This is a genomic window from Pseudoalteromonas sp. JC28, from assembly GCF_013319255.1.
Classification (GTDB): domain Bacteria; phylum Pseudomonadota; class Gammaproteobacteria; order Enterobacterales; family Alteromonadaceae; genus Pseudoalteromonas.
This window is the reverse complement of record NZ_QOKX01000003.1, coordinates 288,358-346,028: the sequence shown is the minus strand read 5'-3', so window position 1 is coordinate 346,028 and position 57,671 is coordinate 288,358. Positions and strand designations below refer to the sequence as shown.

At 41.2% G+C, this 57,671-nt stretch carries 55 protein-coding genes and 3 pseudogenes (2 of these 58 only partly in view); 40 read left to right on the top strand and 18 right to left on the bottom strand.

The features are described from left to right. On the top strand, positions 1-167 hold the final stretch of the coding sequence (locus DS891_RS09225; protein WP_174169613.1) for a type II toxin-antitoxin system MqsA family antitoxin. The gene continues 367 nt to the left of window position 1, outside the view; the window shows 167 of its 534 coding nt (coding positions 368-534); its start codon lies beyond the left edge, outside the window; it ends in the stop codon at positions 165-167. Continuing rightward, the gene (locus DS891_RS09220) at positions 160-621 is read left to right on the top strand and encodes a hypothetical protein (RefSeq protein WP_174169612.1); all 462 of its coding nucleotides are present in this window, start codon (positions 160-162) and stop codon (positions 619-621) included. The genes DS891_RS09225 and DS891_RS09220 overlap by 8 nt, the downstream gene beginning before the upstream one ends. 210 nt (positions 622-831) lie before the next feature. Here the strand turns inward: DS891_RS09220 and DS891_RS09215 are convergent, their stop codons facing one another. The 4 genes from DS891_RS09215 to DS891_RS09200 all read right to left on the bottom strand — a co-directional run bounded on the left by DS891_RS09215 (position 832) and on the right by DS891_RS09200 (position 2,714). Beyond that, entirely contained in the window at positions 832-1,143 is a 312-nt protein-coding gene (locus DS891_RS09215) for a cupin (RefSeq protein WP_174169611.1), read from the bottom strand. Between the two features lie 119 nt (positions 1,144-1,262). Beyond that, positions 1,263-1,859, bottom strand: a complete 597-nt coding sequence (locus DS891_RS09210; RefSeq protein ID WP_174169610.1) for a hypothetical protein — start codon at positions 1,857-1,859, stop codon at positions 1,263-1,265. Between the two features lie 145 nt (positions 1,860-2,004). Continuing rightward, the gene (locus DS891_RS09205) at positions 2,005-2,163 is read right to left on the bottom strand and encodes a hypothetical protein (RefSeq protein WP_174169609.1); all 159 of its coding nucleotides are present in this window, start codon (positions 2,161-2,163) and stop codon (positions 2,005-2,007) included. 173 nt (positions 2,164-2,336) lie between these two features. Next, positions 2,337-2,714 carry a DNA-binding transcriptional regulator gene (locus DS891_RS09200; RefSeq protein ID WP_010603855.1) on the bottom strand — a complete coding sequence of 126 codons (378 nt, stop codon included), beginning with the start codon at positions 2,712-2,714 and terminating at the stop codon, positions 2,337-2,339. 402 nt (positions 2,715-3,116) lie between these two features. Here DS891_RS09200 and DS891_RS24690 point away from each other — a divergent pair, with 402 nt between their 5' ends. Then, positions 3,117-3,242 carry a hypothetical protein gene (locus DS891_RS24690; protein ID WP_302480144.1) on the top strand — a complete coding sequence of 42 codons (126 nt, stop codon included), beginning with the start codon at positions 3,117-3,119 and terminating at the stop codon, positions 3,240-3,242. A 73-nt stretch (positions 3,243-3,315) separates the two neighbouring features. Here DS891_RS24690 and DS891_RS09190 read toward each other — a convergent pair whose 3' ends face one another. The 3 genes from DS891_RS09190 to DS891_RS09180 form a co-directional block, all read right to left on the bottom strand. Beyond that, positions 3,316-3,684, bottom strand: a complete 369-nt coding sequence (locus tag DS891_RS09190) for a VOC family protein (RefSeq protein ID WP_174169607.1) — start codon at positions 3,682-3,684, stop codon at positions 3,316-3,318. 129 nt (positions 3,685-3,813) lie between these two features. After that, positions 3,814-4,626, bottom strand: coding sequence for a response regulator transcription factor (locus tag DS891_RS09185; protein WP_174169606.1), 813 nt, complete (start codon positions 4,624-4,626; stop codon positions 3,814-3,816). A gap of 737 nt (positions 4,627-5,363) precedes the next feature. Then, positions 5,364-6,707 (bottom strand): sigma-54-dependent Fis family transcriptional regulator, encoded by a 1,344-nt coding sequence (locus DS891_RS09180; protein ID WP_174169605.1) that lies wholly within the window; start codon positions 6,705-6,707, stop codon positions 5,364-5,366. Positions 6,708-6,964: 257 nt separating this feature from the next. On the opposite strand from DS891_RS09180, the gene DS891_RS09175 reads away from it, so the two are divergent. Genes DS891_RS09175 through DS891_RS09150 form a run of 6 tightly spaced genes read left to right on the top strand, consistent with a single transcriptional unit; the run spans position 6,965 to position 13,684 of the window. Further along, on the top strand, positions 6,965-8,539 hold the full coding sequence (locus DS891_RS09175; protein ID WP_174169604.1) for a cytochrome ubiquinol oxidase subunit I: 1,575 nt from the start codon (positions 6,965-6,967) through the stop codon (positions 8,537-8,539). Beyond that, the gene (gene cydB, locus DS891_RS09170; RefSeq protein ID WP_174169603.1) at positions 8,536-9,669 is read left to right on the top strand and encodes a cytochrome d ubiquinol oxidase subunit II; all 1,134 of its coding nucleotides are present in this window, start codon (positions 8,536-8,538) and stop codon (positions 9,667-9,669) included. The genes DS891_RS09175 and cydB overlap by 4 nt, the downstream gene beginning before the upstream one ends. Before the next feature lie 10 nt (positions 9,670-9,679). Next, positions 9,680-9,796 carry a cytochrome bd-I oxidase subunit CydX gene (cydX, locus tag DS891_RS09165; protein WP_010603848.1) on the top strand — a complete coding sequence of 39 codons (117 nt, stop codon included), beginning with the start codon at positions 9,680-9,682 and terminating at the stop codon, positions 9,794-9,796. After that, positions 9,789-11,450 carry an ABC transporter transmembrane domain-containing protein gene (locus tag DS891_RS09160; RefSeq protein WP_010603847.1) on the top strand — a complete coding sequence of 554 codons (1,662 nt, stop codon included), beginning with the start codon at positions 9,789-9,791 and terminating at the stop codon, positions 11,448-11,450. The genes cydX and DS891_RS09160 overlap by 8 nt, the downstream gene beginning before the upstream one ends. Continuing rightward, positions 11,440-13,059 (top strand): ATP-binding cassette domain-containing protein, encoded by a 1,620-nt coding sequence (locus DS891_RS09155; protein ID WP_174169602.1) that lies wholly within the window; start codon positions 11,440-11,442, stop codon positions 13,057-13,059. The genes DS891_RS09160 and DS891_RS09155 overlap by 11 nt, the downstream gene beginning before the upstream one ends. Further along, positions 13,052-13,684 (top strand): hypothetical protein, encoded by a 633-nt coding sequence (locus DS891_RS09150; RefSeq protein ID WP_174169601.1) that lies wholly within the window; start codon positions 13,052-13,054, stop codon positions 13,682-13,684. Before DS891_RS09155 ends, DS891_RS09150 begins: the two co-directional genes overlap by 8 nt. Positions 13,685-14,017: 333 nt before the next feature. Here DS891_RS09150 and DS891_RS09145 read toward each other — a convergent pair. Continuing rightward, positions 14,018-14,231: pseudogene (locus DS891_RS09145) on the bottom strand (cupin); the annotation flags it as partial. A gap of 414 nt (positions 14,232-14,645) precedes the next feature. Between DS891_RS09145 and DS891_RS09140 the strand changes: the two are divergent. The 5 genes from DS891_RS09140 to DS891_RS09120 are packed head-to-tail and all read left to right on the top strand — an operon-like array spanning position 14,646 to position 25,979. Beyond that, on the top strand, positions 14,646-16,385 hold the full coding sequence (locus DS891_RS09140; RefSeq protein ID WP_174169600.1) for a hypothetical protein: 1,740 nt from the start codon (positions 14,646-14,648) through the stop codon (positions 16,383-16,385). 12 nt (positions 16,386-16,397) lie between these two features. Next, the gene (locus tag DS891_RS09135; RefSeq protein WP_174169599.1) at positions 16,398-17,711 is read left to right on the top strand and encodes an FMN-binding glutamate synthase family protein; all 1,314 of its coding nucleotides are present in this window, start codon (positions 16,398-16,400) and stop codon (positions 17,709-17,711) included. An 18-nt stretch (positions 17,712-17,729) separates the two neighbouring features. Continuing rightward, a complete protein-coding gene (locus DS891_RS24810) occupies positions 17,730-19,346 on the top strand; it encodes an MBL fold metallo-hydrolase (RefSeq protein WP_174169598.1) in 1,617 nt (538 codons plus the stop codon). 12 nt (positions 19,347-19,358) lie between these two features. Continuing rightward, positions 19,359-24,077 carry a hypothetical protein gene (locus DS891_RS09125; protein WP_174169597.1) on the top strand — a complete coding sequence of 1,573 codons (4,719 nt, stop codon included), beginning with the start codon at positions 19,359-19,361 and terminating at the stop codon, positions 24,075-24,077. A gap of 9 nt (positions 24,078-24,086) precedes the next feature. Beyond that, entirely contained in the window at positions 24,087-25,979 is a 1,893-nt protein-coding gene (locus DS891_RS09120) for an SUMF1/EgtB/PvdO family nonheme iron enzyme (protein WP_174169596.1), read from the top strand. Between the two features lie 150 nt (positions 25,980-26,129). Here DS891_RS09120 and DS891_RS24540 read toward each other — a convergent pair. Then, a pseudogene (locus DS891_RS24540) lies at positions 26,130-26,273 on the bottom strand (IS3 family transposase); the annotation flags it as partial. Between the two features lie 30 nt (positions 26,274-26,303). Here DS891_RS24540 and DS891_RS09115 point away from each other — a divergent pair. The 4 genes and pseudogenes from DS891_RS09115 to DS891_RS09100 all read left to right on the top strand — a co-directional run. Further along, a complete protein-coding gene (locus DS891_RS09115) occupies positions 26,304-26,567 on the top strand; it encodes a hypothetical protein (protein ID WP_174169595.1) in 264 nt (87 codons plus the stop codon). Positions 26,568-26,942: 375 nt separating this feature from the next. Then, entirely contained in the window at positions 26,943-27,791 is an 849-nt protein-coding gene (locus DS891_RS09110; RefSeq protein WP_174169594.1) for a hypothetical protein, read from the top strand. A 5-nt stretch (positions 27,792-27,796) separates the two neighbouring features. Next, positions 27,797-30,028 (top strand): UvrD-helicase domain-containing protein, encoded by a 2,232-nt coding sequence (locus DS891_RS09105; protein ID WP_174169593.1) that lies wholly within the window; start codon positions 27,797-27,799, stop codon positions 30,026-30,028. Positions 30,029-30,031: 3 nt separating this feature from the next. After that, a pseudogene (locus DS891_RS09100) lies at positions 30,032-30,628 on the top strand (IS66 family transposase); the annotation flags it as partial. Here DS891_RS09100 and DS891_RS09095 read toward each other — a convergent pair. The 4 genes from DS891_RS09095 to DS891_RS09080 all read right to left on the bottom strand — a co-directional run bounded on the left by DS891_RS09095 (position 30,625) and on the right by DS891_RS09080 (position 34,891). Next, positions 30,625-31,800 (bottom strand): glycosyltransferase, encoded by a 1,176-nt coding sequence (locus DS891_RS09095; protein WP_174169592.1) that lies wholly within the window; start codon positions 31,798-31,800, stop codon positions 30,625-30,627. The pseudogene DS891_RS09100 and the gene DS891_RS09095 sit on opposite strands and share 4 nt — an antisense overlap. Positions 31,801-31,827: 27 nt before the next feature. Then, positions 31,828-33,402 (bottom strand): hypothetical protein, encoded by a 1,575-nt coding sequence (locus tag DS891_RS09090; protein WP_174169591.1) that lies wholly within the window; start codon positions 33,400-33,402, stop codon positions 31,828-31,830. A gap of 1 nt (position 33,403) precedes the next feature. After that, the gene (locus DS891_RS09085; protein WP_010603837.1) at positions 33,404-34,582 is read right to left on the bottom strand and encodes a radical SAM protein; all 1,179 of its coding nucleotides are present in this window, start codon (positions 34,580-34,582) and stop codon (positions 33,404-33,406) included. Positions 34,583-34,651: 69 nt separating this feature from the next. Continuing rightward, complete coding sequence (locus DS891_RS09080) at positions 34,652-34,891, bottom strand: hypothetical protein (protein WP_010603836.1); 240 nt, start codon at positions 34,889-34,891, stop codon at positions 34,652-34,654. Between the two features lie 418 nt (positions 34,892-35,309). Between DS891_RS09080 and DS891_RS09075 the strand changes: the two genes are divergently transcribed. Next, complete coding sequence (locus tag DS891_RS09075; RefSeq protein ID WP_211865235.1) at positions 35,310-35,576, top strand: response regulator transcription factor; 267 nt, start codon at positions 35,310-35,312, stop codon at positions 35,574-35,576. A gap of 194 nt (positions 35,577-35,770) precedes the next feature. On the opposite strand, the gene DS891_RS09070 is transcribed toward DS891_RS09075, so the two are convergent. After that, entirely contained in the window at positions 35,771-36,646 is an 876-nt protein-coding gene (locus DS891_RS09070) for a trypsin-like serine protease (RefSeq protein WP_238536683.1), read from the bottom strand. Positions 36,647-37,043: 397 nt separating this feature from the next. Between DS891_RS09070 and DS891_RS09065 the strand changes: the two genes are divergently transcribed. The 14 genes from DS891_RS09065 (at position 37,044) to DS891_RS09000 (ending at position 48,787) form a co-directional block, all read left to right on the top strand. Further along, positions 37,044-37,538 carry a hypothetical protein gene (locus DS891_RS09065; RefSeq protein ID WP_174169590.1) on the top strand — a complete coding sequence of 165 codons (495 nt, stop codon included), beginning with the start codon at positions 37,044-37,046 and terminating at the stop codon, positions 37,536-37,538. Positions 37,539-37,752: 214 nt separating this feature from the next. Next, positions 37,753-39,171 carry an MFS transporter gene (locus DS891_RS09060; protein ID WP_174169589.1) on the top strand — a complete coding sequence of 473 codons (1,419 nt, stop codon included), beginning with the start codon at positions 37,753-37,755 and terminating at the stop codon, positions 39,169-39,171. A gap of 110 nt (positions 39,172-39,281) precedes the next feature. After that, entirely contained in the window at positions 39,282-39,920 is a 639-nt protein-coding gene (locus DS891_RS09055; RefSeq protein WP_174169588.1) for a thermostable hemolysin, read from the top strand. Next, positions 39,913-41,388: an AMP-binding protein gene (locus tag DS891_RS09050; protein ID WP_174169587.1), complete on the top strand. Its 1,476-nt coding sequence runs from the start codon at positions 39,913-39,915 to the stop codon at positions 41,386-41,388. The genes DS891_RS09055 and DS891_RS09050 overlap by 8 nt, the downstream gene beginning before the upstream one ends. 13 nt (positions 41,389-41,401) lie before the next feature. Beyond that, complete coding sequence (locus tag DS891_RS09045) at positions 41,402-42,085, top strand: TenA family transcriptional regulator (RefSeq protein ID WP_102058320.1); 684 nt, start codon at positions 41,402-41,404, stop codon at positions 42,083-42,085. Beyond that, positions 42,085-42,876 (top strand): SDR family oxidoreductase, encoded by a 792-nt coding sequence (locus tag DS891_RS09040; RefSeq protein ID WP_102058321.1) that lies wholly within the window; start codon positions 42,085-42,087, stop codon positions 42,874-42,876. Before DS891_RS09045 ends, DS891_RS09040 begins: the two co-directional genes overlap by 1 nt. After that, on the top strand, positions 42,873-43,529 hold the full coding sequence (locus DS891_RS09035; protein ID WP_010603827.1) for a hypothetical protein: 657 nt from the start codon (positions 42,873-42,875) through the stop codon (positions 43,527-43,529). Before DS891_RS09040 ends, DS891_RS09035 begins: the two co-directional genes overlap by 4 nt. After that, a complete protein-coding gene (locus DS891_RS09030; protein WP_010603826.1) occupies positions 43,526-44,188 on the top strand; it encodes a response regulator in 663 nt (220 codons plus the stop codon). Before DS891_RS09035 ends, DS891_RS09030 begins: the two co-directional genes overlap by 4 nt. Continuing rightward, a complete protein-coding gene (locus tag DS891_RS09025; RefSeq protein ID WP_174169586.1) occupies positions 44,188-45,519 on the top strand; it encodes an ATP-binding protein in 1,332 nt (443 codons plus the stop codon). Before DS891_RS09030 ends, DS891_RS09025 begins: the two co-directional genes overlap by 1 nt. After that, positions 45,506-45,865, top strand: coding sequence for a cupredoxin domain-containing protein (locus DS891_RS09020; RefSeq protein WP_102058324.1), 360 nt, complete (start codon positions 45,506-45,508; stop codon positions 45,863-45,865). The genes DS891_RS09025 and DS891_RS09020 overlap by 14 nt, the downstream gene beginning before the upstream one ends. Beyond that, positions 45,855-46,586, top strand: a complete 732-nt coding sequence (locus DS891_RS09015; RefSeq protein WP_102058325.1) for a hypothetical protein — start codon at positions 45,855-45,857, stop codon at positions 46,584-46,586. Before DS891_RS09020 ends, DS891_RS09015 begins: the two co-directional genes overlap by 11 nt. After that, on the top strand, positions 46,576-47,283 hold the full coding sequence (locus DS891_RS09010; protein WP_174169585.1) for a hypothetical protein: 708 nt from the start codon (positions 46,576-46,578) through the stop codon (positions 47,281-47,283). The genes DS891_RS09015 and DS891_RS09010 overlap by 11 nt, the downstream gene beginning before the upstream one ends. A gap of 112 nt (positions 47,284-47,395) precedes the next feature. Next, the gene (locus DS891_RS09005; protein WP_174169584.1) at positions 47,396-48,226 is read left to right on the top strand and encodes an alpha/beta fold hydrolase; all 831 of its coding nucleotides are present in this window, start codon (positions 47,396-47,398) and stop codon (positions 48,224-48,226) included. 351 nt (positions 48,227-48,577) lie between these two features. After that, a complete protein-coding gene (locus DS891_RS09000) occupies positions 48,578-48,787 on the top strand; it encodes a cold-shock protein (protein WP_010603820.1) in 210 nt (69 codons plus the stop codon). A gap of 128 nt (positions 48,788-48,915) precedes the next feature. On the opposite strand, the gene DS891_RS08995 is transcribed toward DS891_RS09000, so the two are convergent. Beyond that, the gene (locus DS891_RS08995) at positions 48,916-49,359 is read right to left on the bottom strand and encodes a hypothetical protein (RefSeq protein ID WP_174169583.1); all 444 of its coding nucleotides are present in this window, start codon (positions 49,357-49,359) and stop codon (positions 48,916-48,918) included. A gap of 178 nt (positions 49,360-49,537) precedes the next feature. Between DS891_RS08995 and DS891_RS08990 the strand changes: the two genes are divergently transcribed. From DS891_RS08990 to DS891_RS08975, 4 genes are all read left to right on the top strand, one after another. Continuing rightward, positions 49,538-49,879 carry a zinc ribbon domain-containing protein YjdM gene (locus DS891_RS08990; RefSeq protein ID WP_174169582.1) on the top strand — a complete coding sequence of 114 codons (342 nt, stop codon included), beginning with the start codon at positions 49,538-49,540 and terminating at the stop codon, positions 49,877-49,879. A 303-nt stretch (positions 49,880-50,182) separates the two neighbouring features. Continuing rightward, the gene (locus DS891_RS08985; RefSeq protein ID WP_174169581.1) at positions 50,183-51,619 is read left to right on the top strand and encodes a hypothetical protein; all 1,437 of its coding nucleotides are present in this window, start codon (positions 50,183-50,185) and stop codon (positions 51,617-51,619) included. Between the two features lie 525 nt (positions 51,620-52,144). Further along, positions 52,145-52,396 carry a hypothetical protein gene (locus DS891_RS08980; RefSeq protein ID WP_174169580.1) on the top strand — a complete coding sequence of 84 codons (252 nt, stop codon included), beginning with the start codon at positions 52,145-52,147 and terminating at the stop codon, positions 52,394-52,396. 167 nt (positions 52,397-52,563) lie between these two features. Next, on the top strand, positions 52,564-52,845 hold the full coding sequence (locus DS891_RS08975; protein ID WP_174169579.1) for a hypothetical protein: 282 nt from the start codon (positions 52,564-52,566) through the stop codon (positions 52,843-52,845). A 94-nt stretch (positions 52,846-52,939) separates the two neighbouring features. Here DS891_RS08975 and DS891_RS08970 read toward each other — a convergent pair whose 3' ends face one another. The 3 genes from DS891_RS08970 to DS891_RS08960 all read right to left on the bottom strand — a co-directional run bounded on the left by DS891_RS08970 (position 52,940) and on the right by DS891_RS08960 (position 54,949). Further along, complete coding sequence (locus tag DS891_RS08970; protein WP_174169578.1) at positions 52,940-53,287, bottom strand: RidA family protein; 348 nt, start codon at positions 53,285-53,287, stop codon at positions 52,940-52,942. Positions 53,288-53,463: 176 nt separating this feature from the next. Continuing rightward, positions 53,464-54,189, bottom strand: a complete 726-nt coding sequence (locus DS891_RS08965; RefSeq protein ID WP_174169577.1) for an ABC transporter substrate-binding protein — start codon at positions 54,187-54,189, stop codon at positions 53,464-53,466. A gap of 19 nt (positions 54,190-54,208) precedes the next feature. Further along, positions 54,209-54,949: an ABC transporter substrate-binding protein gene (locus DS891_RS08960; RefSeq protein ID WP_217448611.1), complete on the bottom strand. Its 741-nt coding sequence runs from the start codon at positions 54,947-54,949 to the stop codon at positions 54,209-54,211. 246 nt (positions 54,950-55,195) lie between these two features. Between DS891_RS08960 and DS891_RS08955 the strand changes: the two genes are divergently transcribed. The 3 genes from DS891_RS08955 to prpC form a co-directional block, all read left to right on the top strand. Next, the gene (locus tag DS891_RS08955; protein WP_174169697.1) at positions 55,196-55,870 is read left to right on the top strand and encodes a GntR family transcriptional regulator; all 675 of its coding nucleotides are present in this window, start codon (positions 55,196-55,198) and stop codon (positions 55,868-55,870) included. A 14-nt stretch (positions 55,871-55,884) separates the two neighbouring features. After that, entirely contained in the window at positions 55,885-56,763 is an 879-nt protein-coding gene (prpB, locus tag DS891_RS08950; protein ID WP_010603812.1) for a methylisocitrate lyase, read from the top strand. A 78-nt stretch (positions 56,764-56,841) separates the two neighbouring features. Then, positions 56,842-57,671, top strand: partial view of a 2-methylcitrate synthase gene (gene prpC / locus DS891_RS08945; RefSeq protein ID WP_174169576.1) — the 5' portion only. Its footprint extends 292 nt past the window's final position; only the first 830 of its 1,122 coding nucleotides appear in the window; the start codon lies at positions 56,842-56,844; the stop codon falls past the right edge of the window.

Sequence of the window (57,671 nt, the reverse complement as noted above, 5' to 3'; positions counted from 1 at the left end):
CAAATATTTTTCATGAACTTTTAACTGAAGCTGGTATTAAAATACCTCAAGAGCAGCTTTGTTATGAGCATAACGTAGTTAGTTATAAGCTTCATAAAGCTGCAAACCAAGGACGATTCAATCAAGTTAGTACGATTGAAAGTATCGAAGAGCGCGCATATGGATAAACGATTAATAGCAGAAGCCATCGAATCTTTAGAGCTATTGGATATACACCTTTATTCGTCCTCATTGAAGCGGTTCGAAGAAATATATATAGACAATTATCCTGATGAAATGGCTCAACAGAATAAACTCTCAGTTAAAGCTGAAGTACTTGAACCAGAAGACAAAGAGGATGACTCAAGAGTTATTAATGCAAAAGTTAATTTTGGGCTCAAGTTTATAGTAGAAAATAAAGATTCTGAACAAACAAATCTTGCGGAAATTGAGGCGTGCTTTATTGCAAAGTATCATCAACGTTCGCAGTTGTCAGAGGAAGGCATTCGAGAATTTTTAAGATTTAACGTTGTTCATAATGTTTGGCCATTTTGGAGAGAGTTCGCGTTTAGTGCTGCTGCACAAGCTAAATTACCAACACCTATGATATCTCTTTTTAAGCCATCCCAAGAAGATGCCTAGCAAAACGCTGTTGGCACTCCCTTTGGTTGCAGGGGCGCAAATACGAGGTTGTAGTCTCGCGTTTGCGCCCCAAAGCTTAGCGTTACCGTCGTCCGCAATTGGCAAATATGCGGCTCTTAGATTTGATTGAATCCTATCAATCGGGTCTGACAGTTCAAGTTTAGACTTATCCAGTTTAACGGATATCGGTGTTTAACACCGATCCTAACCCTATACGCTGCCTTCGGATTCTATGACCAAAATTCTCGCCTCGCCACGAGGATGGGCAACATGCTCAGTGCCAATTGAAGCATAAAAAATATCACCAGTTTGCAACAGGGCTGATTGCTCAACGCCATTCTCTTTATAAAACATGTCAACCGTGCCATCTAACACGACAAAGACTTCTTCACCATCATTAACATGCCACTTATAAGGCTGATCAGTCCAATGCAAGCGGGTTGTAATACCATTCATATTGGCGATGTCTTTTGCGCCCCAAGCGCGTTGTGCTGTGAATGTTTTGCTTCTAATTATTTCCATGATGCTTCCAGCTAGCTAAATGGCCTAAACCCATAATGACTCCCGTGCTGCGTTTAGTAGAGTAATGAGTCCTAGGTGGGAGCCATTACTCTACTATTTTTATATCGTGAGTAAGACACTTAACCTAAGCGTTTTTTGGCGTTTCTTTTCTCTTCCATCGCTCGCATTTTCCTAATGGCCCAGCCATCAATGGTCATAATAAATAAGATTAGTATTAGCAAATATGTAAGGGCTGTTACTATTAAAGGATATGAGTCGTACAGTAAACGAATTGGAATAGCCAAGCTTTCTGAGAGGCCTATCAATTCTGGATGCCTAAGAATATGTTCACCAATCATTCCAAGGCAGAGTATGGCGACAAAGCCATAAATATACGAGATCGCAATTTGTTCTTTGGCTGTATTATTGTTATTGAAAACTGTGAATGAAAGCGAGGTGACTTTTTGTACCCAACTAACTATAGATAATCGATATGTAATTAGTAAAACGGGAAGCAAATTCAGTATAAAAAGTGCAAATTGAAATGTAATGACGTCCCAAGGCAAAAAAGGTCTTATAATTAGGTCGGCCAGCTTAGTTGAAAACATCACTAGTACCAGATAGACTCGATGACCGTCTTTACGATTGGCTACAATAACTGCAATAAGAAGTGTGAAAAACACTATTTCAGTGATAGCGAGCCTTGGACTATCAAAAATATTCAATACATATTCCATGTTCACGCTCTACGTTGAGATTGAGCTTCTGGACTTTCTGTCTTGGTGGCATTTGCCGATTGAGGATCCCCACCCTGAATTCCACCTCCATTGACTCCTGCTGATACATTTTTACATTGTTTTTTAGTCAATTTTGTAAAGTTTCTCATTGTTTTAATCTCTCCAAGGTGAGCGTGTGAGTTGATAATTGTAGAGTAGTATTATTTGTATCATCATAAGGAACACCACCTTTTACTCCACCACCGGCAACTCCACCTGAGATTTGTTTACATTGTTGGGTCGTTAATTTTGTGTAATGATTCATTGCTTAAACCTCTCCATGGTAAGGATGTTGACTGATGACTGTGGGATTGAACTCTTTGCGACATTATAAGGGTCACCGCCGACATCACCACCTCCTCCTACACCACCGGAAATTTGCTTACATTGCCATGCTTTTAAATTTTTTTGTTGGTTTTTACGCATGCAGTTCATCGCTTAGCGGTCTCCATCGTCTAGCTTATCTAAAAATTGTTGGCGTTCCTCTTTCGAAACCGAACTGAGTAACGATTTTAAGTATCGCACAGTAGCTGGGTTTAGTAACAGTACTCTAGCAGGGTTTTGTTTTACTTTATGTTTTTTAGCCAAATACTTGTTTACACACTCCTCATAAGCACCATGAGAAGGTTTGCAATATTCGTTTTCCCAATTACTGATTGTTTGGTGAGAGACACCCATATTTAAGAATTTAGCAAAACCTCGAAGACTAAGGCCGAGCGATAAACGCATGTAGAGAATATTTTCACCACTGAACTTAGAGCCAATTAAGCTAAGATCTTCGATCATTTTCGTCTTGCCTTTTTCCTGCTCTGTCATCGTCCTTGCCAAATTTATGAATGGGTGAATATGTATAGTTGTGAAATTTATGTTTCTTACTGTCAATGCTTTATTTTTAACTGTAACCACTATGAATCGTCAAACACATTGGACAAAAGCTCATATATTCTCTTACTTCTAGAGCATGTGATAATTATTAGTGCAGGTGAGTGCAATATGCGTTCAAGTATTCATAAGACTATTTATTCACACTTTTTTAATTTTTAAGATGGTGAGCGATGAAGGAACAAACTCAGAAAGTAAAACCAAAAGAATCATACTTTAAGTTGCTGTACATCATGCTAAGCGGGCAATGCAATTACTTTAGTCTTGAGCGAAAACATGCAAATCTTCACTGCCCTTTATGTGCACTTCGAAGAGGTCATACTCGAGGGCACAATAATGATTAATCAAAGTCAACCAACAGAAAGACTGGAAAAAGTAGTAAAGCCCAAAGCTGCGCAAAAACAGCACTATCCAAGCAAAGTATTATGGGATAAGCGAATATGGCAAACTTACCTCGGTTAAAAATTAAACTCTGCTTATGGGCAGAGTTATATCGCAAGTATTAACTTATTCCAATTACCATGAAAGCGCGAATTCACTTTGGTGAGTGCAGGCCTAATCGATTGCCTTCTGTATCTAAAAATAACGCGAAAAAGCCGCTTTCGTCTGCATGTGGGGTTTTGGGGGTCAGTATTTTTCCACCGCTTTCTTCTACTTTCGATAGCACTTGCTGTAAGTCTTCACCCGCGTTTAAATACAGAGTAACGCCAGTGCTGGAAGGAGTGTAGCCTTCGCCTTGAACAATCACACCTACGGTAGACTGCCCCTCGTACGGGAAGAGTGCCATTGTCATTTCAGATATATCTATGGTTTCGATAGTAACAGCAAAAATGCGGCCGTAGAATTTTACAGCGCGCGTTATGTCGGTTGCTGGAATTTCAAAAATTGATGCGAAGCTGTGCATGTTGTCGTCCTTATTTTCTATGTGTGTCGGCTAGCTATTGGTGACTAGGCTGGACTCGTTTAAGGTTCAACGAGTTCGACTTTAAGATAGCGTGGGGAGACAACAATTAATTGTAAAAAAGCGACAGGACTATTTATAGAAAAGCCGTGAAAGCGTCATGCTTTCGTCATCGAGAAACGCTCGCGGGTTTACCCCCGTGAGCGCTTTAAAGTCCTTAATAAAGTGAGACTGATCATAATAATTGCTTTTGTACGCGATGTTAGTGAGGTTGTCTTCACGATTTATGAGGAGTGTTAAAGCGCTTTGCAAGCGTACAAGTTTACTTAAATGTTTTGGACTAATACCGACAAGGTCTAAAAACTTCCGCTCTAGTTGGCGCCTTTTATTGGGACTTGATTTGGTAATTGCATTAACCGATATATCGCCATTTTGTGCAAAGATAATGTCTACCGTTGTTTTTACAATGTGCTCAATTGTCCGCGGGTCGCTAAGCTTGTGAAGGAGAAAGGCCTCTAAAATCTCAATCCTTTGGCTTGTGTTTCGCGCTTGGATGATATCGCTTTCAAGCTTCGCGGCCTCATCGTGCTTAAATAATTCGTAAATCGATGTTTCCTTATTTATTAAGTTTTTTATAGGTTTCGAAATAAAGTGGGAAAAGGCATAAGGAAAAAAGCTGGCTGCAAAGGTGTGAACGTATCCGGTTGGTTGAATATAAAAAGGTGAAACGGTTTGTCCAAGCACCATTGCGCGCGGTTGCAGTATGTAGTCATGTTCTGATGTATAGCGCTTAATATCGTCGCCCAATATAAAGGCCAGTTCAATGCAGCCGTCGGGGACAATGCGTTGCTTTGCGGCACCTTTATCTGCAGTAATCTCCAGTGTCCAAAAGCAATTGATAAATGAAGATAAATTTTCACAAGGGAAAAATGTTTTGTAATCCATAAAACCTCCGCTTCTAGCTATGGACGGTTGAAGCTTACAGCAAATAAAAACTAAGACTCTGGTAAATTTTGCAACCGTTTTATGGTCTGCTTTTTAGACGCGCTTTACCTGCTACTGGCCTTTATTGATATGCTTATTTATCCAATCTTGGTAATAAGATACACGTGTTAATACTGCGGTTGAACCGTATTTGCCTAAAGTATAATTTCCAAATCACCCTCAATTTCTTTCCACGCTGCTAATCCAACCAATACTGGTGTTGAGCCTTGATAAATGATTGCTGCGCCGCTGCTATATCTAGCTAAAAAATAAGTGACAGCTAAAAAATAAGTGACACCCATCACAATTAGCAAGCGGCGAAACCCACTTCGTATCCCGAGGAACAAACACGTTCAAAGCCGGCGGTTGTTGAGAGTTTCTACCCGGCGATATCCACGGTACCCGCTGCTTAACAGATAACTTAGTTCAATATCGTCTAACCAGTTGTGACTTTAAAGAAGAGAAACACTCAGGACGGATGATCCAGTATTTGAGTGAGGTGTAGTGGTTCGCATAAACGCAAGGCGATCGTTGGTTTAAGTGTCGTCGCTCAAATCTCGGTTGTTCAACAGCTCGTTTTAGAGCCGAAGGATGGCTCTGTGCCAAAAGCTGACGGCGGGCATCTATATCATGCACGGTGCAAAACTTGACCCCAGGTCTCAAAGCTCTGTAGATTTTTAGCTATCACTGAGAATGTATTAACTGTTTTTGCTAGTAAGCGACAAACCATATTTAGTGAGTTTGCGATACAAGGTGCGGCTACTGACACCAAATTTAAGGGCCAGCTCTTCGGTGCTACCTTGGAAATGTTCGATCGCTTTTTTTAAGTAGCTTTGCTCGGCCTGCTCTAACGATATTACATCAAATACCTTGTCATAATTCAGTTGTGCTAAATCTGCGTTAGGCTTTGCTGTATGCTGCAAATTAGCTGTGTTTTCGAAAGGGATGTCGGTGTCGTAAATGACATCGTCATCGGCCAAAATAGCTGCTTGTAATACAATACTTTTTAGCTCTCGAATATTACCGGGGTAGGCATATTGCGCGAGCTTTTTAAGTGCCGCTTCACTGAATTGTTTGTCTTTAAATTCAGAGTGTTTTAAAAAGAACTTAGCTAATAACGCGATGTCAGCTTGACGGGCTTTCAGGGACGGTAAATTTATCGGGAAAGTGGCGATCCGATAGTATAAATCTTTTCTAAACTCGCCTTTTTCAACCATTTCTAACAGGTTTTTATGGCTTGCACAGACTAATCGAAAGTCTGTGCGTTTTTGTCTTAGGCTGCCAACCGCACGAAAGCTTTGTGTTTCAATTAATCGCAGCAGTTTTACTTGCATATTGAGTGGTACATCACCAATTTCATCAAAAAACAAAGTGCCACCTTCAACAATTTCGACCAAGCCTTTCTTTTGGCTTGTGGCGCCAGTAAACGCGCCTTTTTCGTGACCAAATAACTCAGACTCAAATAACTGCTCGGGTAAGCCGGAGCATTCAATTACAATAAACGGTTTATCTTTACGCCTACTTGCATCGTGCAACGCGCGAGCAACTAACTCTTTACCTGTGCCGGTTTCGCCTTGTAATAATACCGAAATTTCGGTTTTGGCAGCGCGGTTTACTTTATTGATTAGTGCTTTAAAGGCGTCAGACTGACCAAGCATTTTATTCTTTTGCGCTTTTACTGAGGCAAAGTCGATTTTATCGAGGATCTCAACAAAGCCCATTAATATATCGTTTTCGTCAAAAATAGGCTTCATCACAATATCGCAATATTGCTTACCTAAATGGGTATCGTGAATATGCACGACACTGGTTGGCTTATTGGTTTTTTTGCACTCTAGCATGGGGCAAGCTTCACCCATCTGATCGCAGGGTTTACTGGCCTTATGCGATATGGCAAAGCAGGTACTTTTACCCAGCTCAATCGGTGTTTGATAGGTATCACGATAGGCGTTATTCACTGCCACAATGACATAGTTTAGGTCAATAAAAATTGCTGGTTTATCAATAATATTGATTAAACCTTGGATCACCGAATTTGCCATATCGCACACTTGCCCAAGTTAGTTCGTTACCGTTTTACTAAAAATGAGTGTACTGTAAAAAAATAACCGTGACAAAAATGTCTTCACATTCAATTTGTCTGACAAAAATGTCGTTTGATGAGTTTATCTTTATCGAATGAATTTTTGAAATGTAAAATTAACTATTAAAAACAATGCATTATTTATTTTTTGACTATACCCAAGATTGGTATGTTTTCTGCCATATCAGGAAGTAACCTAATCTAAAGGAGTTCGAAATGAATGAAGCATTGGTTGAATTGTCTCGTTGGCAATTTGCACTCACCGCCATGTTCCACTTCATATTTGTACCGCTGACCTTGGGCCTGAGTTTTATGCTGGCCATTATGGAATCGGTTTATGTGATGACGGGCAAAGAAATCTATAAGACCATAACTAAGTTTTGGGGAAAGTTATTTGGTATTAACTTCGCCCTAGGTGTGGCAACGGGTTTAACGATGGAGTTCCAGTTTGGTATGAACTGGGCATATTACTCGCATTACGTGGGTGATATTTTTGGTGCGCCATTGGCAATTGAAGGGTTAATGGCGTTTTTCTTAGAATCCACGTTCGTTGGCTTGTTCTTTTTTGGCTGGGATAAAATGTCAAAGGTCAGGCACCTTATGGCAACCTGGCTTGTGGCGTTAGGCTCTAATTTTTCGGCGCTTTGGATCTTAATTGCCAATGGCTGGATGCAGCACCCAGTAGGTGCAGAGTTCAACTTCGAGTCGATGCGTATGGAAATGACCAGTTTTGCTGAGGTGATGTTTAACCCCGTTGCGCAAGTTAAATTTGTACATACCGTATCAGCAGGTTATGTAACAGGCGCAATGTTTGTGTTAGCTATTTCAAGCTATTACCTTTTAAAACATAAGCATATTGCCTTTGCGCGTCGCTCATTTGCGATTGCTGCAAGTTTTGGTTTAGCGTCAATTTTATCGGTGATCGTGCTCGGTGATGAAAGTGGCTATGAGCTTGGCGATGTACAAAAAGTAAAACTCGCGGCAGTTGAAGCCGAATACGATACCCACCCAGCACCTGCACCATTTACGCTTTTTGCTATCCCCAACGATGAAAAAGAAAAAGCCGAATATGCGGTGCGCATCCCTTGGCTGATGGGCATTATCGCGACGCGCTCGCTTGATGAAGAGGTGATGGGCATTAAAGAGCACAAAGCGCTGCATCGTGAGCGTATTTTATCTGGATTGATTGCTAAAAATTTACTCGATACCGTGCGCAGTGGTAACGCAACTGAAGCGCAAATGGCGCTGTTTGAAGCACATAAAAAAGACTTGGGCTATGCCATGTTATTAGAGCCATTTACCAATGACTTTGTCAGCCCAAGTGAAGAAGCCATCGAAAAAGCGGTAAATTACAGCATTCCACCTGTTGCACCACTTTTCTGGAGTTTTAGAATAATGGTGTTCTCGGGCTTTATTATGCTATTCGTTTTTGCCGCTGCATTTTACTACAGCACTAAACATCAAATCACCAAACCTAAATGGTTGTTAAAACTGGCGCTGTTCTCTTTACCTCTGCCTTGGATTGCCTCTGAAGCGGGTTGGTTTGTCGCAGAGTTTGGTCGCCAGCCGTGGTCAATTGCCGAAGTGCTGCCTGTGCATGCTTCGGTATCAAACTTAAGCGTGGGTGAAGTGTGGTTTACCTTAATTGCTTACACCAGTTTTTATGCGGTGATGTTTGTTATTGGCTTCTACTTGATGAAGAAATACGCCAAAAAAGGGCCTGTACCAGAGCAACAAAGCACGCCTTTCGATGGCAATGCGCAACTATCGGCTGAAGGAGCACAATCATGATTGATTATGAATTTTTACGCTTAGTGTGGTGGGGTTTAGTAGGTGTATTGCTGATTGGCTTTGCCATTACCGACGGGTTTGATTTAGGCGTGGGTGCACTGCTTAAGTTAGTTGGAAAAAGCGATGAAGACCGTCGCGTGATGATCAATACAATCGGCCCTCATTGGGATGGTAACCAAGTGTGGTTTATTACTGCTGGCGGCGCAATTTTTGCGGCGTGGCCACTTATTTATGCAGCGGCATTTTCGGGGTTTTATATCGCTTTAGCGCTGACACTAATTGCCTTATGGATGCGCCCAATAGGCTTTGACTATCGCAGTAAATTGCCGAATAAAACCTGGCGCACAGCATGGGACTGGGCGCTATTTTGTGGCGGCTTAGTACCTGCGCTTATCTTTGGTGTGGCGTTCGGTAATTTACTACTAGGCGTACCATTTGAGTTTGATAACATCTTGCGTCCGACTTATACCGGCAGCTTCTTTGGCTTGCTTAATCCGTTTGCCATTTTAGCAGGAGTGGTATCGGTCGCTATGTTGTTGACTCATGGCGCTAACTGGTTGCAACTTAAAACCGAGGGGAATTTACTCGCGCGCGCGCGCATTGTGTCGTTCTATTTGTCATTAGTGACTGTGTTGCTCTTTATGTTAGCGGGTGTGGTAGTTGCCAATATTGACGGTTATGTGATCACCTCAAGTGTTGATCCTTTAGCAACATCAAACCCACTGACCAAAACGGTTGAAGCGGTATCGGGTGCGTGGCTAAACAATTACAGCACCTACTCGTGGATGCTAATTGCCCCTGTACTTGGCATTTTTGCGGGGCTTGGCTCAGCGTGGTTTAGCAAGCAACAACGCGGTGGCTGGGCGTTTTTAATGTCGTCATTGATGATGGCGGGCATTATTTTAACAGCAGGCGCTGCCATGTTCCCGTTCCTTATGCCAAGTAGCAGCATGCCAAACGCGAGTTTGACAGTGTGGGATGCCACATCGAGTTATTTAACGCTCAAAACCATGTTTATCGTTGCCTGTATTTTTGTGCCAATTGTATTGAGTTACACCGCATACAGTTTTTATGTGATGCGTGGACGCATTAAAGCGCAAGATTTAGATAAACCACACACAATTTATTAAGGAGTGGCTTATGTGGTATTTCACTTGGATTCTAGGTGTTTTATTAGCATGTTCTTTCGGAATTATTAATGCGATGTGGCTAGAAGCCACCGAAGACATGGACAGAGACGACACAAGCGATGATTAAACACAATCACGCAGCAACTGGCGACATGGAGGTCGCCGCTACCGAGTTGTTACATAGCCAGCAGCAAAAGGTAAAAAATGCGCTGATGGGTGTTTTAGTACTCAAAAGCAGTGCCTTTGTATGCCAGCTGGCGGCTTTCGCAGCATTTAGCTTTTTAGTGGCCAGATTGCTCGCAAGTGATGCAAATACTCTGGTAATGAGTCATTTCTTTAGCGCCAAAACAGGCTATGAGTGGGCGCTTAATTTATTAGCTGGGGCGTTAGTTTCAAGTTTAGTGCTGAACCTTTTTGCTCATAACCGCCTAATGGCATTACAAGCAACCAGCTTAGCCGATTTAGAAGCGCAATTACATGGCGCTTTTAAGCAAGGGCAGCACGCGTTAGTTCGTCAACATAGTCATTTTTACTGGCAGCAACTAAGCACCGAGCACCTTCATGCGATGTTGAAATTTATCAGTGAATTTCAATTGCAAAAATGGCTTGCGGTGGTTACGCCTTTGTTATTGCTTGGCGTGATTGCTTATGTGAACTGGTTTGTATTTATTATTTTATTAGTCTGTTTGCCTGTGGTGCCGCTGTTTATGATCATCATAGGCAAAGGGACAAAGCACTTACATAACACCTATTTTGTGGCATTTGAGCGTTTAGGCAGTATGTTTGCCAATCGCTTGAGCAATATTGAATTGATCAATGTATTTTCTGCCAGAGGCGCTCAAACACAGCGCCTTGAGCAAAGCTCAAACACGCTTAATTCCAGTACTTTGAAAGTGCTTCAAGTGGCTTTTTTAAACCAAACTGTTTTAGATTTTTTTTCGACGCTGTCGATGGCGCTAATTGCCGTTTATGTCGGGTTTAACCTATTAGAAGAGATAAACTTAGGGCCCAAACTGGTGTTTGCAGATGGGTTATTTTTACTCATTGCTGTGCCTATGGTGTTTAGCGAACTTAAACAGTTAGGCAATTTATACCATCAAAAAGCCGCAGCCCAAGTTGCGGCATCAGAGCTGGCTAGTGTGCTTTGTAACAGTCAAAAAAGTTCTGATATATCACTTTCTCCTAGCATTGATTGGCATGACTTTCAGGTCGTTAATACGGCGGTTTTTGCAAAGCATTTATTTGTTGAACGTGGCCAGCATATTTGGTTAAGTGCTCCCTCAGGTGCTGGGAAAACACTGTTATTTGAAGCGCTTAGCAAACAGCGCCAAGCAAGCCACCAAACCACACAAAAAGTGGCGCTGCTGACACAATCTCCCTGTATTTTACGCGGCACTGTGCGCGACAACTTAACGCTCAACAGACCAATCTCTGATAAAGCGCTTTTTACAATGTTAGAAAAAGTTGAGCTAATGGCTTGGTATAAAAATTTAAAACAGGGACTTAATACGCCTATGGACGAGTGTCCGCCACTTTCTGGCGGTGAAAAACAGCGCTTGAGTTTAGCAAGGCTATTATCGTGCGATGCCGACCTTTATTTACTCGACGAACCCACTGCGTTTTTAAGTGACGCGCAACATTTGCGACTCTGTCGTTTAATTGAAACGGTTCTAAAAGATAAAACCGTTATTTGGGCATGTCATAAGCCGCAGTCACAGCGCTGGTTTAGTCATATTTGGCACATCAACGAGTTTGGCGAGGTGCTTTGTCATGCAAACTAATACATTAAAAACCAACTTCTTGGCGCTGCTACTGAGTGTGGCTTATAGCCTAGCGGCAATGGGGTTATTGCTGGTTTCAAGTTGGTTTATTGCCGCGGCAAGTGTGATGGGCAGTAGCTTAAATTACATGTTACCCGCCGTTATTATTCGGGCCTTAGCGCTTATTCGAATTGCATCTGGCTATGCGGCACTATTAGTTGGTCACAGTGGCTTTTTTAAATCGTTACAAGCCAAACGAATGACGCGATTTGCAACAAGTTTGAATAACTTAAGCTTGCTTGAACAGGTTAAAAACAGCGCGCAGGTTGAGGCAATGAGCACCACCACAGAGCAACAAGCTGCGCTTTGGATTGCTTGGGTAAACCAAAATGCTGCGATGTTTATTACCTTACTGTTGTTAAATGTTAGTGTTTACTTGCTTATTCCAAGTCATCTTATTTATGTGCTGTGTGTAACGATTGCTTTTATTATAGTTTATGCGCTGCTCATTGTGTTTGGCTTAAAACAAGCGGTCAAAATTGCCAAACAAAAAGAGCGCTTTGTCACTGTATTTGACGATAAGTTACACAGCTCACCGCTTTGGCATCTTCAAACTGAGCTGTTAGACAACCAATTTGCATCAACCTCTAAGCTGTTAAAAGCACAACAAACACAGCAAAAGGCGATGTTTTACGGCCAACTCTGTTTACAGCTTTTCGCCATTTTAGCTTTATATCTGCTTTTTAAGCAGTATGCTGGCGCGGCATCGCAAAATGCATTGTTTATTTTAGTGCCCATGTTATTGCTAAGCATTAACGATTGGCTGGGCAAGCTACTGCAATCGCAAACAGGGCTGGTAGATTTTATTCAAGCCAAGCAAAATAATGCTAAAAAAGCTGTCGCAAAGACTGTCGATAAACAGCCACAGAAGCAAGCACAATCATCGTCACCAAAAATTACCCGACATAGCCAAGCGATTCATACGCTGAGCCTCGATAATGTAACCGCTTGCAGCGTGCAACGATTTCCCATTTCAATCGAAATAAATAATGCCGGTTGCTATTTATTTGAGGGCAGCTCTGGGACTGGTAAGTCTTCCCTATTAAAAGCAATTGCGGGACTACAGCCATTTCAAGGCAGCATCTCGTTTAACCAAGGCGACATCGTCCAACAATTAGGCAAACTACACGAGCGCATTGTGTACTGCGGGCAATCATCACCCGTATTAGATGGCACCTTAGCTGAAAACCTTTCTTTAGGTCATGAAATAGAGCAAGACATACAAAAGCAGGTACTCAATGACGTTAATCTGTCTTACCTAGGCGTATTAACGCAATGGCTAGGCTCGGGTGGCAGACAGCTCTCTGGTGGCGAAAGACAGCGGCTTAACCTCGCACGAGCGTTATTATTTAAGCCCGATGTGGTGCTACTAGATGAACCGTTTGAAGCGCTCGATAATTACAATATTTCACTTATGGTTAAGCTTATCAATCAGTTGAGCAAAACCGGTATCGTGGTGATTGCTAGCCATATTGTGCCGGATACACTAACGCTTAATCAGCGTATTGATATTGAGAATATCCCCTTGCTTTCGAAGGAAAATGGCTCGGAGGAAAAGTGCTATGGCTGAGTCATTAGGTGTAATTGAGATAGTTTATGATAACCAGCTAATTGCTTATCTGATTAGAGATACGTTAACGCCTTATTGTGCGGTGATTGCATTGGGTATTTCTGATCAGAAAAAACACGACTATATGGTTGAGCGACTTGAAAACTGCCCGTGCGAAATACAGTGGTGGCTAATCGCCCGTGATGCAAGTTTACAACTAAGTTGGGTTAACAAGTTAGTGCTGCGATTTACAGGGCAATTGATGCTAGCAAAAGCGTGTTTAATAAATACACCAAACAATGCCGCGTTAGATTTAAGTAATAGTGACACGCTTGAGCATAATGAAATACTGCACTTAGGCCATTTGATGCTCACGATTCAATATATCAAAGCAAATAGCCTGAAAGTATCGCTACTTGTTTGTGACAACATGGTGTTTTGTCTGCCATCAAATGCACTACAGCTTTCATCCACTTGCATGGGCAATGTGCTTAAACAAAGCAACATCAAGTGGGATAAATTTAGTGAAATTTACAGCCCTTCCTTCACAGTAAGTCGGCCTTTATCGACTTCAAAACTTACTTTTTGGCAACTCGAAGCACGGCTAAGCCGTAATAACTTAACCGACACTTTAAAAACTAGCTAGGTAAAGAAAATAAGTGACATATATGGACGCTCAGCTGCTGTCAAGTAATACTCATCCAACAAGGTTGTTTTAACAGCCTTGTTGCTTCTTTTATTTATCTCTCATTTACTATTTGTATGTATTGATAAACAGTCACTTTGAGTCACCCTAAATAAGGTGCTGCTCTGACATATATTCGGGCTTAACTGTTCAAGGAATGAACCAAAAGCTAATATAGAAAAGTTAGCGTTTATCTTAACCAACTCATCTGAACAAACCCTACATTAGTTCGTTCATCTAAACCACTTCTTTGTTTGTATAAATAAGGGTAGTGGATCATGCTTACACTAGTTTTTATACACTTCCCTCTGATTCTATGACCAAAATTCTCGGTGCTCCACGAGGATGAGCAACATGCTCAGTGCCAATTGATGCATAAAAAATATCACCAATTTGCAACAGGGCTGATTGCTCAATACCATTCTCTTTATAAAACATGTCAACAACACCATCTAACACGACAAAGACTTCTTCACCGTCATTAACATGCCACCTTATAAGGCTGATCAGCACGTTAGTTTATAAGTCGAGTGTACTCACAACCTAAGTTGGGTTTTGGCGAAGCTTATCTTGGAGCGGGGTAATTCGGAGGCGTTTACCTTTGATACACGTCGAAAAAGGTGCCTTTTATCGCATCAAAATGGAAGTCTAGGGATTTTCCCTTCTAAAGTAACATCGAACCCCATCTAGCTATATATCGATATTCAAGTTTGGAAGTCCTGATATAACTAAAATGGGGGGTTATCTTCTGCAAAGTCAATCAAGCAAAACAAGATAATTGCGGCTCTCCCAACGAATTTCAAGTCAGCTTGAATGTAATACTATGTAATATCATCATGAACGGCCTTGTGTTAATTTTTTTATATATTTGTTAGTCATTGCGGTCAACAGTACGTTGGCAGTTAATCAGGGGCGGTTTGTTATGGTAAATGTAGTCCAAGTTATTTTATTTCTCTCATGTCTTAGCTCTTTCGTCGTTGCAAAAGAGGCTAACAGTACTCAACAATTACCTGATGGGTATATATATTCTGGGCAGGGTGACCCTATAACCAAAAGGCGACCAGAACCAACCACTATCGAAGTTTTGATTAATAAAAAATACTTTGAAATTTGTGAAGAAGAGCTTGGTCAAATCCCTGTTGAACAGGTTGACTGCACGTTGGCTCAGCCGATCCCTATGACCAGGACTATGGCAGACGGTTCAGTTGTTTCTCTGAACCGCCACAACATACCAGCAAGTATTCCAAGGTTTGGTAGTGGAAGTGAGCAAGTCAGTTTTAATAGTAGTGGTTTTGCTGATGTTACAACTTGTGATAAGCCCAGTGCTATATTTCGCGATATGAAAAATGTTGGCTGTGTTCCTGGTGACAGAATTAAATACATTAATAATGTATTGGCTAATGGTAATAAAGTTGATTGGGTTTATATATGTAGAAAAAACAACAAAATAATGGATGACCCACATCTTTATAATGAGCTTGGCATGATAGGTTACAACAGAGATACTGGGAAAACCTGTTTTTTTGCTGGTCAGCCAACATTAGAAGCGGAAGTTAAGGGGAAATGGATCTTAACTTCTGTGAATGAACAAACGGAGGAAAGCAGTACAAAAATTGAAAATATAGCGGCTATTCCTCTGGTTACTGGTAAGGAAATTCCACCGCCAAACTTTACCGACTTTGATCCCGAGTCGGTCAAACATTGGTCATTACCTGTTGGTGGTTGTGTCGGCTGTCATTCTCAGGGACCATTTGTACGTTTTCCTTTTACAGAGCCCGTTGCTTGTGCTGTCGATCCTAAAACTCAATCCTGCTCTCAGCATTACAACAGCATAAAGGAATGTGAAGTGGCTAGGGAAAATATGCCTCGTCGCGAGCGCCTAAATACCAAGTGTGAAAGTGTTATCCCAAAGCGTCGACCCGGTATGTTGTACGATCCTATATCACCGTTTGATCAGAAAGGAGAGCTTGCAGCTTATATAAATGAGTTAGCTCAATCTGAAGGTTTTGACATCGGAGATAAGTATTATAACAACTTGATGGCGGCTAAATGGAATCACCCGATGCGATTAATGGACGAGGAAGCCAAGCCTTGTACCGTTTGTCATGCCATCGGTAACGCTGACTACGGTGATCGATTTGTGCACGCAGGCTTTGTACTTGGGCAGCTAAACCCTGATGATGTTAAAAAGTATCACATTCGCTCAAAACTTTACTTAAGTAATGTTTCCAAGTCATTGAGAAACGAAGGCTTTCACGACAAGAAAGTACTAACCGATGGGTTACTGCCGCTTAGGCTTGAGTACGATTCAGTGGCTGAACGAAACGCCGAGCGCGAGAAACAAAGCATCGCTCGTTATATCAAGGCGATAAAACACATCAAAGGTTGTTCTGCGAAAGACAATAACTGTTCATGGGACGAACACTGGACTATGACCAAGGTAAAAGAACAACCGCTTAAATATCTCCAGGACCATTGTAGCTTCTGCCATACCAGCGATATGGCTTCACCTAGATTGGTTACGGAAACCGACTTTAAGCGGCTCGAAAATCGTGATCGGATCATTAACCGTTTATATGAAACCGTCAACCCTATGCCGCCAAGTGGGCAGTTTCCCGATGATGTAAAAGCCGTTCTAACAGAATACTTGCGTGCAAAATAAAGGGGTAAAGATATGGATACCGAATTAAAAAGACAGATCAAAAACAGTATTGAAGATAAACGAGCTGACATAATAGAACTGATTGAACTCGGTCGAGATCTTGCGACAGATGAGCCAGAACATATCAATCATGGCCCCAACACTTCAATGGGAGTGCCCAAAAACACCTTACCCAAGTGGGATGATATTCAATTATTAACAGCTCAACTAGCAAAAAAACCTTTATTTGACGGGGAAACTGTCAATACTCAGCTGGTTATTGGTCCCAGAGCTAAAAGCCCTTTAGTGTTGGATATACCCATGTTTGTTTCAGACATGAGTTATGGTGCCTTATCAAAAAACGCAAAAGTAGCATTAGCTAAAGGTGCAAACTACGCAGGTACTGGCATTTGCTCTGGCGAAGGAGGAATACTGGCAGAGGAACTGGCCGCCAATAATCGTTACCTGTTTGAAATGGGGACTGCTCGAAACGGTATTAAGCCAGGTAAAGAAGCAGAGTTTTTTGAAAAATATAACGGCAAAGTTAAAGCCTTCCACTTTAAAGGCGGGCAAGCCGCAAAAACGGGTACTGGCGGTCATTTGCCAGGCGCTAAAGTTACGAAGGAGATTGCTGAGGTGCGTCATATTACAGAAGGCCAAACAGCAATCTCTCCTCCTACCTACGAGGACTTTACAAGTCCGGATGAATTCAAATACTTTGCTGACCTGATAAGGGAAGGGCTGGATGGCGTGCCCATTGGTTTCAAAATTAGCGCAAACCATATTGAACGTGATATCCAGTTTGCTTTGGATGCCACTGCTGATTACATCATCCTTGATGGTCGGGGCGGCAGTACAGGGTCTGCACCCAATATATTTAGAGATCATATTTCTGTTCCAACTATTCCTGCGCTAGCCCGAGCAAGAAATTATCTTGATGCTCAGGGAATAAAAAAGGGAGCCTCAGATTCAGTAACCCTAATCATTACAGGTGGGCTAAGGGTCCCGGCTGATTTTATCAAAGCTATGGCGCTAGGAGCGGATGGTATTGCTTTATCAAACAGTGTGCTGCAGGCAATCGGTTGTGTTGGCGCAAGAATTTGTAATTCAGGTAACTGCCCTGCAGGAATTGCTACTCAGGATCAAAACCTGGTTAATAAACTGAACATAGCTGATAGAGCGGATGATCTGGATAGTTTCTTTTATGCCAGTACACACCTTATGCAAATTATGGCAAGAGCCTGTGGCCACGATTCATTAAGTAAATTTTCCATGGACGACTTAACTACTTGGCATAAACAAATATCGGAATTAACCGGTATCGCTTATGCCGGAGTTACAAACTAGAGACAGCAGGAAATAGTAGTGGGTAATGTAAATACAGCAATAGCTCTTGGTACAGAGATCGACAAACTGATTAATCGCATTGTTATAAACACAGATGGGCCAACTAGAGAAAAATATGTGGAAGAAACCATATCAGATAAGAAAAACAAACTAGGTAACTATAGTAAACAAGTGAAAGTATATGCCAACTGTTTGAATCATATTGGTAAATATATTTTTGATGAAAAGAATTATGGTCAGGATGAGGTCGATACTTATAAGAATATACATAGAACTTATGACTATAATTTTGAAGATTCCACCAAAACAGCATTCGATACATTAAAAGCCAAAATGGTTGCATTGCAAACCGAGTTTAACGACAAACCAAATAGCACAATTGACTTATCTCCTACTACAGTGCATGCAGCTCAGGCTTATCAAAATTTAATTGATGGAATCCCAAAAATACCTTTTAGTAATTGGGAAAAAATAGGGATCAAAATGAATGATGATCTTGATGGTATAAAACGGGAGCTAGCTGTAATAAAAGAAAAAACCAAGGAAAATGTAAATCTATATAAGGGACTAAAAAATGGCAGTATAGTGCCCAGTGCGGATGGCCCCATGTATATTTCCTTTGTTAATATGGGGCAGGGAGATTGCACTTTAATTCGAACGCCCAAAGGAAAAACCATAATGATCGATTGTGGTGAGCATGGCACACTTTCACCAGGGGCCTACGATCAAGCCCGTATTGTTAACGAAATAACCAGTAATCAATTCTTAAATGGCAGCAATAAAATAGATTATCTTATCCTGACTCACAGGGATGAAGATCACCATAATAAGTTGAAAGATATATTCAGTGACAACAAATTAAAGACGGTCAAGTTTGGCACCCTTATTCATAGTGACGTGTTAATCTACTACAAAACGACAGATACCTGGCTAAAACCCAAATGCGACTTTGTTGAGGCAGTCCAAAACAACGAAAGTGACACTAAATCCAGTTTTACCATAGGTGCAGACGGGCAAGTCGTTGTATTACAAGAATCAACCTTAACAGTATCCATTGTCGCCAGCGATGTTGGCAGGGGAGACAGTACCAAAGGAAAAAAAATAAAAGTAGACGGTGGAGACAAAAGTACTGATGCTAACAGAGGCAGTATTGTCACTTTGCTTGAAGTCGGCAGTGACAAAATATTAATTAGTGGTGATGCAACAAAGATCACTGAAGGCTTCATCTTGAAGCAATATAAAGATAAAAACCTGTTAAAAGATCTTACTTTAATGACAGCGGGCCATCATGGCAGCGATACCTCTTCGACTACAGACTATCTGAACAAATTAAACCCCAAATATATAGTGATTAGCGCGGGTTATAAAAATACGCATGGTTTGCCAAGAAAAGACGTAATCGACAGATTAAAAGGAATATCAAAACTTACAAAAGGAGAGGCCGAACATAATGTTTTTCATAGCGACGGAAGTACAGAATCAAGTTCAACAACCGGTAATAAAATATATAAATTTACTAAAAGTGGCACCGATGGGATTAAACATGCACTTTATGTAACAGGGCAACATGGAACTCAAAATTACTGCTTTAATTTAGGCTCGAATATACTGCCTATGGGCTTTCGGAAAATATAAAGGGAGTCCATTATGAGTTTAGCTGAATTAAAACAATACATTAGTCAGAGCATCCAGTCAGGTCAGTTACAAATCAGCGAAGCTTTTTGCCGAGGAGTAGAACTTGACTGCAACAAACTAAATAGTTTCGTTGATAAATACTTTCCATATAGCAGCTGTATAACCGTAGATCAGCTTGAACCTCCCTGGCTGGATATGACTTCGGTAGTAGTAGATGGTGTTGGCAAAGGAGAGGTTTTTAATAATCTGTCATTGGAATTAAGATTTTTTATTATTGATAGTCAGCCAGACCAAGACCAGAAAGCAAAACCGCAGCTTGGGCTGTTTATAACAGCAAAGGGGCAAAATTGTTGGCATCTAACTGACTCATTTACCACCATCAAAAATGTTGATGAGTTAAGCTTTAATCGCCCTATATATCGTTTCGCCACCCATAATGGACTTGGAATGACAGGCGAAGGATTATACTTTAGAGGCAAACCGCAATTTGATAGTGAGTTGTCAACTCTAAAACCTTTGTTACCTGCGGTTACCGAGCAGCTTGCAGGGCAAGTTGAATTTGAAACAGGTGGGCCAGTATTTGATTTTATTGGCGAAATCAACCCTGCATGTAACCTTGATTTTCTTAACATAGAAAACCTGGGTTACACTCTGCATAGCCGTTCTTACTTTAACAACAGTGACTATCAGCTCCATAATCAAACCTATATGTCCTTTAAAGGGCTGGTAAGGTTCGATAAAGATAACAAACTTCCGATAGAGCTCACGGTATTTGGCACAGAAGAAGTACAATTAGACATTCAGCCTGACGATCTTTTTCAAACGGGCTTACAGAAGTTAGAGCACTTTGCCGCGGATCAGGACTTGTCCTTACCCGCTAATATGTTTTCCTTTGCTCAGAATATTCATATTGACAACATTTCCGCTAGAGTTGACCTTAGCCCTGAACCAAGCGTTAAAGCCTTAACCATAAACTTGGCGAAAACCTCCGACGTCACTTGGACCTTGATTCAAGATCTTATCGAATTATCAGATTTGAGTGTTCAGCTTCATCTTGATCGCGGTCTTGATCACAAAAGCGGGGCTACAACAGTATCTGGAATTGTTGAAGGGCTATTTAATATTGGTCAATCCGGAGTCATCAAACTTAAAACCTCATTTACAAAGCAACAGGAAGCCAACTCATATTACCTTTCAGGCGCTCTGCAGAAAGGACCTCTAAAAACAGCAGAAATCTTTGAATATTTTCTGCCATTTTTACCAGAGTCTGTGCCGAGTGTGGATATAGAGAAACTCTATTTCGAGCTTGATTCAGCCTCTGAAAATTACAAAATCGAGTTTGTTGCAACCAATAATGACTGGTGGATCATTCAGAATAAACTTGCCATTAGAGAGTTCTCTTTTCGCCTGAATAAACAGCAACCAACAATCAGGCTGGATGCCAGGGGCAGCTTCGAACTCTGTCAATGCCAATTTTTTATTGAATCCTTTTACGATACAGATACTGGTTGGCTGTTTGAAGGTGGTTCAGCAGAAAATCAAACCATACCATTAGGCAACATAGTTGTAGAATTTGCTTCTCTGTTTGATGTTGGCAACATAGTTCCTGATTTTATACAAAACACCATACTTGAAGACCTATTAATCGAATTTAATGCGGACGCCAGTCATCTGTTGTTTGGCGGAAAACTTTCGCTATCCATTATGGACACTCCAGTTGTCATCGAAGCTTGCGTGCGAGTTGATGAAGAAGAAAACCGTTATAAACGTTCTATAAAGGGTCAGTTGGAGATCGGCAAAGCCCAGTTCTCATTAAGCTTTGAAGCTGAAAAAGAAGACGAACAGCAAAAAGAGCTACTCCACGGCGATTGGAAAATGCAGGATGATCAGACTCTAGGCCTTGATGACTTTACCGAGTTCTTTGGTCTTCACTGGCCAGTTGGGAATATCATTGATATTTCTCTCAAGTCTGCGTCAATGGATTATCTAGAAAAACAAACGGAGAAACAAGAAACTGGAACACCTGCTGTTGAAAAATGCATGGAATTTAACGCTAAAGCAGAAGTATTTTCAACAGGTGCGCTTTTCCAAAAACATAAGGTAAAGCAAGAAACAGAGAAAAAAGAGCAGGACAAGGAAAGTCAACCAGAACTAACGGAAGAATGGGGCTATTTGTTGGCTATGGGTCTTAATAAAGGCAAAACGTTGTGGGATTTGTTGCCTCAGTTAAAGGTTATTGAAGACTATCTAAAAATCTCCGACCTGTGTTTTTCAGTCAGTTCATTTCCTGAAGATACCGCGGTTAAACTGCTCAAACAAAAATCACCAATTACAGATCTAATACCTCAGCCTTTCTTGCCAAAAGCGGGTGAAAAATCCAAAAAGAAATCTAAGGTTAAAATTGCTCAAGGTCTTAATTTATATGGCTGTCTGGAGTTTGGTACACCGTTATTTAGCGCTCTGCCTGCACTTATCGACTTTGGTAATGACTCTGATGAAAACGGCCAGATTAAGCTGTATGCGCTGATCAACGAAGAGGATCAGGAAAAAACGCTATTTGAGGCTCAAATCGAAAATGTCACCCTAGTCAGTCTGATTAAATTTGACCAATTCGCTTTTAGGTATACGCCAGCAGAAAAAGATAAAGCTGAATTTATAGGCGAAGGCAAAATCAAAGGGTTGGAAGTTGGCTTTGACGGCAAACTAGAGTTGACCGAGCCGCAAGCCAAGTTTGATTCCGAGTTTGTCTTGATGGAAAGCCCTTTGGGTATTCCGGGTATTAACTTTGACAAGGCCAGTGTGCATTACCTATGCGTCTATGCAACCAAAGCAACTGAAGATACCCCAGCGAAAGAACAAATATCTGAGCTGTCGCTGACTGGTGAAGTATCACTAGGAGATCTGATACTCAAAGGAGAAATCCTCTTTAAAGACTCTGAAGCCGCTGTTGTGGCTATGAAACTGGACGGCAGGTTATCTATCATAGCTTTGTTCGACCAAGTATTAGGTGGCTTGTTAGGAGACATTAAAGAGATTCCAATTCTTGAACTTTATGACGGTCAGATTTATTACCAAGGCACGGGAGAAAAAATAGTCTTAAATGAACACACTTACTTACCGGGTTTCCATTTAAATGGTCATTTCGATATTTTCGGTGTGGCATTTGATGCCGATCTTGGTTTGAAACAAGACAAAGGTTTAGAAATAACAGGTAGCAAAACCAAGCCGATTGATTTGGGACCGATCCAGTTTACTGGCAAAGAACTAGTCGAAAAAACAACAGATACAGGTGAAAAGGAAAAAGTCGATACAGGGCCCTCACTGGCTTACATAGCCACAACCGATGAAAAATCAGCAGAGCTTGGTTTTGGTTTCCACTTCCTTGGCCTGACCTTTAAACAAGGAGGACTGGGTTGGCATCGAGAAAAGCAGGGAGAATATTACAAGGGTGCCATTACCTATGATGGTAGCTTAATCGGTATTAAAGATCCCAGCCTTGAAGTTAAGTGGTCAGAAGACAGAGGCTTTGAAATCCTTCACTGGCCTATGGAGCCCATAATAGAAGCGCTGGATTTAATGCGGGAAATGGACAATTTCAGCCTTAGTGGCAAATCCACCTGTGAGTCGATTAAGAAGTTACTGGGCGACATATTAGAAGGTGAGTTTGACGTTGATACTCAACTGCAATTTCCTACCAGGTTAAAAGATGAGGGTAGCAGGTCAGGTTATTACGTGCCTTTGTGTTTGGACATAAAATATACCATCTATGTTAACCCGCCTCTTATCGATAGAAGACCAGTTCTTACTGCAGCTCTACCTACTTTCCATCTGGAATTTCATATTCCAACAGGTGCCAATATAAACGCTCTGCTTAAAGCGATAAGTGATAGCGTTTTGGGCAGCGTAAAAGACATGATCAATACCCTGATGGATGACCCTGTTGCCTTTGGCGAGTTCCTAGCAGCCATTGCTGGTATGAAAGCCTTTGACAAAGCCGTTGAAAGTTTCCTGTGCCGAGGCTCAAAAAACAAAGCATTGGAAAAAGAAGCTAAAAAAGAAGCTAAACGCCGCACCGATAAAGATTCCAAGAACAAAAAAGATCTGGATAAGGCGAGAAATGCTCGTAGCACAGGAGGTGGTGGAAGCGGCGGTGGAGGACTTGGTTTATGGCCATTAATAACTGTAATGGGGTTAGCGTTTGGTGCAATGAAAGGCTTTGGCAGCGCACTTGGTCTGTTAGAACTATTTATTCCTCGTGGTAAAAAGTCTGAAGAACAAGAACAAGCTGAAAAAGACTACCAAGAGGCCAGGGGCATCTATGAAGAAAGCAAAAAAGAGTTCCTTAGTTTGTTGGCTACAATTGAGCTCGACGCTGAATATACTGACAAGTGTCTAGCGGTCAGCTGGTCAAAAATTGAAAAGGGTGAAAAGAACGAAGAGGATGAAATTGATGCAGAGCTTATTTACAGCCTACGAATCTTAAATGAAAACGAGGACACTCTGTTTTCTGACAAATATGTTGACCCACAAACAAAAGTGAAGCTTGTTGACCAGAACTGGCTGCAAGAAGGACAGCCTATAACCATAGAGTTACAGGCACAGATAAGCACATATCCAGAGCTGATAGGTCAACCTATTACTAAAAACATAGAGCTAATTGATATAAATAGTAAATGGCGGATAGGCCAAGCTCGCATTGGCATAAATACACGTCCAAATAAAAAAGACTAGGAACCCATTATGACTGATAAGAATACAGTAGAGCGATTGATTTACCGTAATGGTGAGTTGCTGGACGCCAATGATTTAACTCATGAACAGCAATACCATATCAACCAACGTCAGCAACAGACTAGGGCACTATTTACCCCTGGAGTGTTATCTGGATTAGGAGTTTCTTTTAATGAAACTCATATCTCATTGTCATCTGGTTTAGCTATTGATTCTAAAGGCCGGCAAATAGCGCTAGTAAGTAAGGGGCAATTTGGTAATACTCAAATTGAAGCAGATGAACATGGTGTGTTTAGTATTCCACTTAATGACTTGACAGAAGAAAACAGCAGAATTTATATAGAGTATGGTTACGAGCAGAGTTCTGGTGATAATCGCCAAACCAGTTGTCCGAAGATTATATTATTAGGTGCTGAAAAAAAAGCGCCAGAAGAAGCCGTTAGTTTATCAAGAGACGACCGTTTTGCTCAATTGAAGACTGAATTTTTCCCCCATCAGACCGAGCCTAAAGCTGGTAGTAATATTCTGTTCAGCGACGGAAAACCTGCAAAGGAACTAGGTAAAGAAGATGACAGCTGTTTTGACAAAATCAATAACGATCTTTATTTAAAAACTTCAGCTGGTTGGCAATTACAAGGTAACTTAAAAGGGCAGGCGGGTGCACAAGGAGATACTGGAGCGCATGGTGAAAAGGGAGAGAAGGGAGAACAAGGTCCCGCAGGACATTGTGGAGTTTCAGACTCTGGACTATTTCGCCGGGTAGATAATGAACACTTAGAAACACCTATCATTGGCATCGAATATTATTCACCACAACAGCACGGCGGTTTATATGGCAATATTTATCGTATTTACATAGGTAGTAACTATTCGAATTCTTCTCTTATCACTACATCACCTAGAGGAGAATTAATCGACTCAAATTTGCTTGTAAAACAGCTAGGCTGCCAAACGGTTGTTAAAAATGCATCCTATAGCGATAATAGTAATGAAGCCAGATTTCAGTTGCTTGATAATGGCGAATTGCGATTGAAAATATCATCTGCTTATGAATTAAAAGGTGGGTGGGTTGATTTTACTCGGGTCGAATTACCCGATAGTGCGGGTAAGCTGGCTTTACATAACCTAATCAGTCAGAGCAAAATAAAAATATCTGCTGTCAAACAGTTGGAAAGCTTTGAGCAACTGTGTAAAGGTGTGACATTAGCGAGCGGCAGTGCACAGGCCTATTTAACACAAAAACAGTATGTTGATGCAGGTTACCCATTAGAAATAGTCCTGAATACCTTAGGTGTTAGAGCATTGATGCGGTTGGTGCCACCTTTAATGAGTGGAAGTGAGCACCGTCCTCACTTGGAACCTTATTACGTAGGGAAATTTCAGATTAGTCAAATAGAATGGCAGCGAGTGACAGGTTCGACACCAAGTGAGTTTAAACTTGATGATAACCCAGTGAATAAAGTAACTCGTCAAGAGTGTGTTGACTTCGCTGCAAAATTGAATAGTGATCTGGTGGGCACTGGTTGGGAAGTTTCTTTGCCAAGTGTAGAAGAATGGATCCATGCTTGCCGTGCAGGTACTACAACACAATATTATTCCGGCTCTCTGCCATTGAACAAACAAGGCAAGGAGTTATCTGGTATGTCCCCAGCACAAGCCCATAGCAATGATATGCTTAGAGTTGGCACAATAGCGCCACCTAATGCTTATGGTTTGTACGATCTTTATAGCTATATTTACGACTTTACCATGACCAACGACTTTTCTGGTCAAGATATCTATTTGCGGGGTGGATACTATGGCGGTTTCTTTGGAAGCGAACAACACAGTGGTTCAGATCCGAATGGACCCGCAGCCAACTTTAAAAGCTTTAGATTGGCCCTAAGATATGTTGGAAAGTAATAACTTTTTGTTGGCATATGTATATGTTTTAACAGGTAATGCCACCAGCTAATTAGTATTAGAGGGGTTCTATGTTACTTTCGAGGGGAAAATCCCTAGAACCCCAAACTGTGGGATTTTTTGCAATATGTCAATTCACCAGCTCATCCCTCGATTTGGTGCCACAGGATTAAAGTTCCGGTTCAACAGGTTATCAGCAATGGCATCACTGTGTTTACACTTGGTTGTTACCTTATAAGTTACTCGTTGAGTAACAACTAAGCCAAGTGTTGCCATTAACTTTTGAACGCCATACCCTATGACGGTGACACGTTATGGGAAACGTTGAGAATAGTAGAAAACGTCACAGATAAAAGGCCATACAGCTGTTTTGTAGATAGGGGTTATCAAGGACACATAGCAGCGCGTTATGATCTGTATATTGCAGGGCAAAAGCGCGGAGTGACACCGGGCATTAAGAAGAAAGCTCAAGCGGCGCAAAGTGATACAACCAACCATCGAACATGCGACACACGGGTGGCAACTTGGGTCTTAACTGCTCAAAAGGAAAGCTCGGTGACAGGTTTAGCGCAGTGCTTGCTGGCGTAGGCCAAAACTGCCGTAGAATTCTAGCCCAACAGCTGCTTTTTTATGCCTGGATTTTATACCAGTTATTAGCAGTGAAAAGCGCTGCGTAATAACAGAGTTGTCGGTAAAATTAATGCCCAGTCTGGATTGATTGAATTCAGCCAGCTTAGGCAATAAACGTCAATATTCAGGAGCGACTAGTTAGGTTTCCTCAACCCTTTGAGTGCAGAATTAGAGCTTAGGCGGTATCTTTGGAAGGCGCAAATTAGTGGTAGGTGTCTGCGATTTGCTTAACCAATTGTAGATTTTATAAAGCTATGAGTGTTGTACTAAACGTAAATTACTACTAAATAACTAAGCCAGATAATTACTTAGTTTTCATGAATGGAATGAGATGTGTCATATTTTTTAGAAGAAATAAATGATGAATACAAAGGAATACTTCAAGGTGATGTATTTAAAGTAGGTTCAAATTGTGGTGATATTTTTGGGCCGATAGAAAAGTTTGTTGTTGTTATCACTGCGGACTGTGACATCGTAAACAAGAAAATGGGAGACTACTTCACTGTTCTTCCTATGATTAGCACTGAGAGCTACCTCGAGGAAGTTTGGCTGAAGAAAATTATATCAGATGAACAGAAATCTTATATGCAAAAACTAGCCGAACATATAAATAAAGAACCAGAATTTAAGAAACTAAAATGTAATGATATGAGCGTAGGTGAGCTTGAAGACTGGTTGAGTAAAGAGGTAATCGAATCAATACTGAAATCATTAAATATCACGATTTCAACAGAGAAATCTGGGATAAAGGAAACTATAGATAAATACAATGAGACTTTAAAGGTAAATTGTATTAGAACATTTGTTGATTACCGGAAGTTTCTAGGAAAATCAGTTGCTAAGATTGATAAAGAAATTAAAGAAGCAATTCAAAAAAACATGAGGGCTGAGTTTCAATTCATTCCCGATTTAGGTTTAAGCACCGAAACAGGAGTAATAGTTAAATTGAGAGATATTAGAGCTATTCATAAAGATAGAGTTTTCATAGACAGCATGGAGTTAAAGGTAGCCCAAATAGACCCTAACACTTGCATAGAAAGAATTGGTCGTTTCTCAGATTATCTTAGATACAGTATTACTCAAAATTTTTCTAGCTTGTTTTCCAGAATTGGAATGCCGAAGACATTTGAAGATGATATGGATGCTTCTATAAGTTTAATCACCGAATCTATAGTGGAATAAAAGATATGATTAAAACGCTAATAATTGATGAAGATACAGTGAATGTCCTTTCATACGCTTCAATAAAACCTTTGTGGTTTAATGATTATAAGATCCCAGATTCATTCGAAAAAAGAATAAAGCGTGTTAAAATTAACGATAAATTATTTCTAATATCATCAAAAACGACTTTAAAAAGCAAGTTACTTGTTATTAAAGTTGATAACAATGGGGTATTTTCGGAACTAGATGAGAAAGATAGAAGTATCGCATTCGATAGAGTAATAACTATAGCGCTTAGCCAATTTAGGGAATCAATTTCACCCGGTAAAGGATGGGGGCGCTATGTCTCAGGGAAAAAGTTGTCAATTTATGCAACAACACGTACTCAAAAAAATAAAAAAAGATTATATTTTGATACTTCCCCCATCGATACTAACCATATTTACGCCTATGCATTAAGCAGTGATACTAATGGCTTTGATAATATTGAAGTCGATGAAAGCTTATTTTTAGATTCAGTCACATTAATTGATGAAGCAATAAATTCTAATTGGCAAAACACAGCAGAAGCTGATGATAAAACACAGTATGGAATAGAACTTACTGAGGACTTATATCGCTCTTTTGGAGAACATTTTACGTTTGAAGAATGGTATAAAAATAAGCTTACTAAAGAGCAGAGACTCTTTGTTGATAAAAGTTATGATGAGCCTGTTCGATTGAAAGGTGCCGCTGGTACAGGAAAGACACTAGCTTTAGCTGTAAAAATTTTAAAAGATGCATACAGATTTGAAGCTGAAGGGAAAAAGAAACGTTTACTATTTGTTACTCATAGTTTTGTCACAGCACAGTTAGTTGAAGATATGTTGGACTCTATGGATCCAGAAAGAAATTGGAAATCTTTGGAGCATGTGAAAGTTAAGATAGTTTCTTTATATGACTTAGCACAGGAGTTACTCAACTATAATTTAAAAAAGTTTACTCCAATATCTAAAGATGGCAAAGAAGGTAGAAAATTTCAGTTTGAAATACTTGAGGAAGTATTAACTAGCAAACTTCAGGAAGCTAAATTTAAAATTGGAGTGTTAGGTAAATGTGAAGAGCAATTTAAAGACACTCTGGAAAATGCAGAAAGTAGAAAGTCCTTATTACGTGAGATTCTTAATGAGTTTGCATGTGTATTAGATGCTGAAAATATAGTTATGGGTTCAATCAATGGGGATAAGTATCTGACATCGTCTCGTGAAAACTGGCAAATGCACTTGCCAACTGAGCACGAAAGACGAGCAGTATTAGAGCTACACAAGGGCTTCAGAAAGTATTTGAAAGAGTTAAATGTTCTAAGTATGGATCAAATGATTGCTGATTTAAATAGGTACTTGATGTCACATGAATGGAACCATATATGTGAAGAGGAAGGCTATGATGGAGTATTTGTAGATGAACTACATTGCTTTACTAGACCTGAAAGAATGGTTTTTCATGAGTTATTTCGATTGAACAAAGCATTTGAAACTAAAAAAATACCTCTTTTCATGGCGTATGATATTAAGCAAAGTGTAGATGATAATTTTATTTGTACTGTTAAAAAAGGCTCGGGGAGTGCACTATTAAAATCCACTAATGTTGGCAAAACAGACTTAGTAGAATTGACTAAAGTATTTAGGTATACGCCAGAGATCGCAAAGTTTTTAGGTGATCTTGATGGTTCTTTTCCTGCTCTAGATCTTGCAAGTGAATGGAATGAGCTAACTTTAGAGGCTAATACAACAAGTGGTGAGAAACCAACGCTAACATTGTATGAAGAGCCAAAGGATCTCATAGATAGTGTTTTCAAGATCGCAAGTAGACAAGCAAGAATGAATTCAGGAAAGAAAACGGTCGCAATTCTTTGCTCCAATTTTGATTTGTTTGATGAGTACCTGAATGCGGGACGTGTCAAGAAGTATTATGAACCGATAGAATCAAGGGATGATGTAACAAAATTAGGTAGATTAAAAGGGAAGTGTATATTTTCTATGCCAGAGTATGTTGCAGGTTTACAATTTGATATAGTTTACCTTATAAATCTGGATAGAGTAGAAGTTGATGAAGAAAATCCAAGTTGTGGGGCATACAGACGATTTGTTTCAAGAGTTTACTTAGGTGCAAGTAGAGCAAGGGAAGAACTGCACATTTCTGCATGCGAGTCTAGACAAGGCCATTCACCAATATTAGAGCCTGCTCTAAATAGTAGAAGCCTTTTGTTGAGTTGAAAAGTTGACGGTTATGCGGGCTATGAGCAAACGCAGGCGACACTGGTTGGTTGCTGGGCGCAGGCAAGACGCAAGTTCAAAGAAGCCGCAGATGCGCAGGCCAAGGGTAAAACTGGTAAAGCGAACTGGGCGCTCAACCATATTCAAAAGTTATATCGAGTTGAGACTGCAAACAAAACAGCAAGCGCAGAGGAGCGGCAGGCTGCACGGGTACAACAAAGCGCACCGCTGCTGGCCCAGTTTAAAACCTGGTTAGATAAATCAGCACAAACGGTGGTACCAAAATCGAAGCTGGGCGAGGCCGTCCACTATACGCTAAGGCAGTGGCCGAAACTCATTCGCTACCTCGATGACGGACATCTAAAGATAGACAACAACCGGGCAGAGCGCGCTATCAAACCGTTCGTCATAGGGCGAAAGAACTGGCTGTTTAGCTTCACCACAAGTGGCGCTGAGAGTAGCGCAATCCTCTACAGCGTGATCGAAACAGCCAGAGCAAACGGCCACACCCCATTCGATTATGTGATGCATTGCTTAAAYGAATTAGCCCAGCCACAGTGCGATATCGACRGTTTACTGCCCTGGCATGTTAGCCTCTAGGTGTAGTTAGCCGTACGCTTACACTCTATTGCTGGATAGTACTTATTAAGCCAGTCTAATTCTGCTAACTCTGAGTAATCTTGTTGCAACGTTTGCTCTCTAGTTTGATGTCTAAAGTTTCTTTTTAGACTTATTAAATAGCTTGAATACATTTTTGCAACGCGTTCCATTGAGTAGTTGTTTTCAGCCCATTCTCTACAATGTTTTGAAGAAATTTTATCTATATTTTTGGTTGCCCAGTAAAACTGCTCTTCGTTACGACACCTAAATCCTGTGAGGCCATGTAGATTATTTTCTGGAATGCCGCCCCAATCACTAGAAATTACAGGTGTACCACTCAACATGGCTTCGATCATAACGCCCCCAAACACTTCAAGAACAATAGTTGGCAGAAAGAGAGCTTTGGCCTTTTTAAGTAAATGCTTTCTTTTATTTAAATCAGCATAACCCACAAACTCAACATGGCTTGGAATTGTTTTATAACTTAGGTGATTGATATCTCCCGGACCTGCGACAATAAGCTTAGCGTTGGCTTTTCTCGTTGCTTCAACAGCTATTACTAAACCTTTATTGGGATCCATCCTACCAAGATATAAAAAATAGTTATCTTTAGCTTCACAGTATTCGAAATCATCACAATCAAAATAGTTTGGTATTACTGCGTCGTAACGTTTGGGATGTGTTATCCCCAATTGACCGTAAACATAGCTCATATGAGCATATGACTCGAATATTTTAAAAGGAGCAAAACATCCCTTGCCATCGTAGCCGATGCCTGGTTCTATGATGAAACATTTTTCCTCGAACATGGATACCGCTTCTTCCATACTATTACCCCAAAAGCATAAAATAGCGTCTCCAGCTTCAACTCTAATTTCTAGTTCTCGTTGAACATTTTGTTTAAATTTATGATGAACGATGTCCAATGTGCTGTGATTGCAATAACTATCTTGCCAACTTTTACCGCCGTATGCTTTAGTTAAAATGTCGTCGGTCATCACAGTTACATGTTCATGGCAGTCAACCTCTGATCGTTCATGACCATAATGAATGATCTTAAAAAAAGGTTTCATCATTTTGCAGAATTTGACGACTTTTTGCGTGAAGGCGCAAAACAGATAGTCCTGATTTGTTGTTACGGTATGAGGGGGGGCTAGTACATGCAATATCATTTGTGTTCTTCCATTATTTTGTTGTTTTTATTGGATTCGAAAGTTCTTAAAGATAGAAGGTGAAAATTTGCATGGTAAATCTGCAGAAAATTCTTTCCCTTCAACAGTTAGGACACCTCTCGTAGAGCATGACTTATTATAGCTATCTAAAAGCAAATATCCGTCGCTTCGAATATCCAGCGAATTTATCTTTTCGATGTATCCGTTTGCTTTTTCGAAACTCGATGGACAACTGGAATGTTGGTATATTCTTACTCGCTCTTCGCGAGTTTCGAATGAAAAAAAGCCATCACATGCCGACGTCATAAAATGCCTAAAAATTGCTTTTTTTAATATGTGGTTAGGAGTGGATTTATTAATTATTATTTCACCGATTAGCTGCTGATAGCTTTTTATTATCGCTTCTTCGGGTGGGGGAATTGAGTTGCCAGAAGTGAGCGCACCTAACGCCGTTTTACTTTCAGGAGATATATTACTCACGAAGTGATTGAGACTATTTTCTCGAGTGTTAAGAAGTTTTTGTCGCCAGTAGTGAAAAAATTGTTTTTCCCCAATTAAGTGATGTAAAAATGCATGTCCGCAGCTATAGCGGCCTGGCCAATACTGCGTTCCCGGTATTACCTTATAGCTATGCTCAAGCGAACAGGTGAGCTTTTGAAGATTATTTTGTGTGTCAAACTGCTCCCTATCGATGAGCTTTAAATTGAGCTTGGCTATATTTGCTGCGAATTCAGCACCACCTTCGCTAAGCCAGTGAGGTTCATGACTGTCATTACTTGTCCAAATATGGAATACTTCGTGAGCGATAAATTGTTCTAGGTGTTGAGCAATAGCAGGGCTAAAATTGAGGTAACGTTTACCACCAAACCTTAAGACAAAAGTGTTACCATTATGCACTCCGCCATCATAAAAATCAGACTCTGGACTCTCGAAGCTTGCAACAATGGTTAACTTTTTATCATTTGATAGTGCTAATTCTTTACTGTAATAACTGTGAAACTTTTTGAAATTTTCAGTTATCAGATCACTTAGCCATTGTGGTAGATTATCATTGAAGATGAAGTTGAATTTACTTTTCTTACTGACGAGCACTGATTCTTCGTTAAAGTTAAATATTAAAAAGTTATTTTTCTTCTCTACACTTACCAGTTTTTTGTCTTTTTCTGCGAAAAAAGTGATGCAATTTTCTTCTAAACTTTCCCATTCGTCATCTGGCTTTATTTTCATTGCAATTGGAGTGATTGCGGTCATGAATACGCCATGAGAGTCTCCTAAATTCACGTATGGCGCGTATGTTGCGTTAATATACTTATTTAAGGGGGATAGAAGGAATGAGGTAGTTAAGCCTTTCTCATTCATTAGAACTATGTTACTACTATGATGAGCTATATTTTCCCTCTGGTTAATATTTAAAAATGCAGATTCTGTTTCTTTCGATGCGTTGAGTTTCAATGCAGTGTAAGGTTTGCTAGCTCGATATTCGACCTGCAATCCTTTTGGGCTTTGTTTAAGTATTAACTTTACAGGAAAAGTACAGCTCTCTTTTGCGAAACTAGAGAATGAAAGTATCATCGAACTAAAAAATATAAAAATCTTAATCATTTTACTTCCCTTCTATAATTTTAAGAATTTCATCTTTAGGATAGCCATTGGAGACTAAATGCTGAGTAATTTCAAAATATAATGCACTTATTGCCTCGCAAAACACGGATGGGTTATTAAACCCGTTGTTTTTACTGTATCTATTTTCTAAGTCTCCGCCTCTGCAGAGCTTCTCCCATACACAGTCTTTACAGCCTTCAGGTGTTTCTTTGTAAATTTTATCTATCTCTTTAAAAATTTCGTGTTCCAAAAATGATCTTAATGTGGTTTCTTTTACGTTGCTTGTTGGCGCCATTTTTCGCCATTCACTCGTTGGAATGAATGAATCATCAATGGTTATCGTTCCATCTGATTGAATACAAATTATTTGATTGTTTATTATTTCTTTTCGATCATATGGTCTATTGTCTCCTCCTTCCCTCTTTTGAAATATTCTAAATTTGTCTTCAATTTGACGTGTTGAAAAATTATTAGTTTCTCTCCAAAGATTAAAAATATCGAGCACTGCTTTTTTATAATCATTGATTGTTGTATTGTTAGGGAATGGGTCGTCATGACTTATATCTGGGAATAAGAAGCTTAAATTTTTTATATTTAAATCTTCAACTAAGTGCTCAGTGATTTTTTTATAGTCAAAGGTGCCATTTAATACGCTAATGACACCTGGCTGAGTAAGTCGTCCTTCGGAGGCAGCCTTGGTTATAAGTTCAGTGCCCGCCTTTATTTTGTCATAAGAGCCTTTACCATTGTGGTCGATTCTGAATTTATCATTGAAGCTCTTTGGGCCATCAATACTTAAGCCTGGACTCACCTGATATTTCTCGAAGAGCGTAATCCACTCTTCAGTAACTAGAGTTACATTAGTTTGTACTGATAACTTCAACTGGGTATGCTCAGACAGCCCTTTACTTAGTTTTTCACATAAATCTGAAAACTTTTTAAGCGGAAGCATCAAAGGCTCCCCACCATGTAAAGCTATCTCGATAACAGAAATCTTTATTTCTTTTAATGAACGAAGGAGGAAGTCAATTAAGTCATCAACAGTTTTGCCTGAAATTAATGCAGGTCTATCTTTGTAAGAATCATCGCCACCAAAAAAATAATAGCAATATGTACATGCTAAATTACATCTTTCAGATACTTTTAATATAACCTGCAATCTATCTATAGACTTTAGCATTATTATCTCTTTCTATTTTTAGGCTAAAAGTAGCCCATGCTTTTGCATTACATGGGCATAGATTTATACTTATGAACAGCGCTGGCTGTAACTTCCAGAACCTTGAGTGTAACCACTCCCATCATTTCTCTGGTCGTAACTTCCTCCATTTTGTCCATAGCCAGGATTTGAGCCACCACACTGGGCGTAGTTTCCACCTGAAATGGAAGGTAATACTTCAGGCTCTAGTAGCTTAGTCACTAGTGGGCTTTCTGTTACCTTTCCCTCGTGTTGTTGTAGTTGGTTGAATAAATTACTTTTTTCTATCATGAGCTTTCCTTGTAAAAGATTGTTATTAATATCTCGAATTACAGAAGTCTATGTCTGGAGGCATTACTTCGTAATTCATTCGTAGTGACGTTGTCATATCAATCAGCTCTTATTGGCCTTAAAAGTTAATAATGTTTACTTTTGTACCTTAATGCTGAACTTTTAATTTATCAGTACGTAAGTTAAATGAAACTATCTAAGTGGGTAGTTTTGAGGCGACCAACTTTTGCCAAATGGTTATAGCTGCTGAGGAGTTGCGAGTGATGCTGTTGCACCGAAAATTGTTTGATGTATACCGCTTCAGATAACAGCTGCTATCAATGTGAAAGTAAATGAAGGGTTGTTTTTATTGAGATGAAAGCATTTGAATGTTAATGTTGAGTTTAAAGGTAATTTTTATGTGATCAAGGAGGTGGGTGTGTCTTGCTGTTTTTCTAAATTATCAAGCCGAGAGCGTGATGTATTACTACTTTTATTATCAGGGAAGTCCTATAAAGACATTGCATTTGAGCTGCATGTTTCATCAAATACCGTGAAGTTTCATTGTGGAAACATTTACGACAAGCTGGGTGTTGCCAATAGAAAAGTGCTGTCGGCTAGGTACTTTAGACATGATGTATTGGAGCAGAATGAGGCTGTAAATGATAAACTACAATACAATGACGCCAAAGAGCCTATCATTTAGCTTGCTATTGTTTATTAAAGCTCAAAGGGAAGCAGAGACAAGCTTAAATTTAACAAAGACTTGTCACTACTTGGCAAACCATTCCTGTAAGCTTTTAGTCGCAGTGGCTGTTTTATCACAACGATCAACATACCTTATTACCTTCGTAAATTTAGCAACCGTCTTATGGTTTGCTTTTAGACGCGCTTTACCTGCTACTGGCCTTTATTGATATGCTTATTTATCCAATCTTGGTAATAAGATACACGCGTTAATACTGCGGTTGAACCGTATTTTCCTAAAGTATAATTTTCCAAATCGCCTTCAATTTCTCTCCATGCAGCTAATCCAACCAATACCGGAGTTGAGCCTTGATAAATGATTGCTGCACCGCCGCTATCTCCTGAGCCTATAGTGCCTTCTAACGGTAGCGCATCGGCTCCTTGTTCGAAGGTAAATCTGAGCCAGTGTGCTTTTGCTTCTGTGATCACGTTGTTGTAAACATGCATTTGATAGTCGTCTTGAGTGAAAGCCCAATCTGAGAAAAATTTGGTGACTTGATACCATGCATAGGTAGTTAGACTTGGTCCTTCAGAGTCGTGCTCTTCACCCGTTATTCCCGTTCCGATAGCGCCGCGACCAAACCCGGTTATTTCCATGCCTAACTCTTCATTTCCCTCATATATAGCGATGGGTTGAATGTGTGTCACAGGCTTACTTAAGCGAATTAACGCAATGTCTTTGGCGTTATTTAGCTGCTCCATAAGCGGTGCCGGGTCGCCTTCACTCCAATCACCTTCTACCTTTTTGTAATCCGGGTGAATAATGATTTGTGCGATTTGATTTTCAACGCCATGTACCATGATAGGTTTGTCTTGGTAGTCATACATAAACGTATAAATGACGTGAGCTGGTGCCAATAACCAATGCTTATCGATTAACACCGAACCGCCTTGAAATGGCATATCAACATAAAACTGCGGAATGCTGTTAACCTTATACAAGTCAGGGTCAACATCATGTCTTTTGACAACCGCATGGTTCTGAAAAGAGGTAAACATGAGCAAAAAAATGGCAAGGTATTTCATCATTATTCCTTATTTATTATATTGTTATTATTTCCAAAGTGGCCAATAAATCATCATACTGAAACTTTCTTTTCAATGCATCAATAAATGTACCTATTTTCATACGACGCTCGCTCCCTCAAAAATATCTGCACGCTCACCAGATTAAAATAAATAAAAACAAATGGTTATTGTCATGCTATGACGCCAAAAATATTGCAAATTAGCTGGGAAATATGATTGATAAGAAATGTGACTGGTGCAATCAAGTTTGTGAGGTAACAGCACTAAGGTAAAGTTAATTTACGTGCTCTAGGCTATTTGCCGTTTATGCAATCAAAAGCGAGTTGCTTGCAATGAGATCTCTGAAAGCTAAATCGCTTTGCGGCAATCACATAAAATAAATTGAAAGGAACAACGCATGATAAGGATGATATTTGCAACTTTTCTATTGCTTTGGGGCATGCAGGTTAGCGCTCAAGAGCTTATCTTATCGAAGGTCGTCAAGTTAAATGTTGACTCACCTATCACTATTTCGCATGTGTCTGAAACGTTAGTGTTGGCGTTTAAAGACAGTAAATTACTTCACGAAACGTTAGATCCGCAAAAGTTTGTACCTGCTGTTGATTTATCTGGGCATGAACATCAATTTGTACGGAGTTTATTTGAGGTCGATTCAAGAATGAAATTGCCTGCTTGGCTCAAGATACTTTCAGAAGAGGTCGCAAGCACCTATCAAATACAGAATGTCCAACAAAAATCTATTCAAGAAATTACGATATTTAGTAGTTACAACAAAGAGGAAACACACGGGATAGCGTTTGTTCTTGAAGCGCAAGTAATTCATAAAATAGAGGTTTTTGGACAACAATTACAGTTTGAAAATGTGATAAATAACATAGCGACAAGGTTTTAGGGATCTAATAATCAAAGTGCTGTGCCGGCGATCCAATCACTGCTGCTCAGCACGTTAAGTTACTGGCTTTCGATTCGCTAAAACTATCTAAGGCTTTGCTGTTAATCCAGTTAATCCAATCAAGCTTCAAATCTAACCACACTTGACCTCAAGTTCACTTGAAGTAGTACAGTCACCTCTTATTAGCATGGCGCAATGGTAGGAGTGGTAACGCATGTTAGAAGATACGGTAAATACAGAGGATCAAACTGCGCTGGGAGCCGGACAAAAGCGGGTGTTGTTCAGCTTGGCTGTGGTACTCATTTTGCCAACGCTTGGCATGAGTAGTATCAATGTCTTGTTGCCAACACTTGCTGAGGAGTTTGGCGTGGGGCAGGCATTGGTGAATTGGGTCGTTGTGGCATATTTGCTTTCGCTTACCGCGTTTATTCTTGGTGCTGGCGCTGTTGGAGATAGCGTTGGCCGAAAAAGGGCACTTCGCATTGGGATCAGCGTCTTTTGTGTGGGCTCCATTGTCGCTGGGCTGAGCGTAAACCTTTGGATGTTGATTGCTGCTAGGCTGTTCCAAGGCATTGGTGCTGCGCTGTTATTATCTCAAGTATTTGCACTGGCAAGCGTTGCGATGCCAAAGCGTAAAGTTGGACTTGCAATGGGGCTACTCGGTACTACCGCTGCGATTGGCACGGCACTGGGGCCACTGCTAAGTGGCGCAATGCTAGAGTGGTTATCATGGCAGTTCACTTTTTGGTTGATGATATTGCTTGGTGGTGCAGCTTACTTTTTAATAGCAAGATTTCTGCCTGATGATGTCGCAAATCCACCTGAGCCGCAGCGTTTTGATATTATTGGAAGTGTGTGGCTGTCGGCGTCATGCCTATTTTATGTGTTGGCTATGCCATCGAGTAGTTCGTTTAGCCTTGTCTTGCATAGCGTATTTTTCTTCTTTTCTGTGGCTTTTATCTACTGTTTTGTAAAAAGCCAAAAGCGTGCTCAATTTCCACTTGTGAGTTTGGCTTTTCTGAAACACAAGCTACGCAACACCTCGTTAATCGTGAGCTTTATAGTTGACGCCATCGCGATGTCGACATTAGTTGTCGGGCCTTTTTATCTCACTTATGCGTTAGGGCTGAGCCCGGTCACGGTTGGTCTTATTGTGTCTATCGGGCCTTGTATTGCTGCTGTCGCTGGTTATCCATCAGGCGAGGTGGTTGATCATTTTGGCATCGCGTTTGCCATGTTTTTGGGCTTGCTGATGATCCTCATTGGGACAATTAGCTTTGCAATCCTACCTTCATTATTTGGACTTTATGGCTATGTTGTGGCGTTATTTGTGTTAACTCCCGGAAGGCAGTTGTTTCTAGCGGCTCACCATACCTTTGTGATGACGACAGTAGCCGAAAAAGAAAAGGGCATGGGATCAGGGCTCATTAATTTATGTAAAAACTTAGGGCTAATGACTGGAGCCTCATTACTTGGTGGTGTATTTAGCCTGTTGTTGCAGGTAAAGAGTGCGGCCTTGGCAAGCTCTGCACAGCTGAATATGGCATTTTCAATGACCTTTTTACTCGCCGCACTGTTTATTTTGGTCTCGCTCGTTGCCGTATTTGTGATTAGCCGAAAGCAAGCGTTTTAAAACTGGAATGCGTATTTCGAAAAATTTTTTCCGCCTTTTTTCAAACTTAAGGTTTTCTTAATTTTCGCTTTTTAAAGTTTTTACATCAGAACAGGAAAGGTGTGAAAACGATGGGTGAAGCACTACAAGCAACAAACTCACAAAGTCGTCTTAGATGGGCAAACAAGACTTGCGGTGCGCGCGCTGAATTGGAGCACGCTATCCACAGTGGTTTTGCCCATGCTTTTGGCGCTGACATTCATGAGTATTATCCCCTTTTAAGCCATTTAAACTACCGCCAAAGCGATTGCTTTTTAGGTCTTAGATTTGCAGCCAAAGACGCATTATTTGTGGAGCAGTATCTTAATCGTGCGGTAGAGCAGTGCCTCTCAACGGTTTCAGATCGTAATCATATCGCAGAACTTGGCAATTTGTTCTCAACAGGCCGAATGGCAACGTTAAGCCACTTTATTGTACTGACTCAAGCACTGCTTGAGAGTGATATCTGCTACTTGGTGTTTACGGCAACCAAACAAGTGCGTGCATTGATGAAGTTATGCCAAGTCGAGGTTAACAAGATTTCTTTGGCACACGGCACTATCGCCTCAGCCAAAGATTATGGCAGCTATTACCAATGTGCTCCCATGGTTTGTTCGGTCGATTTACATCAAGCCCTGCAGGTGATCACAAACACTGAAATGTATCAACACTTACTACAAGGACTCGAGGTGGAAGTCGCGAGCTTAAAAGAGGCATTTTTATATGTGTGATTTCTTAAAAAAACTGCCACATCAAGACAGAGATGTGATTTTACAACAAGGGCAAACTCGTCTCACTTTTGCTGAGGTAAAGTCTTACACGCAAGCATTGGCTGAGCGCTTTATTGTGATGAGTGGCGAGAGTGTTGCGGTCTCTCTAGACAACTCTATCGCTTGGTTATTGGTAGATTTTGCACTATTACAAGCGAATAAAGTGTCTATTCCAGTACCTCATTTCTTTACCACAGCGCAAGTTGAATACACCCTTGAGCAGTCAAAAGCAAACTGGTTGATCAGCGATACCAAGCTTGAAAATAGCGCTGAATATTCGGTGTTAGATGTCTATGGTCAAGCAATCTATGTATATCAAACTAGGTGTGAAAGCACGGGAGCCTATTTTCCTAAAACGCAAAAGATCACTTATACCTCAGGTTCAACAGGCGCACCAAAAGGCGTATGTCTGTCGGTTGAAAACCAGCTTGTCGTGGCGAGCAGTTTATGCGAAACCATCGCACTTAATCGGCCTAAGCACTTATGTTTATTGCCGCTACCAGTGTTGCTAGAAAACATCGCGGGTGTGTATGCGCCGCTACTCAGTGGTGGCATGGTTGAGGTAACCGAACTTGCGTCGCTAGGCTTTTCGGGCAGCCAGTTGCTATATCCACAAAAGTTGCTGCAAAAGATAAGTGAAGTACAACCAAATAGCTTAATTTTAGTGCCTGAGCTGCTGCGTTGCCTGATAAGCGTTGCACAGCAAGGGTGGCAACCCCCTGCAAGTTTACGCTTTATTGCGGTCGGTGGCGCTAAAGTTGACACTGAACTGCTACAGCAAGCTAAACGGCTGGGCTTACCTGTGTTTCAAGGGTATGGGCTTTCCGAGTCGGGGTCTGTTGTTGCACTGAATACTGGTGAGCAAGATGGCAGCGTTGGTAAGTTACTGCCTCATATTCAGGCACGTATTGTGGCAGATGAGTTAGAGATCAAAGGTAATAACTTTTTAGGTTACTTAGGCGGCGAAGCGATAGCCCAAGATGCGTGGTTAAAAACCGGCGATAGAGTGTCCAAGCGTGAGCAGCATTTTGTCATCGAAGGTCGGCTAAAAAATCTTCTGATCAATAGCTTTGGACGCAATATTTCTCCCGAGTGGCCGGAGTCCGTTTTGCTTGCTTATGTACCTTTACTGCAATGCGTGGTGGTGGGTGATGGCAAGCCATTTTTAACGGCGCTTATTTACACCCCGACACAACTAACAGCTGCTGTGATTGATAACGCCATTGAGCTTGCCAACCAGCAACTCCCTGATTACGCCCAAATAAAATGTTATGTGCGCGTAGAGGAAGCCTTTTCGGTAGGTAACGGCATGCTTACCGCGAACGGGAGACCTAAACGCGACGTGATTTTAGCTAATTTCGCGCAGCAAATTTCAGCGCTTTACTCCCAGAATCAATACGAAGCGGCAGAGCCCGTAGCTTCGGTTTAAAAGGAAAACGACAATGAGTAACTTTTACCAAACCCTACAATCCGAAACGGAACAAGCGCGCCAATATCTACTAAGCGCACCCATTATTCATGATGTTTTTCATGGTCAGATCACCAAAGGCCAATACGTTTCATTTTTACAGCAGGCGTTTCATCACGTAAAGCACACAGTACCACTCCTTATGGCGTGTGGCGCAAGACTAGATGACAGTAAAGAATGGTTGCGAGAAGCGATAGGGCATTACATCGAAGAAGAAATGGGACACCAAGAGTGGATCCTTAATGATATTGCCGCCTGTGGTGTGGATAAAGAAGTAATACGTCATAGCATGCCAAGCTTCGCAACTGAAATGATGGTGTCTTATGCGTACGACAGTATCGCTCGTAAACATCCATTGAGCTTTTTTGGCATGGTTAATGTGCTTGAGGGCACTTCCATCGCACTTGCCGATGATGCAGCTCGTCAAATTGCGAAGAAACTTGGTCTGCCTCGTAGCGCATTTTCCTATTTAACATCTCATGGCGCGTTAGATGTTGAGCATATTGACTTTTTTGCAGGGCTGATGAACAAGATCAGCTGTGAAAAAGAGCAAGCGATCATTATTCACAGCGCTAAACAGTTTTATCGCTTGTACGGCGACATATTCCGCAATATTGAAGCGGTGCCTGCAGGTGTTGAATTTGCGGAGGTAGGTTGATGAAAGCAACAAAACTTGCCGTTATCACCGGGGGATCTCGAGGGATCGGTCGGGCCATTAGTAAACAGTTGGCCATGCATAATTGGCGTTGTCTGCTGATTGGTCGAGACAGCGAAAAATTAAAGCAGGTGATAGCGGGGTTATCCGGAGAACACGATTATCTTGCTTTGGATATCACCGCTGAGGACGCTGCGACACAAATCGCGAGAAAAGCGGCGACTATGGGTGGGGTTGACTTACTCGTCAACAACGCGGGCATTAACACCATGGCTGGGTTTGCTGAAATTTTACCAACTGACTTAAAAAAGCAGATGGAGACGAATTTATTGGCGCCCATGCTAGTTAGTCAAGCCTGTTTACCACAACTGATCTCAAGTCATGGCACCATAGTTAACCTAGGTTCAGCGTTTGGCTCTATCGGCTTTCCATATCAAAGCAGTTATTGCGCAAGCAAGTTCGGTTTGCGTGGTTTTACAGAGGCACTGACGCGGGAGCTCGATAACCAAGTAGCGGTTAAATATCTCGCGCCACGCGCAACCACAACTGAAATGAATGACGACCGCGCGACAGCTGTAAACCATGCACTCGGCAATCAGATGGACTCGCCAGAGGTCGTCGCACAAGCCTTTATGAAATTGCTCCATAGCAACACCAAACGTGCTGCCATTGGTTTTCCTGAACGGTTTTTTGCGAGACTCAATGGCTTGCTACCAGAGCTTGTTGATAACGCATTAATCAAAAAAGTGAAAACCATCCAAACCATTTTTTCCACTAAGGAGTCATTACGATGAACGCACTAAAAACCTTGTTAGCTTCAGCAACATTACTGGTATTCAGTCAAGGTGCTTGGGCAGCATTTGACGATGATCTTAGCCAAGTCCAAACTAAATGGGCAACGGTAAATTATGAAACCGAGGGCGATGCCCAAGAAAAAGCATTTGAAGAGCTGGTTAAGCAGTGCGTGGCATTTGTTGAACAATATCCAGATCGCGCTGAAGCTTACATCTGGCGTGGTATTGTGCAGTCGAGCTTTGCTGGAGCGAAAGGTGGCTTGGGGGCGCTTGGTCTTGCCAAAGATGCAAAAGCCTCATTCGAAAAAGCCATTGAACTTGATAAAAACGCACTGTCTGGTTCTGCATTAACGAGTTTAGGCACGCTCTATGCTCAGGTCCCAGGCTGGCCAATTGGGTTTGGCAGCGATAAAAAGGCGAAAAAGCTGTTCCAAGAATCATTAGCGATCAATCCGGCAGGAATTGATGTAAACTATTTCTATGCACAGTTTTTATATGACGAACGTGATTATAGTGCCGCACTTGCGCACTTAAAAAAAGCGCAGAATGCGCCAAGCCGTCCAGGTAGAGAAAAAGCCGATGAATACCGTCAAGAAGAAGTGGCACAGCTACTGGCGAAAGTCGAAAAAAAGCTAAAAAGAAGGAATAAATGAGGCTATTACTTGTAGAAGATGATGAGCTACTGGCACAGGGGCTTATCGCATCACTCAAAAAAGAAGGGTATGCCATTGAGCATGCGCCGACGCAAAGACAAGCAATCAGTTTTGTTGAATCTGGTGAATTTGAGCTGGTGGTGCTTGACCTAGGTCTACCCGACGGAGATGGTTTAGCGGTACTCAGGGCGCTAAAAAAAACCAAATCGCAAACCGCTGTGCTCATTCTAACGGCGAGAAATAGTCTTGATGATAAAATTGCAGGGCTGGATTTAGGGGCTGATGACTATTTGGCTAAGCCGTTTGAGCCAAAAGAACTGTTTGCGCGTTTACGGGTGATTGGTCGACGCTTCACCAAACAAGTTAGCAGCACCTTGAGCTGCAACGATGTCGTGTTAGATCTTGCCAGTCACGAGGTGCTTGTAAGTGGTAGCGCTCAAGAATTACCTCGTAAAGAATATATGCTACTCAAGGCGCTGATGGAAAACAGCGGCCGTGTGCTGTCTAAAACTCAGTTAGAATCTAAGCTCTATGATTGGGGAGAAGCTTTGGGCTCTAATGCTATTGAGGTGCATATTCACCACCTCCGCAAGAAAATGCCCGATGGATTTATCAAAACACTGCGTGGCATTGGCTACGTGGTTGGCAAGGGGGCTTAGTGGGCACGAGAAGCTCGCTTGGAGGTGCTTCAATAACGAGAAAGTTGACCCTAATTTTAGTGTCAGCTTTGGTGCTGACTGCATCCATGGCGCTGCTACGGGGTTATCACTCCAGCATGGCGATGGCACAAGCACAATTAGACAGCCATTTAGAGTCCATCGCAACACTCGTTAATGCTCAAGTTACTGCGACTACCTTGCCCAGTGCTGCGGGTAACAACGCATTTTACTTTTTAGTGCTTGAACACAATCAAGTTGTTGCGGGCAGTGAGTTACTTGCTAAGTACAAGAACAAGCTTAAATATCATGCTGGGTTTAGCACCCAAAATGTGGGCGCAACTAGACTCAGAACCTTCAGTGAAGCGTTTGGCGAAAGGCAAATACTGGTAGCAGAGCCGGTACAAAAGCGTTTTGCCCTTGCTGAAGGCATGATTGTCTCCGCAATGACGCCGCTGGTGGTGATTATGCCGTTTCTTGCGGTGTTTATCGCATGGATTATTTATACGGCGTTAAAGCCTTTACGAGATCTTTCTAGAGAGCTTAGACGACGTAACCCCAAAGACTTTACGCAGCTGGCAGTGCAAAGCGACAAAGCGGAAGTGGCAATCGTTATCGCGACGCTAAATGACCTCTTTCAAAAAGTTGAAGTCGCGTATCTTAAAGAGCGTTATTTTGCTTCCGATGCCGCTCATGAGTTAAAAACGCCGATCGCAAGCTTAAAAATCCACCTGCATAATTTAACGCACGATACTAAGCATCCCAGTGCCATTGCTATGTCAAAAGGGCTTGAGCAGCTAAACCATGTGGTTGAGCAAATGCTGACGTTAGCGCGTACAGAGCCAGAACTGTGGCATAAGCAATTTGCGCAGCAAGACTTAGTGGTATTAACTCAAGACTTGATTGCTAACTGTTACCCGAGAATTGAACAAAAATCACAAAATATCAGCTTAGAGGGATCAGAAGCGACCTTAGAGGGCTGTGAGTTCACATTAACCACATTATTTTCTAATCTAATTGGTAATGCTATTAAATACACGCCAATTGAAGGTGACATAGAAGTAAAAATTCAGCAGCATGCGCAGCGGGTTGTATGGCAAATCGATGATTCGGGTTGTGGTATGTCGGATGCGGAAATAGAACGAATTTTTGACAGATTTTATCGCGTTGGTGGAGATAAACACCCTTCAGGGGAAAAAGGGGCAGGTTTAGGAATGGCGATAGTCAATCATATAATTACAATTTACCATGCAGATATCTCTTTTGCTCGTAGTCATTTAGGCGGGCTTAGAGTTTGTGTAAATTTACCGAGGGGGCTGGATGCTAAGGACTAAGGTCTCTTCGCTGTCTTTCGCGCTTGGTTTGCCTTTGGCGACCTGTAGTTTCGCCTTGTGGGCGGAAGAAAGTTATACCATTATTCTTAAAAATCATTTGTTTACACCTGCACAAGTTGAGGTTCCTGCAAATCGTAAAGTAAAGCTCATCATCGAAAATCAAGACCCTCAGGTTGAAGAGTTTGACAGTTTTGATCTTAATCGTGAAAAAGTGCTCTTTCCAAACCGTAAAAGTGTGATTTATATCGGCCCGCTAGCACCCGGTGAATATAGTTTTTTTGGTGAATTTTCACCAAATACAGCACAAGGTATCGTTATCGTGAAGGATCCAAACAATGCTTCTTAATGCGGTGGTGGTGAGCGTGAACCAATTATTACCAGTAACTGTACTTTGGGTACTATTAGCACAATGTACCAATGCTGCTTTACCACTTAAAACGACACTCATCGCGTTGAGTGCGGGGCTAGTCGGCTGTTTTGGCATATGGTTTTTGGGTGGAGAAATAGCCTCGAGTTTTGATTATCGCGGGTTCGAGTTATTGCAAATAGGACTGCTACTCAGTTTATTTTGCTTAATGATTGCAACAAAACGCACCGGACGTACGGCACTTGCTGCCTTGGCCTTTGGATTAGCCGTGGTACTGTATTTGCACCATTTGGCAAGCTTTGCGTTCTCTTACTCAAAGCCAGCGGATGGTCAAACCCTCGCTATTGGCACCTCGCTCGGTGTGGGGATCTGTTTGAGCTTTTCTATTCTACTCTTCTTTTTCCTTGATTGGTTGAAGAGTAAGCACTTACCTTGGTTGTTGCTATTGTTATTGGCTTTACACGGTGCGAGTAAGGTGTCGATTGCATTGGACTTGGCGCTTCAAGTGGACTTAATTAGTGCCGCCAGACTTGAAATTGACTTGCGACAAATTGTGGACGAACACAGTGTTGTTGGTCGAGTGCTAAGAGTATTAGTGGGGTATGAAGCAACACCAAATGCTGCGACGCTTGCAGGGTTTGGAGGCGCGTTGATTACGTTCTTGGGATGTACATATTGGAGAACAGCGCATGCGAAATAATGTTTTACTCGCGCTGCTGGTGAGTTTCTTTGGGATTGTAGCGTTTAGTGCAAAAGCGGATGGTATGGTGGTGGACAAAGTTTATCATCCATACGTTTTACCGCTTGAACGTGAGTTGGAGTGGCGACTACTATCTCGCCAAACCGAGCAAGGGAATGTGTTGGCACAGCGTTTAGGACTTGGTTGGAGCCTCACCGAGACAATGACCATCGAAGGTTACGCAATAGGTGAGCGTGACGATGAGGGCAATTTTGACTTGGCAGCTTACGAGCTAGAGTCGCGGTGGCAATTTGTAGAGCAAGGGCGCTACTGGGCGGATATAGGCATGTTGTTCGAGCTTGAAAAACGCCATAAATTCGATGCCTATGAAGCTACCGCAGGGTTTTTATTTGAGAAGGAATTTGGCCGCACGAGCCTTACCATGAATGCATTTTTGGTGAGGGAGTGGGGTAAGGACATTGAGGATGAATGGGAATCTGAGTTTAGAGCGCAACTGCGCTACCGCTTGTATAGTGCTTTTCAGCCTGCAATTGAAGTCTATGTCGGAGAAGACTTTTTTGGTGTTGGTCCGGGTTTTATCGGATTGCATCGATTCGAAGGTCAAAAACAGCTGAAATGGGAAGCGGGTTTTATTTCGGAGATCAGCCAATCCGGCAAAGATCATAGCTTTAGACTCGCATTGGAATTTGAGTTTTAAGCGCCGCTTTTACTTTGTTTAAATAAAGGGGAGATGCAGCAAAAATGTCATTAGCTTATGGTGCATCTAGCTGTTAACTTTAGAGTCGAACTATAGATATCAAGGAAACGATATGTATCGCACGCTAACTTTATTGGGGTTGTTGTTCGTTAATAGTGCTTATGCACAGATTGCGCTTGAACGCGATATTCAAGAGCACATCGTGGTTGCGAACAAAGTATCTTTGCAGGTTTATCATGTTGCGGGCAATGAACCTGCCGTTGTTTTTGAAAGTGGCTCTGCAGCGCCTGCCATTTATTGGACACCAGTAATGATGGGTCTCGCGCAGCAAGTACCCAATGCATTGGTGGCCTATAACCGTGAAGGTTATGGCAAAAGCGAGCTTAGCCGCAGAGCCTATAGTATTGATACAGATAATCGTAATCTTCGTGAAGTGTTGAGAACGCTTGATATTCGGCCGCCATTTATTTATGTTGGTCATTCATACGCATACTATGTAATGCAAAACTACATCACCTATTATCCAGAGCAAGTTGCAGGCTTGTTGTATGTTGACCCTGTGACCGTTTACTTCATCGATAAAACCCATGCCTTAGCGCAGGATAAGCTACTTAACCCCTTGAGTACTCTGCCAGAAAATACCTTCGGTGAAGCTCTGCGCCGGGAAACTCAAGCGCTAAGTGAAACCGTTGCGAGTGTTCGGGCGCATCAAGCACCTGATCATATACCATGTCGTGTTATCGTTGCCCAAAGACCATTTGATCCAACTCAGCGCGATGTTAAAGCATGGCGAGAAGGACAAGAAGCATTGGCATCACATTGTGATTCTGAGCTAATTATTGCCAAGGGAAGCGACCACACCGTACCTATGAAAGCCCCGCAAGTGGTTGTCGAGCAAGTGGTGCAATTAATTCGGGAATTAGAGTCAAAAAAGTCTCTCTAGCTTTATGAATATTTTATTGCAATCTCTATTATTTACACAGGGTTAGGGGAATAATGTGTTTAAAAAATAGGGTGTTGAAAAAGCCGTGAAAAAAATATTGATATTTGTCATTAGCAAGTCATATTGATGATTAAAAATACATTGACTTAGGGCGGAATCCCTATATGATGTTCATAGACAGAATTTGAGTCAGTGTTTTAAAATCTCCATTACGTTGTTGTATAAGTGTTTGCTTGTAGTAGTACCGTCCTGAAGTTTTATCCACTCTACAAATTTAGGTCTATGCGCCCACATGGGCATAGCTCATCAATGCGCAGCATTGGTTTTTGTTTTTATATCAGGATTAGTATTATGTCTAACACTCTTACAGGTACCGTTAAGTGGTTTAACGAGTCTAAAGGTTTTGGTTTCATCGCTCAAGAAAATGGCCCTGACGTGTTCGCACACTTCAGCGCAATCAAAGGTGACGGTTTCCGTACACTTGCTGAAGGCGAGAGAGTAGAATTCACAGTAACTGACGGCCAGAAAGGTCCTCAAGCTGAGAACATCGTTAAGCTTTAATCGCTTAATTGATGAAGAAAAAGCAAGCTAAGGCTTGCTTTTTTTGTGCCTAAAATATTGCTATTTGCTCCCTCGGGTTGAGTGAATAATGAACAAACTGGTATAGCGCGGCTAGACAGATTAACCCCTCAAATTAGCATTGTATTTCTGTGTGTCTTGGCGAGATGTTCAAGCGTATTGATCGCCGAAGCATAAATCTCTCGCGATGTTTTATTGAGCCCGCCGCTAGCTGCTGAGATTTCAAATGTACGCTTCATATCACCAAGTAAATTGATTTTTTCGTGAGGATTTTCAGTTATTGATATTGGCGCGCCGATAGCCATCATTTGGCCTGAATCAATAAATCCTCCTTCGAATAGTTCTCGGGACATAGCCCGTACTTCCGCCGCTGAAATGTTGTGAACGTTGTAGTTAGAGGCAATAGTTTGCCAATTATGTTCGGCACTGTTTGCGGTTTGGCTAATAGAGACTCGGGTGTCTTTCTGTACTGCTTCAGCCTCTTTTGGTTGATGCGGGCTATGGCTGCTATAAGTTTCTGGTGATCCAACCTCCTGGGTTTGGCTAACAAGCATAGGTAATCCTTTATATGATGAAATGTAGAACAATAATTGAGCAATTATCGTGCCGCAACATTTTGGGTAGCTATTCTTAATTCAATAGCGAGTTAAAGAAGAATATAGAGGACGCTCCAGTCACTTTTACAGTATCATATGTCCATGATACACAGTTTTAAAAGTGATACGGTTAATTATGTCTTTACCACCTTGCCCCAAGTGCAATTCTGAATATGTTTATCAAGATCAAAGTCAGCTAATATGCCCTGAATGTGCTTACGAATGGGATCCAAACGCGACTGCTACCGAGGACGACATTCAAGTAAAAGATGCCAATGGCACACTATTAGTGGATGGCGATAAAGTCACTGTGATTAAAGATCTTAAGATTAAAGGCAGCTCACAAGTCATTAAGATTGGTACCAAGGCTTTGGTAAGGCGTGTGCTGGATAAAAAAGACCACGAACTTGACTGCAAGGTTGATGGCGTAGGTGAAATGATGGTTACGGCGAAATTTGTGAAAAAAGCATATACTTAAGTGGGTAAGTGTTCAGAGGTTATGGAGTTTTGAAGTTGCTCCACTTCTATTAAACTGATTTGTCTTTTACGGGTAGTTGCCATAGCTAGTTTCCTCTGCAGAATTAAAGCTTAGGCGGTATCTTTGGAAGGTGCAAATTAGTGGTGGGTGTCTCGTCTATTTCTCGTCTATTTATTCTCGCAGTGTCTCGTCTATTCTTGCAAGGTCCCAACTTATTCATTTGCAATACCAAATGCTTTAATGTTATATGATTAAGTATAATTTCATCAGATGAAATGTTTCTTTTTTATTAGTGAGGGTTCGATGGAACAAAACCTATTTTCATTGACGAACAAAAATAATCACATTAAATACACTATATTTGGTAGTGGTATTGGTATGGGATATATCCTTGCTCAACTACTTCTATTTGGAGTCATTGGTATTGTAATAGGCTTGATTTCAGGCTATGACAGTCTACCAATTGTATTTGGTATTTACCTGTCTCTTCTAGGAATCGTTATTGCGTGTTTTATTGGCGCCATAAAAAGTACTGAACAATCTGTTAGCATCAAGAATGATTTATTGCTGGTTCATAAAGGTTCAGATGATAAAGAAATCCCTCTCAATCAAATTCAATCTATCGAAATTGAAAACAAGCTGCTAAGTTCACCAATTATTGATAGTTATAAAGCTGGTACAAATAGACAGCCTTCGCCTCTGTGGCTTGCGTTAGGAAAGGGAGGTGCAGCAATTTATGCAAGTGATGCATTAAATAAAATCACTTCTACTTTTGGGGCGGATGTACGTAGGATGCGGCTTAAAAGTAGGCTGAAAAAAGAGTATTCAATTATCTGTGTTATAAACGGTAAATCAGAGTGTTTATTTAAAAACTTGAAAGAATCAACCGTATTCGCTCTGTATTACTCACTTGCTCAAACAATCATTGATAAAAAAACTCCAGTATTCCACAATCAATCGGATGCTATTTCAGGTCGTACAACCCATAGGGCATTCAAATGGTGTTCAACTCTAGGATTGTTTTTATGGATTTTATTACCCGTTGCAATCTATCAGTATGATCAAAAATTTGTGCCAAAAGATAATTGGAAATATGATAATAAGGCTGTCATTACCTCAATACAGGAAAATGTATACATCCTTCAGGCTAATCGCATATCTTCACGTAGGGCGGAAGAGTTAGGATTAAGAGAGAATAGACTACCAGAGCAAGACAATATAAAAGTTCTCGACTTCAGAGGTCGTTTAAAAAAGGATACTTTGTACTATCCTGATATAAGTAAGCATAATATGTTGCAGAAGCTCCCCGCGATAGCCTCGGATTCGAGAAGTGAGGGAGTTTACTATGTTTTTAGCCCAGGGTATCAATCAAAAATGGTGCAGTTTGAGTTAAAATATGGTATTGGACTAGATAAATATAAAGATTACCAAAAACTAAAAAAATTAAATATTCAGCTTGAACCTATCGCAGGAAAAGCTAAAACAGGTAGGCTATTTATTAGTGGCAGCTATGAAAATGTTGAGTTTAAAAATAAGGAATTAAAATACAAACCTTGGATGGAGTTATCTACAGGCACCTATCAAATATCGGTAACCGTGGGTACAATAACAGACACTTTTATGTTTGATATTCATGCGAAAACAGATGCTCTATATTACGTAGGTCTTCAGTCTACCCTTTGGGGGATAGGACCAAAAAAAATAGTGTTTGAAGATGTTTATAAACTTGCAAGTCAATAGTACCAACATCGCAACCCGCTACTATATAGTAATTGTAGTATTCCAAGCTGAACAATTTCGTTTAGCTGATAGTTGCCGTAATTTCTAAAGGGCGCTTTAAATATAAACTAATGTGTTTCTAGAGATGAAGAGAGGTTATTACTCTCATTAGTTATCTATGAGTTAGCCACCTGATAAATGATACTCATCACTATTTGGTTTGCATCGATTATGGGATGTCTGATTTAAATTGTATGAGTATCTAAGGCAATGAAAAGTATGCTATGTTTGTTCATACTAGCCTCTGCTGTTTAGTTATTTGAAAAATTAATTATGGTTCCAGCACAAGTTAATGGTGGGTGTCTCGTCTATTTCTCTATTCTATCGTCTATTTCTATTCACCTCTATAGGGTAGTAAACAGAGTCATTGAACCTGCAGGCTCGGCGTTATCACTTCTATTTTATGGCAAGCGCTTTTAATATGCCGGAATACAGGGTAATGTGGTGCGCTGTAAATTTAACCAGAAATGTTAAGGAAAACATATTATGAATATATTGTATATTTGTACCCTCGTGATCAGTCTCGCAATTACCTTTGCTGTATCGGTTGAAACGAACTATGACGGTTTAGTCGTTGTTATGGCTGCGAGCTTCTGCATTCAACTTCTTGGTTTACTTTATCTTGTTGTTAGAAGAAATATCATTGCCTATATCGCCATGGTCTGGTTTTTACCCTTTGTGCCTCTGGGTATCATCGGTGTCATTGGTTTAAGCCGAATGGTCGATAAGCATAACTAGGCGGTGAACTTGTATCTACAGAGCCTAGTAAGACCTATTATCTTGATGAGAGGCAAACTAATCGCTTTGGCCTAATTGGATTGATCGGTACTGGTGTTGGCATTATCGTTCCATTCATTCTTGTAGCTGCTATGTTGATGGTGGCCTTGTATATAATCAGAACAAAAATGGAAGTAGTACAAATTTTTGATAAGCACGTAGAAATTAAAAAAATTCCGGGTGCTAATAAACTTTTCATTAAAAAAGACGGTTTTACGCACTTTCAACACGATGAATCTGCGATCCGCTTTACCTATATCACTGACAACGGAGAGAAAAAGTCCCAAGAAATTCCTTTGATGTTTATTCAAGAGGATAAACGTCAAGAGCTTGTTGAACAGTTGCAAAGTGTTGTGCATACAAGTGCGAATTACGCCGAACAAACGATGGAAGAAGTTGCTCAGTCGTAAGTTAGCAAGCAAGATAATCACTCTCAGATTTACTTATGCAAGTCTGAGAGTGAAATTCATCGGCTTCAATTTACGCCTGGTTTATCATGGTCTGTTATAGCTCCGCAGCAACCACCGAAATCTCAACAAGCAATGCATCACGAGCCATGCTCGCTTCTACACAAGCGCGAGCTGGTGCATAACCTTCAGGCACCCATGCATCCCATACCTCGTTCATTTCTGCAAAATATTTCATGTCTTTAATATAAATTGTCGCAGAAAGAATGTGTTTGCGGTCGCTGCCTGCTTGAATAAGTAGCTCATCAACTTTCTCAAGCATGGTTTCAGTTTGTTCCTTAATTCCTTGTTCTGCGTCTTTACACACTTGGCCACATAAATAAACAGTACCATTGTGTTTTACAATACGGCTCATTCGTTGTTTGGTGTCAATTCGTTCAATCACTGTTTTTCCTTTCTAATCGTTACTGTAATCGGCAGGTTTAGGCTGAAATGTTATCTCTTTTTTATAAGATGAGCTACTTGCTTGGTATTGGTTTTGTGAAAAGCATCGACGGTTAATTGCTACCTACACAAATCAAGATACGTGAGAGTATTTTGAACTAAAGCAATTGGGTTTAGCTACAGCTCTAAAACGCGTCGGTAAGCTTCTGTTTTACTTATCTTAGTAAATGCATTACGTAGTCTCTCAACGATCGCTAACGGAAGCTGGTTGTTCGTTGCAAGGTAACCTTTTACCGAGAGTGCTTCCACATCGTATAAAAAGGTAAAGTGGTCAGCAGGAAGGTTAAGCTCCGAGGCCATGGTTTTGATATAACGCGGGTCATCAATCACTAAATCAACACGGTTTGTGACGAGTAATTCATATGACTTTTCGATGTCGCTGGTTTGAACAAAGTTAAACCCGAGTGCTTTAAGTGTGCCTTCTGCGATATCACCACGCTGAACCGCTATTTTGTATTGCCTGGCATCCTCAAGTGATTGAATTTTTATGTCCTCGCGATAGCGATTGGTAACAAAACCTAAATGAAATACAGCAACAGGACCAATCCAATGAAAGCTGTCTTCTCTCGCGGGGGTCTTTGCGATGCTATAAATTAAGGTATGTTTGTCATGCTGCGCTAATTTAAAAGCTCTAGCCCAAGGGTAAATAGAAAACTGTCCCTCGAGTTCAGCTGCTTTTAAAATCGCTTTGACCAGATCGGTACTTGAACCTGCAACTTGGTGGTTTTCTATGGTTTGATTGGGTGGAGAAAGTTCCGTAACAACCTGCAATTTAGCCCATAAGGGCAACGGGCTATTCAGCAAAATAAAAAGTAGTAGACGTCCAACAACAGCATTCGTCATTACTAAACAACTCCACACGTTAATGCGTTAATCTATATTTAGCATAGATGGATTTTATTTTTCCGTCATTAACCATTCGTCGCAAGGCGATATTTATTTCCGTTTGTAGCTCAGTTAGATGAGGCTGCAAGCGCATATGTACGGGTAATCGGCTTATTTCATAGCAAGACTGAAATTTGCGATACTTTGGTTGTTGTGAAATATAGTAGTCTGCTGTCACCGAGCCAATCATGATGTAGTCTAAACGCTCATGTTCAAGCTGTGCGAGCAGTTCTTTCTCCGATACATTTTCATAAACTACGATCTTGTCTTCGCCCAAGTGCGCTTCAAAATTATCGTAACGATATCCTCTTACTTTGCCGACCAATGCGCCGTAAAACTGCTCAGGCCTATGCTTGCCTACACAGCGAGATTGATACCCAAGCAGTACTTCGGTTGAGAAGGCATAGTCGATGCTGTAAATCCCCGGAACGTCTGCTTCGGCCCGCCATACTTTATTGATCCCAGGTTCAATATCTATTTTTCCTTGGTCGAAATAGCGCTGTCCTCTGGCGACAGAGAGCGGCATAAACTCAAATTGGTGTGAAGTCAGTTTTGCCAACTCTTGAAAAATGTCGACAAAAATACCTTTGGGTTTTCCCTGTTCTTCAAAATAGTAAGGAGGATTAGCACCGTGATAGACCAGTACGGTATAGATCTTCGCCTGCGCTAAGCCGCTTATTAGCAGCAGGGAAAGTATTACTATTTGAAAACACCGCATAGTAATCTTCAGGCTAAAGTAAAGGTATCTTCATAATATGCATGATTTTTGAGCGATGCAATTAATCCTTACCTGATACCGTATCGAGATAAATACATCAGACTGATTATTTATCACAAGCTATAAATATGGTGAATACTGCTTATATTGAAAATTGTCGACAATTTGCGGCGAGGCTGGTTGACGTGCGCGTCAACCAGCACTATATTGTCTACAACTTAAATTACTAAGACTGGCTAACTAATGATGAGCTTTTTTGACGAGCAAGCGGTTACTTCTTCTGATAAAGCATTCTTTCGTATGCGTAAGGAAATTGTAGAAGGGGAAATAGCGGCAGGTTCTAAGCTCAGCGAAATGGAATTGTCGACAAAGTATGAGGTCAGCAGAGCGGTTGTTCGCGAGGCAATTAATCGCTTGGAGTCATGTCATTTAGTTGAACGTAAAGCCAATGTAGGGGCGCGGGTTGTTACTCTCACACCGGAAGGGTTAATGGAGCTTTATCAGATCCGTGAAGCACTAGAAGGGATGGCGGCAAGGCTTGCAGCGCAGCACATGACTGACAGTGAAATTCAAGACTTAGAAGGTTTGTTGTCGAGTCAATTCGATGAAGTCAAAAACCAACATTCTTATTATCAAGAAGCGGGTGATCTCGATTTTCATTACCGCATTATTCTTGGCAGTAAAAATGCGAGCCTTATCTCAATGCTAGTCAATGGACTGTACCACTTGGTACGTATGTATCGTGTGCAGTTAGGGATGGCCGGTCCCCGCGTCACCACGGCATTTGACGAGCATAAACATATCGTTCGTGCGATCAGTAACCGCGACCCAGAACTGGCAGAAATACTGATGCGTCGACATATTCAATATTCTAAAAATAATATCGCAACCAAGTTAGCAAGCAATCAATCACACTTTTAAGAGAGAGCATCATCATGAGCGCAGGAAAAAAATTTCGTGAAGCATTAAAAGCCAATAAACCGCTTCAAATCGTCGGCACTATCAACGCATATAGCGCGATGATGGCAAAGAAAATCGGTCATCAAGCTATCTATCTTTCTGGTGGTGGCGTTGCTAATGCATCTTATGGTTTACCTGACTTAGGAATGACATCTCTAAATGATGTAATTGCAGATGTAAGTCGCATTACCTCGGCTTGTGATCTACCTTTAATGGTCGACATTGATACTGGATGGGGCGGCGCTTTCAATATCGCAAAAACCATCCGAGATATGGAAAAAGCAGGTGCCGCTGCGGTACATATGGAAGATCAAGTAGCGCAAAAGCGTTGTGGTCACCGTCCAAATAAAGAAATTGTGTCGACCGAAGAAATGGTTGACCGTATTAAAGCAGCAGTTGATGCGCGCACCGATCCTGACTTTTTCATTATGGCAAGAACAGATTCGTTTGCACAAGAAGGGCTAGAAGCGGCAATTGAACGTGCAAAAGCTTATGTTGCAGCAGGCGCTGATGGCATTTTTGCAGAAGCGGTACAAACTGAAGAACACTATCGCGCATTCAGCGAAGCACTTGATGTGCCCATCCTCGCGAATATCACTGAGTTTGGTAAGACAGAACTTTGGAACAAAGCTGAGCTGGGTGAGTGGGGCGTAGATATGGTGCTTTACCCATTGAGTGCGTTCAGAGCGATGAACAAAGCGGCGGAGCTGGTGTATCAGTCTATTTTAGAAAATGGGGACCAAAAAGCGGTACTCGATACCATGCAAACCCGAATGGATTTGTATGATTACCTTGGCTATCACGATTATGAGCAAAAGCTCGATGCATTATTCGCCGAAGGTAAAAATAAGTAAGAAATTAAAGCTGTTGAGGGTTGCTCAGCAGCACAAAATATCAATACCCAGCAGGTAAAAAATTCAGGAGACAATAATATGGCTAAAGTACTAAGTGGCGCGGGCCTTCGTGGTCAAGTAGCAGGAAAAACAGCACTATCAACGGTAGGTAAGTCGGGCTCAGGTTTGACTTATCGTGGCTACGATGTAAAGGATCTAGCTGAAAATTGTCAGTTTGAAGAGGTGGCTCACCTTATCCTTAAAGGTAACTTACCAAATCAAGCTGAACTGGACGCTTATAAAAGCGAACTAAAAGCAATGCGCGGTTTGCCGCAGGCGTTAAAAGAAGTATTAGAACGTATTCCTGCTGATGCACACCCAATGGACGTATTACGCACGGGTTGTTCAATGCTTGGCAACCTTGAAGGTGAAGCAAGCTTTGATGAGCAAGGTAAAGTAACTGACCGCATGCTAGCAAGTTTCCCTAGCATTATTTGTTATTGGTATCGCTTTAGCCATGATGGCGTTCGTATCGATGTGGAGACGGACGACGATTCAATCGGTGCACATTTCTTACACTTATTGCACGGCGAAAAACCAAGTGAGCTACATGAGCGTGTGATGCATGTATCACTTATCCTTTATGCAGAGCATGAGTTTAACGCATCAACCTTTACAGCGCGTGTTTGTGCTTCAACGCTTTCTGATATGCATTCATGTATTACTGGTGCGATTGGCTCTCTACGTGGCCCACTTCATGGTGGTGCAAACGAAGCGGCAATGGAAATGATTGAGTGCTTTGAATCTGCGGATCACGCAGAACAAGAAATGATGGGTATGCTTGAGCGTAAAGAAAAGATCATGGGCTTTGGTCACGCTATTTATTCAGAATGTGACCCTCGTAACGAAATCATCAAACGTTGGTCTGA

Coding starts and splice junctions, on each gene's coding strand:
- DS891_RS09155 (WP_174169602.1), top strand. CDS start 11,440: ATGCAAACTAATACATTAAAAACCAACTTCTTGGCGCTGCTACTGAGT.
- DS891_RS09150 (WP_174169601.1), top strand. CDS start 13,052: ATGGCTGAGTCATTAGGTGTAATTGAGATAGTTTATGATAACCAGCTA.
- DS891_RS09060 (WP_174169589.1), top strand. CDS start 37,753: ATGTTAGAAGATACGGTAAATACAGAGGATCAAACTGCGCTGGGAGCC.
- DS891_RS08995 (WP_174169583.1), bottom strand. CDS start 49,359: ATGCTTGTTAGCCAAACCCAGGAGGTTGGATCACCAGAAACTTATAGC.
- DS891_RS09120 (WP_174169596.1), top strand. CDS start 24,087: ATGACTGATAAGAATACAGTAGAGCGATTGATTTACCGTAATGGTGAG.
- DS891_RS09190 (WP_174169607.1), bottom strand. CDS start 3,684: ATGCACAGCTTCGCATCAATTTTTGAAATTCCAGCAACCGACATAACG.
- cydX (WP_010603848.1), top strand. CDS start 9,680: ATGTGGTATTTCACTTGGATTCTAGGTGTTTTATTAGCATGTTCTTTC.
- DS891_RS09005 (WP_174169584.1), top strand. CDS start 47,396: ATGTATCGCACGCTAACTTTATTGGGGTTGTTGTTCGTTAATAGTGCT.
- DS891_RS09050 (WP_174169587.1), top strand. CDS start 39,913: ATGTGTGATTTCTTAAAAAAACTGCCACATCAAGACAGAGATGTGATT.
- DS891_RS09200 (WP_010603855.1), bottom strand. CDS start 2,714: ATGACAGAGCAGGAAAAAGGCAAGACGAAAATGATCGAAGATCTTAGC.
- DS891_RS09070 (WP_238536683.1), bottom strand. CDS start 36,646: ATGATGAAATACCTTGCCATTTTTTTGCTCATGTTTACCTCTTTTCAG.
- DS891_RS09185 (WP_174169606.1), bottom strand. CDS start 4,626: ATGGATTACAAAACATTTTTCCCTTGTGAAAATTTATCTTCATTTATC.
- DS891_RS09030 (WP_010603826.1), top strand. CDS start 43,526: ATGAGGCTATTACTTGTAGAAGATGATGAGCTACTGGCACAGGGGCTT.
- DS891_RS08975 (WP_174169579.1), top strand. CDS start 52,564: ATGGAAGTAGTACAAATTTTTGATAAGCACGTAGAAATTAAAAAAATT.
- DS891_RS09080 (WP_010603836.1), bottom strand. CDS start 34,891: ATGATAGAAAAAAGTAATTTATTCAACCAACTACAACAACACGAGGGA.
- DS891_RS09175 (WP_174169604.1), top strand. CDS start 6,965: ATGAATGAAGCATTGGTTGAATTGTCTCGTTGGCAATTTGCACTCACC.
- DS891_RS09055 (WP_174169588.1), top strand. CDS start 39,282: ATGGGTGAAGCACTACAAGCAACAAACTCACAAAGTCGTCTTAGATGG.
- DS891_RS09095 (WP_174169592.1), bottom strand. CDS start 31,800: ATGATATTGCATGTACTAGCCCCCCCTCATACCGTAACAACAAATCAG.
- cydB (WP_174169603.1), top strand. CDS start 8,536: ATGATTGATTATGAATTTTTACGCTTAGTGTGGTGGGGTTTAGTAGGT.
- DS891_RS09010 (WP_174169585.1), top strand. CDS start 46,576: ATGCGAAATAATGTTTTACTCGCGCTGCTGGTGAGTTTCTTTGGGATT.
- DS891_RS09180 (WP_174169605.1), bottom strand. CDS start 6,707: ATGGCAAATTCGGTGATCCAAGGTTTAATCAATATTATTGATAAACCA.
- DS891_RS08990 (WP_174169582.1), top strand. CDS start 49,538: ATGTCTTTACCACCTTGCCCCAAGTGCAATTCTGAATATGTTTATCAA.
- DS891_RS08955 (WP_174169697.1), top strand. CDS start 55,196: ATGAGCTTTTTTGACGAGCAAGCGGTTACTTCTTCTGATAAAGCATTC.
- DS891_RS09210 (WP_174169610.1), bottom strand. CDS start 1,859: ATGGAATATGTATTGAATATTTTTGATAGTCCAAGGCTCGCTATCACT.
- DS891_RS09220 (WP_174169612.1), top strand. CDS start 160: ATGGATAAACGATTAATAGCAGAAGCCATCGAATCTTTAGAGCTATTG.
- DS891_RS24690 (WP_302480144.1), top strand. CDS start 3,117: ATGATTAATCAAAGTCAACCAACAGAAAGACTGGAAAAAGTAGTAAAG.
- DS891_RS08980 (WP_174169580.1), top strand. CDS start 52,145: ATGAATATATTGTATATTTGTACCCTCGTGATCAGTCTCGCAATTACC.
- DS891_RS08985 (WP_174169581.1), top strand. CDS start 50,183: ATGGAACAAAACCTATTTTCATTGACGAACAAAAATAATCACATTAAA.
- DS891_RS09015 (WP_102058325.1), top strand. CDS start 45,855: ATGCTTCTTAATGCGGTGGTGGTGAGCGTGAACCAATTATTACCAGTA.
- DS891_RS09105 (WP_174169593.1), top strand. CDS start 27,797: ATGATTAAAACGCTAATAATTGATGAAGATACAGTGAATGTCCTTTCA.
- DS891_RS09020 (WP_102058324.1), top strand. CDS start 45,506: ATGCTAAGGACTAAGGTCTCTTCGCTGTCTTTCGCGCTTGGTTTGCCT.
- DS891_RS09125 (WP_174169597.1), top strand. CDS start 19,359: ATGAGTTTAGCTGAATTAAAACAATACATTAGTCAGAGCATCCAGTCA.
- DS891_RS09065 (WP_174169590.1), top strand. CDS start 37,044: ATGATAAGGATGATATTTGCAACTTTTCTATTGCTTTGGGGCATGCAG.
- DS891_RS09135 (WP_174169599.1), top strand. CDS start 16,398: ATGGATACCGAATTAAAAAGACAGATCAAAAACAGTATTGAAGATAAA.
- DS891_RS09045 (WP_102058320.1), top strand. CDS start 41,402: ATGAGTAACTTTTACCAAACCCTACAATCCGAAACGGAACAAGCGCGC.
- DS891_RS09205 (WP_174169609.1), bottom strand. CDS start 2,163: ATGAATCATTACACAAAATTAACGACCCAACAATGTAAACAAATCTCA.
- DS891_RS09035 (WP_010603827.1), top strand. CDS start 42,873: ATGAACGCACTAAAAACCTTGTTAGCTTCAGCAACATTACTGGTATTC.
- DS891_RS09090 (WP_174169591.1), bottom strand. CDS start 33,402: ATGATTAAGATTTTTATATTTTTTAGTTCGATGATACTTTCATTCTCT.
- DS891_RS08960 (WP_217448611.1), bottom strand. CDS start 54,949: ATGCGGTGTTTTCAAATAGTAATACTTTCCCTGCTGCTAATAAGCGGC.
- DS891_RS09215 (WP_174169611.1), bottom strand. CDS start 1,143: ATGGAAATAATTAGAAGCAAAACATTCACAGCACAACGCGCTTGGGGC.
- DS891_RS09040 (WP_102058321.1), top strand. CDS start 42,085: ATGAAAGCAACAAAACTTGCCGTTATCACCGGGGGATCTCGAGGGATC.
- DS891_RS08965 (WP_174169577.1), bottom strand. CDS start 54,189: ATGACGAATGCTGTTGTTGGACGTCTACTACTTTTTATTTTGCTGAAT.
- DS891_RS09160 (WP_010603847.1), top strand. CDS start 9,789: ATGATTAAACACAATCACGCAGCAACTGGCGACATGGAGGTCGCCGCT.
- DS891_RS09085 (WP_010603837.1), bottom strand. CDS start 34,582: ATGCTAAAGTCTATAGATAGATTGCAGGTTATATTAAAAGTATCTGAA.
- DS891_RS09140 (WP_174169600.1), top strand. CDS start 14,646: ATGGTAAATGTAGTCCAAGTTATTTTATTTCTCTCATGTCTTAGCTCT.
- prpB (WP_010603812.1), top strand. CDS start 55,885: ATGAGCGCAGGAAAAAAATTTCGTGAAGCATTAAAAGCCAATAAACCG.
- DS891_RS09000 (WP_010603820.1), top strand. CDS start 48,578: ATGTCTAACACTCTTACAGGTACCGTTAAGTGGTTTAACGAGTCTAAA.